Annotated in this window: 44 protein-coding genes, 1 tRNA gene, 2 rRNA genes and 1 pseudogene (2 of these 48 cut by a window edge); 33 read left to right on the top strand and 15 right to left on the bottom strand. The window is 67.6% G+C overall.

The genetic code is table 11. The features are described 5' to 3' along the window. The 7 genes from OCEPR_RS11190 to OCEPR_RS11170 all read right to left on the bottom strand — a co-directional run. Window positions 1-1,345: the start of a DUF499 domain-containing protein gene (locus tag OCEPR_RS11190; protein ID WP_013458840.1), read on the bottom strand. Its footprint begins 2,018 nt before the window's first position; only the first 1,345 of its 3,363 coding nucleotides appear in the window; the start codon lies at window positions 1,343-1,345; its stop codon lies beyond the left edge, outside the window. Window positions 1,346-1,365: 20 nt separating this feature from the next. Then, the gene (locus tag OCEPR_RS11185; RefSeq protein WP_148229299.1) at window positions 1,366-4,308 is read right to left on the bottom strand and encodes a DUF1156 domain-containing protein; all 2,943 of its coding nucleotides are present in this window, start codon (window positions 4,306-4,308) and stop codon (window positions 1,366-1,368) included. 801 nt (window positions 4,309-5,109) lie between these two features. Beyond that, window positions 5,110-5,757 (bottom strand): NYN domain-containing protein, encoded by a 648-nt coding sequence (locus OCEPR_RS12660; RefSeq protein WP_187288494.1) that lies wholly within the window; start codon window positions 5,755-5,757, stop codon window positions 5,110-5,112. 489 nt (window positions 5,758-6,246) lie between these two features. After that, window positions 6,247-6,675 (bottom strand): type II toxin-antitoxin system HicB family antitoxin, encoded by a 429-nt coding sequence (locus tag OCEPR_RS11180; protein WP_013458837.1) that lies wholly within the window; start codon window positions 6,673-6,675, stop codon window positions 6,247-6,249. Window position 6,676: 1 nt separating this feature from the next. Further along, the gene (locus OCEPR_RS12655; RefSeq protein ID WP_013458836.1) at window positions 6,677-6,931 is read right to left on the bottom strand and encodes a type II toxin-antitoxin system HicA family toxin; all 255 of its coding nucleotides are present in this window, start codon (window positions 6,929-6,931) and stop codon (window positions 6,677-6,679) included. Between the two features lie 140 nt (window positions 6,932-7,071). Continuing rightward, window positions 7,072-10,473, bottom strand: coding sequence for a helicase-related protein (locus tag OCEPR_RS11175; RefSeq protein ID WP_013458835.1), 3,402 nt, complete (start codon window positions 10,471-10,473; stop codon window positions 7,072-7,074). A gap of 72 nt (window positions 10,474-10,545) precedes the next feature. Further along, window positions 10,546-12,441, bottom strand: a complete 1,896-nt coding sequence (locus tag OCEPR_RS11170; RefSeq protein WP_013458834.1) for a potassium transporter Kup — start codon at window positions 12,439-12,441, stop codon at window positions 10,546-10,548. A 78-nt stretch (window positions 12,442-12,519) separates the two neighbouring features. Between OCEPR_RS11170 and OCEPR_RS11165 the strand changes: the two genes are divergently transcribed. Together OCEPR_RS11165 and OCEPR_RS11160 are read left to right on the top strand one after the other, a co-directional pair. Next, window positions 12,520-14,322 carry a S9 family peptidase gene (locus OCEPR_RS11165; protein WP_013458833.1) on the top strand — a complete coding sequence of 601 codons (1,803 nt, stop codon included), beginning with the start codon at window positions 12,520-12,522 and terminating at the stop codon, window positions 14,320-14,322. Window positions 14,323-14,365: 43 nt separating this feature from the next. After that, window positions 14,366-15,185, top strand: a pseudogene (locus OCEPR_RS11160) (EamA family transporter). Between the two features lie 4 nt (window positions 15,186-15,189). Here OCEPR_RS11160 and OCEPR_RS11155 read toward each other — a convergent pair. Continuing rightward, a complete protein-coding gene (locus tag OCEPR_RS11155) occupies window positions 15,190-16,062 on the bottom strand; it encodes an EamA family transporter (RefSeq protein ID WP_013458832.1) in 873 nt (290 codons plus the stop codon). Window positions 16,063-16,274: 212 nt separating this feature from the next. Here OCEPR_RS11155 and OCEPR_RS11150 point away from each other — a divergent pair, with 212 nt between their 5' ends. From OCEPR_RS11150 to OCEPR_RS11105, 10 genes are all read left to right on the top strand, one after another. Continuing rightward, complete coding sequence (locus OCEPR_RS11150) at window positions 16,275-17,453, top strand: hypothetical protein (RefSeq protein WP_013458831.1); 1,179 nt, start codon at window positions 16,275-16,277, stop codon at window positions 17,451-17,453. A gap of 260 nt (window positions 17,454-17,713) precedes the next feature. After that, window positions 17,714-21,124: an endonuclease/exonuclease/phosphatase family protein gene (locus OCEPR_RS11145; protein WP_041554253.1), complete on the top strand. Its 3,411-nt coding sequence runs from the start codon at window positions 17,714-17,716 to the stop codon at window positions 21,122-21,124. 90 nt (window positions 21,125-21,214) lie between these two features. After that, window positions 21,215-21,694: a DUF456 domain-containing protein gene (locus OCEPR_RS11140; protein WP_013458829.1), complete on the top strand. Its 480-nt coding sequence runs from the start codon at window positions 21,215-21,217 to the stop codon at window positions 21,692-21,694. An 18-nt stretch (window positions 21,695-21,712) separates the two neighbouring features. Beyond that, window positions 21,713-21,928: a glutaredoxin family protein gene (locus OCEPR_RS11135; RefSeq protein ID WP_013458828.1), complete on the top strand. Its 216-nt coding sequence runs from the start codon at window positions 21,713-21,715 to the stop codon at window positions 21,926-21,928. Window positions 21,929-21,931: 3 nt separating this feature from the next. Continuing rightward, window positions 21,932-22,786 carry a prolipoprotein diacylglyceryl transferase gene (lgt, locus tag OCEPR_RS11130; RefSeq protein WP_013458827.1) on the top strand — a complete coding sequence of 285 codons (855 nt, stop codon included), beginning with the start codon at window positions 21,932-21,934 and terminating at the stop codon, window positions 22,784-22,786. Further along, the gene (gene glmU / locus OCEPR_RS11125) at window positions 22,783-24,195 is read left to right on the top strand and encodes a bifunctional UDP-N-acetylglucosamine diphosphorylase/glucosamine-1-phosphate N-acetyltransferase GlmU (RefSeq protein ID WP_013458826.1); all 1,413 of its coding nucleotides are present in this window, start codon (window positions 22,783-22,785) and stop codon (window positions 24,193-24,195) included. The genes lgt and glmU overlap by 4 nt, the downstream gene beginning before the upstream one ends. Beyond that, entirely contained in the window at window positions 24,192-24,428 is a 237-nt protein-coding gene (locus OCEPR_RS11120) for a Sec-independent protein translocase subunit TatA/TatB (RefSeq protein WP_013458825.1), read from the top strand. Before glmU ends, OCEPR_RS11120 begins: the two co-directional genes overlap by 4 nt. Before the next feature lie 6 nt (window positions 24,429-24,434). Beyond that, complete coding sequence (gene tatC / locus OCEPR_RS11115) at window positions 24,435-25,184, top strand: twin-arginine translocase subunit TatC (RefSeq protein ID WP_013458824.1); 750 nt, start codon at window positions 24,435-24,437, stop codon at window positions 25,182-25,184. A gap of 15 nt (window positions 25,185-25,199) precedes the next feature. After that, window positions 25,200-26,282, top strand: a complete 1,083-nt coding sequence (locus OCEPR_RS11110; protein WP_013458823.1) for a bifunctional 3-deoxy-7-phosphoheptulonate synthase/chorismate mutase — start codon at window positions 25,200-25,202, stop codon at window positions 26,280-26,282. 12 nt (window positions 26,283-26,294) lie between these two features. Further along, window positions 26,295-27,245, top strand: coding sequence for a 4Fe-4S dicluster domain-containing protein (locus OCEPR_RS11105; protein WP_013458822.1), 951 nt, complete (start codon window positions 26,295-26,297; stop codon window positions 27,243-27,245). A gap of 81 nt (window positions 27,246-27,326) precedes the next feature. Here OCEPR_RS11105 and OCEPR_RS11100 read toward each other — a convergent pair whose 3' ends face one another. Genes OCEPR_RS11100 through OCEPR_RS11085 form a run of 4 tightly spaced genes read right to left on the bottom strand, consistent with a single transcriptional unit; the run spans window position 27,327 to window position 29,995 of the window. After that, on the bottom strand, window positions 27,327-27,629 hold the full coding sequence (locus tag OCEPR_RS11100; protein ID WP_013458821.1) for a HigA family addiction module antitoxin: 303 nt from the start codon (window positions 27,627-27,629) through the stop codon (window positions 27,327-27,329). A gap of 25 nt (window positions 27,630-27,654) precedes the next feature. Beyond that, entirely contained in the window at window positions 27,655-28,914 is a 1,260-nt protein-coding gene (locus OCEPR_RS11095; protein WP_013458820.1) for a sensor histidine kinase, read from the bottom strand. Between the two features lie 12 nt (window positions 28,915-28,926). Then, window positions 28,927-29,634: a response regulator transcription factor gene (locus tag OCEPR_RS11090; RefSeq protein ID WP_013458819.1), complete on the bottom strand. Its 708-nt coding sequence runs from the start codon at window positions 29,632-29,634 to the stop codon at window positions 28,927-28,929. Further along, window positions 29,594-29,995, bottom strand: a complete 402-nt coding sequence (locus OCEPR_RS11085) for a hypothetical protein (protein WP_013458818.1) — start codon at window positions 29,993-29,995, stop codon at window positions 29,594-29,596. Before OCEPR_RS11085 ends, OCEPR_RS11090 begins: the two co-directional genes overlap by 41 nt. A gap of 78 nt (window positions 29,996-30,073) precedes the next feature. Between OCEPR_RS11085 and OCEPR_RS11080 the strand changes: the two genes are divergently transcribed. The 16 genes from OCEPR_RS11080 (at window position 30,074) to rrf (ending at window position 49,651) form a co-directional block, all read left to right on the top strand. Further along, window positions 30,074-30,685 (top strand): phosphoribosylanthranilate isomerase, encoded by a 612-nt coding sequence (locus tag OCEPR_RS11080; RefSeq protein WP_013458817.1) that lies wholly within the window; start codon window positions 30,074-30,076, stop codon window positions 30,683-30,685. Between the two features lie 349 nt (window positions 30,686-31,034). Further along, the gene (locus OCEPR_RS11075; RefSeq protein WP_041554915.1) at window positions 31,035-32,216 is read left to right on the top strand and encodes an ABC transporter substrate-binding protein; all 1,182 of its coding nucleotides are present in this window, start codon (window positions 31,035-31,037) and stop codon (window positions 32,214-32,216) included. 56 nt (window positions 32,217-32,272) lie between these two features. Then, the gene (locus OCEPR_RS11070) at window positions 32,273-33,088 is read left to right on the top strand and encodes a branched-chain amino acid ABC transporter permease (protein WP_049773614.1); all 816 of its coding nucleotides are present in this window, start codon (window positions 32,273-32,275) and stop codon (window positions 33,086-33,088) included. 1 nt (window position 33,089) lies between these two features. Further along, window positions 33,090-33,866, top strand: coding sequence for an ABC transporter ATP-binding protein (locus tag OCEPR_RS11065; protein WP_013458814.1), 777 nt, complete (start codon window positions 33,090-33,092; stop codon window positions 33,864-33,866). A gap of 8 nt (window positions 33,867-33,874) precedes the next feature. Beyond that, window positions 33,875-34,624 carry an ABC transporter ATP-binding protein gene (locus OCEPR_RS11060; protein ID WP_013458813.1) on the top strand — a complete coding sequence of 250 codons (750 nt, stop codon included), beginning with the start codon at window positions 33,875-33,877 and terminating at the stop codon, window positions 34,622-34,624. Beyond that, the gene (locus tag OCEPR_RS11055; RefSeq protein WP_013458812.1) at window positions 34,621-36,489 is read left to right on the top strand and encodes an AMP-binding protein; all 1,869 of its coding nucleotides are present in this window, start codon (window positions 34,621-34,623) and stop codon (window positions 36,487-36,489) included. The genes OCEPR_RS11060 and OCEPR_RS11055 overlap by 4 nt, the downstream gene beginning before the upstream one ends. Continuing rightward, a complete protein-coding gene (locus OCEPR_RS11050; protein WP_013458811.1) occupies window positions 36,479-37,549 on the top strand; it encodes a branched-chain amino acid ABC transporter permease in 1,071 nt (356 codons plus the stop codon). Before OCEPR_RS11055 ends, OCEPR_RS11050 begins: the two co-directional genes overlap by 11 nt. A 14-nt stretch (window positions 37,550-37,563) precedes the next feature. Beyond that, on the top strand, window positions 37,564-38,703 hold the full coding sequence (locus tag OCEPR_RS11045) for a phenylacetate--CoA ligase family protein (protein WP_013458810.1): 1,140 nt from the start codon (window positions 37,564-37,566) through the stop codon (window positions 38,701-38,703). 1,232 nt (window positions 38,704-39,935) lie between these two features. Beyond that, complete coding sequence (mtnK, locus tag OCEPR_RS11040; RefSeq protein ID WP_013458809.1) at window positions 39,936-41,153, top strand: S-methyl-5-thioribose kinase; 1,218 nt, start codon at window positions 39,936-39,938, stop codon at window positions 41,151-41,153. Then, window positions 41,150-42,181 (top strand): S-methyl-5-thioribose-1-phosphate isomerase, encoded by a 1,032-nt coding sequence (gene mtnA, locus OCEPR_RS11035; protein ID WP_013458808.1) that lies wholly within the window; start codon window positions 41,150-41,152, stop codon window positions 42,179-42,181. Before mtnK ends, mtnA begins: the two co-directional genes overlap by 4 nt. Continuing rightward, complete coding sequence (locus tag OCEPR_RS11030) at window positions 42,178-43,086, top strand: transketolase (RefSeq protein ID WP_013458807.1); 909 nt, start codon at window positions 42,178-42,180, stop codon at window positions 43,084-43,086. Before mtnA ends, OCEPR_RS11030 begins: the two co-directional genes overlap by 4 nt. Further along, window positions 43,083-44,084: a transketolase family protein gene (locus OCEPR_RS11025; RefSeq protein ID WP_013458806.1), complete on the top strand. Its 1,002-nt coding sequence runs from the start codon at window positions 43,083-43,085 to the stop codon at window positions 44,082-44,084. Before OCEPR_RS11030 ends, OCEPR_RS11025 begins: the two co-directional genes overlap by 4 nt. An 85-nt stretch (window positions 44,085-44,169) precedes the next feature. Next, window positions 44,170-45,324: a RuBisCO large subunit C-terminal-like domain-containing protein gene (locus OCEPR_RS11020; protein ID WP_013458805.1), complete on the top strand. Its 1,155-nt coding sequence runs from the start codon at window positions 44,170-44,172 to the stop codon at window positions 45,322-45,324. After that, window positions 45,321-46,271: a sugar-binding transcriptional regulator gene (locus OCEPR_RS11015; protein WP_013458804.1), complete on the top strand. Its 951-nt coding sequence runs from the start codon at window positions 45,321-45,323 to the stop codon at window positions 46,269-46,271. The genes OCEPR_RS11020 and OCEPR_RS11015 overlap by 4 nt, the downstream gene beginning before the upstream one ends. A 202-nt stretch (window positions 46,272-46,473) precedes the next feature. Continuing rightward, window positions 46,474-49,393 (top strand): 23S ribosomal RNA (locus OCEPR_RS11010). A gap of 141 nt (window positions 49,394-49,534) precedes the next feature. Further along, a 5S ribosomal RNA gene (gene rrf, locus OCEPR_RS11005) occupies window positions 49,535-49,651 on the top strand. Window positions 49,652-49,991: 340 nt separating this feature from the next. Here the strand turns inward: rrf and OCEPR_RS11000 are convergent. Next, complete coding sequence (locus OCEPR_RS11000; RefSeq protein WP_245544461.1) at window positions 49,992-52,913, bottom strand: HD domain-containing phosphohydrolase; 2,922 nt, start codon at window positions 52,911-52,913, stop codon at window positions 49,992-49,994. 37 nt (window positions 52,914-52,950) lie between these two features. Further along, complete coding sequence (locus OCEPR_RS10995) at window positions 52,951-54,192, bottom strand: DNA polymerase Y family protein (protein ID WP_013458802.1); 1,242 nt, start codon at window positions 54,190-54,192, stop codon at window positions 52,951-52,953. 106 nt (window positions 54,193-54,298) lie between these two features. On the opposite strand from OCEPR_RS10995, the gene OCEPR_RS12645 reads away from it, so the two are divergent. Both OCEPR_RS12645 and OCEPR_RS10990 read left to right on the top strand, forming a co-directional pair. Continuing rightward, complete coding sequence (locus tag OCEPR_RS12645) at window positions 54,299-54,454, top strand: hypothetical protein (RefSeq protein WP_013458801.1); 156 nt, start codon at window positions 54,299-54,301, stop codon at window positions 54,452-54,454. Window positions 54,455-54,484: 30 nt separating this feature from the next. Continuing rightward, window positions 54,485-55,051, top strand: a complete 567-nt coding sequence (locus tag OCEPR_RS10990) for a hypothetical protein (RefSeq protein ID WP_013458800.1) — start codon at window positions 54,485-54,487, stop codon at window positions 55,049-55,051. A 52-nt stretch (window positions 55,052-55,103) separates the two neighbouring features. On the opposite strand, the gene OCEPR_RS10985 is transcribed toward OCEPR_RS10990, so the two are convergent. Further along, a tRNA-Ile gene (locus OCEPR_RS10985) sits at window positions 55,104-55,180 on the bottom strand. A 273-nt stretch (window positions 55,181-55,453) separates the two neighbouring features. Here OCEPR_RS10985 and OCEPR_RS10980 point away from each other — a divergent pair. From OCEPR_RS10980 to cdaA, 3 genes are all read left to right on the top strand, one after another. Beyond that, a complete protein-coding gene (locus tag OCEPR_RS10980) occupies window positions 55,454-55,966 on the top strand; it encodes a hypothetical protein (protein ID WP_013458799.1) in 513 nt (170 codons plus the stop codon). 71 nt (window positions 55,967-56,037) lie between these two features. After that, a complete protein-coding gene (locus tag OCEPR_RS10975) occupies window positions 56,038-57,186 on the top strand; it encodes a phosphopentomutase (RefSeq protein WP_013458798.1) in 1,149 nt (382 codons plus the stop codon). Window positions 57,187-57,239: 53 nt separating this feature from the next. Beyond that, a protein-coding gene (cdaA, locus tag OCEPR_RS10970) for a diadenylate cyclase CdaA (RefSeq protein ID WP_013458797.1) crosses the window boundary here: on the top strand, window positions 57,240-57,671 show its 5' portion. It continues 300 nt past the right edge of the window; the window shows 432 of its 732 coding nt (coding positions 1-432); its start codon is at window positions 57,240-57,242; its stop codon lies beyond the right edge, outside the window.

The following is a 57,671-nucleotide window of genomic DNA, read 5'->3' as shown; positions in this document are numbered from 1 at the left end:
TACGGCCAATCACGTTCTGCAAGCGGCGCAACGCCTCACGGCCACGACGGCCGCCCACCTCTATGTCGTTCACCTCGTCGGCGTCGTCCGAGGCCGGCAACGAAACCACCAGCAGCGTCCGCGGCACCGCCTTGACCGCCTCGGTTAGCGCCTGAGCGAAAGTAAACTGGGTTTCGAAATCGCCCCCGGGCAGCCGTTGTTCTTCCAACAACTGGCGGGCGTAGGCCACCCACTCGTCAATCAGAATCAGCGCCGGCGCGTAGCGCTGCAGTAGCTCCTGCAACGCCTCGCCCGGATTGGTGGCGTTTTCGTCGTCTTTGCGAACCAGCTCGTAGGCCCGCCGGGCCTCTTCCAGGCCGCCCGCGGCCATCCCCAGCTGCCAGGCCAGCTCGCCCCAGAGGGTGTGCACCTCGGTGCCGTCTTCTTTCTTGCTGGGGCTGCCGGGCTTCATCCGGTTGCCCACCAGCACCACCCGGTTCATCTTTGGCAGTTCGTTTATGCCAGCCTTGGCCAGCAGCTGCTCCACCCCCGGCAGGTCGGCCGGGCGCTTGCCCGAAAACATGTGGTAGAGGGCCAGCATCGAGTGGGTCTTGCCGCCGCCAAAGTTGGTTTGCAGCTGAATTACCGGGTCGCCACCCTTGCCCTGGGCCCGCTCCGCCGCCCGCACCAGCAGCTGGCTCAGGCTTTCGGTTAGGTAGGTGCGCCTGAAAAACTCCACCGGATCGCGGTATTCGTCGCCCCCCTCACCCTTGTAGACCTGCCACAAGTCGGCGGCAAACTCGGCCAGCTGGTAGTGGCCGCTGGCCACGTCGTCGTGTGGCTCTATCACCTCGCGCCAGGGCGTCAGACTGGCCGCGGCGCTTTCGGGCAGTTTGGTTTTGGCCTTGCGCTGCTCGCTCCGTAACTGTTCGTCAAAGATGAGGCGCAAAAGCTCCTTACGCTCGCGCTCAATCTGCGCCGCCTGCTCGGTGCCGCCCACCGACTTGAGCAGCCGCTCGGCCGAGTCCATGACGCGTAACACGTCATCACTCGAAAATGCTTTTTGGTGTGCCCACCTATTGCGCCACTCGCGCAGCTCCGAAACCAGGCTGCGGTCGGTGTGGCCCAGCGAGTCGCGAAAGACACTATTCCAGGCATCCCACATGAAGCGTAGCAGGGCCGAGGCATCCCACTCGGCTATTGGCCGCTCACGCAGGTTAGGGTCGGAGAGAAATTTATCCAGCGTCTGTTTGCTAATTCGTTGATCGGCTAATGCTTCTTCGGCTTCGCGCGCCACGTACGGGGCCAGGCCGTCGCGCAGCGCTTGCAGGGTTCTACCTACGCGCTCGTGGTTGGTAATTGCCATACTGCCTCCAGGCTACCGCGTTATTCATCGTTTTGAGTTGCACCGTCTTTATATAGGCCTTCTTGTTTCGGAGCCGCGGCCTGCGCCTTTTGCGTTTGCGCCGCTTTTACCACCTCGGGCCAGCTCTGCACCAGGGCGTTGTAACCCAGCGCGTCCTGGGCCCAGCCCTTGCGCTCGGCGATCTGGTAGAGGCGGTAGGCCAGCTCGCGCGAGGCCTCGGCGCGGCCTCCCAGCTGGGCCAGCAGCTCCCCGGCCCCTTTCTCGCCAGCGGTGCTTAGCCGGTAAATCAGCCGGTGCAGCATCTCCCAGGCGGTCGGCTCCGCCGAAACTTCTTCTGGCAGCTCGTCTGGCCGCAAGAGCCGCACCTTACCCCGCTCGGCTTTTAGCAGGCCCGCCTGCACCAGCTGGTCGAGGTCTATGTTCTTGGCCTTGGAAAGCGTTTCGGCGGTGCCAAACTCACCCTCGCCAAAACCGCTTTGCTCGAACCAGGCCACCGCCCAGCGGGTGGCGGCGTCGTACTCGCCCTCCTGCTCGGCCAGTACCTCGTCGAGCACCTGGTTGATGAGCGCCAGCGCGTCGCGCACGCTCACCCGGCTGCCGTCGGCGGCTAGCACCTCGCGGTAGCGGGTATACACCGCCATTCCCGGCCCAATCGAAGCCTGGGCCAGGTCCACCGGGGCAATGTTGCCTGCCTGCAAAGCGCGCAACGCTGCGGGTAGCTCACTCCGCAGCGCTCGCAAGAACTCCTGGCGGGTAGCCGCCGCAGCGTTCGCGGGCCGCCGGCGGCAAACAAGAACGATTGATGACGCCAAAGCGTTTGTATCTCTTGCAACAATTCTCCCCGCACCTTCCGTATTCAAAGGCCAGGTGCCGTCAATAGACAGCCCCGCCTGCATGACCGCCTCCAAGAACGTTTCCCACCCCGTGCTGCTGGTATCGCCGCCCTGTGTTTTCGACTGTTTGAAAGCGTAGTAAATGGTAATGGGAAACGCCGGGTGAGCCTGCTCCGCCAGGTTGTGCAGGGCCTTTTTCATGCCTTCCAAAAAGAACTTTTCGGCCGCATCCTTACCCCCGTGGCGGTAAGGTGTGGCCACCAGCTCTTCGGCCTTGGGCGTGGCCACGGTGGCGAATAAGCCTGGGTAAATGCCCTTGAGGCTGCGTCTTAGCCAAACGTAAAAGAAGTCGGAAAGGTCAGCATAGCCGATGTTGTCAAAGTAAGGTGGGTCTGTAGATATCGTTTTATTAAAGCTTAAGTTCTGTATACTCGCGTCTTTTTGTAGTGCTATCCCTGGTACTGTCGCTGGCAAAAAAGCTATCACTTTGCTTCCTTTAGTAATTGCCGAAATAAAATTGCCGCCCGAATTGCTAAAGGGATTCGCTTCCGCATAATCCCAAACCATGGGTATCGCTTGGCGTGCAAAAGTTTCTCTGAATGCCCCTCTATCGCTCATCCAGGATGTAAGCGAAGTGCATAAATTTGCGCATTTATCTAATGCAAAGGCTAAAAATATAGAAATAGCATCTCCATACGCCGTTGCCCCGGTTCCACCATCGTTCAAGCCCTTGCTGTCGTCCGCCAGCCCCGCCTTGCGCGCGTCTTCTATAGCCTTGGCCCGGGCCTCCTGCACCAGGTCGGAAAAAGTGGTGAGGGCAACGAGCTGGCGTGGGGTAAAAAGGTCACCAAATGTTGTTAGGCCGTAAGGAGGAGTCCAAAGCGCTCTCGGGTCGGGTGGAATTGGAACGTCTGGTTTCCAGCCCGGCTTGGCATCTTTGGCCACTGCTTCATGTTCGTTCAATGGGGAAATATATACCCGTTCGCGGTTACCTTCAACAACAATGGCCAGCAGCCTTGCGCCCATACGGCCGGCGCGCCCTTCTGATTTGATATAATCCGGCTCAATAGGACTACCCGAAAGTAAACATTTAAAGTGCGCTCCCCTGCCAAGCTTCGTCCCCTTCTTCGCCTCTTCCGGCGGTTCCCCCACCCGCACCTCAAAGCGGTAGCTGTCACCCTCGATTACCGGCTCCACCCAGGCTTCTTTGCCCTTCTTGCTGGAAAGCACAAAGCTCGATACCAGCGGCACTTCCACGTGGGCAAAGGCCGGGTTAGGGCTCTTAACGGTTCGCGCCCACAGCCAGGCAATTACCGTTAGCTCCTGGTTTTCGTAGGGTTTCAGGTCTGGCCGCTTGGCCACCATCTCGGGGGTTATCTTCACCTTGGGGTAGAGGTAGCCAATGCGCTTTTCCGCTTCGTCGCGCATCCACTGGCCGTAGTAGCGCACGTCTTCGGCCAGCCCCTTGGCGCCGCTCCAGTCTTTGCCAAAAAGGCCCGCGTCTTCGCGCGCTTTTGGGTTTACCGGCGGCCGCCCGGCAAACTTGGGCGGTATCTCGATCATCGCTTTGTTAATGAGCACCGCCACCGGGTTCAGGTCGGAGGCGTAGGCCTCCAGCCCCAGCCGCTGAGCCTCTAGCGGCAAAGCACCGCCGCCGGCGAAGGGGTCGTGAAAGGCGGGCAGCTTGCTGGGGTCGAACAGCTCCCACAGCCGCTGGTACTCTTCTTCGCTTATCTCGCTCTTCTTGGCCTCGATGTGTTTGCGCCACTCATTTGCAGTGCGCTGCCAGGAGCGCCAAATTTCCGCTCGCGCGTCTTCCAGCACTTCTTCGTTGGTGGTGTTTTCCCACTTGACCAGCTCGCGGATTATGCCGAACAACCTCTCGCGCTCCTGGTGTTGCTTTTCTTCGGTATCGAACAGCTCGGGCCAGCTCGAAGGGTCGTCCACCATCTGGGCAAAAATGACCGCCCGGGCGGCCGCCAGCGGCCGCCGCGCCCACCAGAGGTGAAGGGTAGACGGGTGCCCGTGGCGAATGGACTTTTCGCGCCTGGCCGCTTCGTTTATGTCCTCCAGCGGCAGCGCCACCTCGATTAGCTTTTTCCGAGCGGGAGCCTCAACCATGCCTTCCATTCTCTACCCCCAACCAGCCATTTCATAGCCCACATTTGTTCGCGGGCTCGTCTTCATAGCCACCCCGAGCCCCTAAAGCTCATGCGTCCAGCAAATTCTACCAGCGCGCAACGGCATTCCCTGCCCGTTTCCGACATCGCGCAAACAACAAACCTCCCCCTCGGGGGAGGTGGCCGCAGGCCGGAGGGGGTTGTTTGCCGGAATGCAGGATGTGGGGTGTAGGGGGTGGGATGTGGGTTGGCCATGTAGAGGCGACGGACTTTTGGCTTATGCATCACCAACAACCCCCCCACCCAGCCCTCCCCCAGGGGAGGGAGGAAACATCACGCCTGCGAACACTGCGCCAACGAGTCGCCGAGCCCCCAAGGGAAGGGAACGAAATGATGGCCGCTTACTAAGAGGTGGACGTGGGCTTTGGCGCAAGAACAAGCCTCCCCCTTGGGGGAGATGGCGGCGCAGCCGCCAGAGGGGGGGTTGTTTAGCTGGATGAGAGTAAAAATTAGGTGGGTCGACAATTAGAAGACTGAACTTATGGGCCTTGCATCACCAACAATCCCCCAACCCTTCCCAAGGGGAGGGCACTTTTGTTTTGCTGCAACCGGGTCGAAGGCTTTTAGCCGCCACCAGGGAACTAAAAGCCACAAGCTACGAGTCACAAGCCATTGGCTCGAAGCCCCTCGTTCGCCGCGTATCACGAACTGTGCACTACGCATTGCTCTATGCCTTCGGGGGAGGTAGCAGTAAAGCCGCGAGAAGAAAGTTCACACTTGGAGGGCTCAACATCGAAGCGGGTGTGCCGCCTTACCATCCACTTGGTTTATGTAGTGGACCGTCCTGAGATTGAACGACATCCGGGAACTGGGCCCGTTTGAACGCCGACTCCCTCAAAGTTTTATAAAAGGCGGCGACTTTGCGCAAACTCTTGCTCGTTCTTGGCCTCTTCCCATACTTCCTTTGAAATCGGGGATCATAGCCCACCACGCCAACGGGTTTACCTAAGCGCTCATTCACGATTTGTATCGGCAACGCCAGGTCGCTATCGTGACTCACCACAACGGCTGTGTCGAAGCGATCTTCAATGGCATCGAGCATCAAATAGGTGGCCAGGTTGACATCGGACCCCTTTTCTTCGAACTTGAGCACCCGCGCGAAGCCGGTTCCGGGAGGCGCCACAGGCATATTTACGGGGTGCGAAAGAAAGAATCCTTCGTGGATTTCAAAATCAGGCAGCGTCCTCAATGCTCTTAGATACGTCCCCTGACGCTCCCTCTGGCCCGGGTTGAGCGGGTTGTTTTTGACTCTAGCAGTAAAATACCGAACCAATACCAGGTCATCTTTGGGAAACAAAATCTTGAAGAGTTTATTGAAATTTAGCCACTTATACGGCGTTTGTTTAACTGCGCCATAGTAAAAATTGAACCCGTCTACGTAAACGATTAACCTGGACACGGAATCAGTATAACAACGCAAGGGCCGCTTTTGAGGCGGCCCTGCACCTGCTGCGAGCGCAGCAGGGGGATGTACTGACATAATACCACAACCGTTGTTATATCAACAACATATATCAACCTTTTATTAACGACTGTTATACGGCGAACAACTCACCTACCCGCGTTTGGCTTCGGAGTTTTCCACCAAAGCCCTCTCCAGGGAGGGGGGTTTTGTTTACGGCGGCTGCTGAGCCGTGGGGCTTGGGCACGGCATGGGCCCCGGCTCGCTCGGCCGCAAGGTCCGCTTGTCCGGGGATTCGAATTGGAGCCGGACGTTTGGCTTGGGTATCACCAACAACCCCCACCCCGGCCCTCCCTGTTGGGAGGGAGAAAAATGATTGCCGCCTACTACGGCGGACGTGGGCTTTGACGCAAAAACGAGCCTCCCCCTTGGGGGAGGTGGCCGCAGGCCGGAGGGGGGTTGTTCAGCCGGTTTACTCTCAAAAACCTACGCCGTCTGCTTTGGTCTCCGCACCGGCTTGACTATGCCGTCGTCGAGCGCCGCAAGCACTTGTCTCAACGCCGATCGCTCTTGCAAAAGAGCCACCACGTACTGATTCAAGCTAACCCCTTCGCGTTCGGCGTCTTCGGCCAGTCGCCGATGGAGCGATTTGGGCATACGTAAGAGAATGCGGCCGCTGTATTCGCGTTCTGTGCTGGGAACGGGAATGGCCTCGCCCCGCTCGTAGGCGTCTTCGATCCAAAGGCGCTTGGCGTCTTCGGCCATGGCCATGGCCTCTTCCGCGGTTTCGCCCACGGTAACGCAACCAGGCAGGTCGGGCACGATGGCGGTATAGCCACCTTCTTCTTCAGGGGCCAACGTAATTGGATAACGCAAAGAGAGGTAATAGTCGAGGGGTTTTCTTTCGTGTGCCATTTTATTCTCCTGGCTCGATCAGTCCACAGTTTTCGAGCTGCTGCAAGATTTGTCTGATGTACGTTCGCTTAACCTTTTGTCCGCCACGCTTGGGAACAACCAGACGACCGCATAGTTCATGCCAAAAAACGTGGTGGCTACCATTGGAGCGGGATTCGGTAAAACCAAACATCGCAAGCAGCGTTTCTACGTCCTCGAACTTGGCCTCGGGGGGCAGCCGGCGCATTTTAGCGAGAAGCTTTTCTTTTCTACTCACCGCCCCTCCTGTTGAATGATACTACTGGTAGTATCACATAATCAACCCCCGGGTAGTGATTTGCTACCCTACGGTAGCTGGCGCTGCCAAAATCAAGCTCTGTAGGGGGCGGTTTGTAATCGGGCACTTGTCGATCGAGCTCACAGCTCATATGTAGCCACCACCTTTTGCATTAACTGCCTTAAGTCAAAGTTCAAGCTCGTTACGGCAAACTCGGGCTCTCGCGTGACCGGGTTGCGTAGATAGTGCAGGCGCAAGGCCCGCTTGCCGTCGGTTTCCACCACCACCAGCCACCAGTTTTGGGGTTTGTTGAGGGCCGTTAGTAGCTGGGTACGGGAAAGGGTGACCGTGTCTTTTCCTGACCCTTTGCCCTTGACCTCGATGAACCTGAGTTCGCCGCTGGGAGTGCGCGATTCTATGTCGTACCCCGGATTGCCGTGAGGCATTTCGCGGGGTTCGTTGCCGAGGGCGCGTTCTTGGGCCAGTACTGCTTGAACAGCGAGCCGGTCGATGACCTCGCGCTCTAGGGCGGTGCCCCCTCCTTCGTTCGCCATCGGCGGCACGACCCAGGCGGCTAGCGAGAGGTGGGGGCGGCCGGCAAAAATTTTGCGCGCCTCCTCAATTTCTTGCTCCCGCCGCCTCAGGCGCACCCTTAGCTCTTCGGCGCGCCTACGCGCTTTCTCGGCATTGACGGCCGCATTTTTCTTGCCCTTTTTGGCGAGCTCCCCCAGCCTTTGCGCCTCGCCGTCCCAGTAGTAAATTTCGCTGAGCAGGCGCTCTTTTACGGTGCTGAGGGTTTTATTCAGATGCTCCTCTCGGCGCTTGCGAACTTCGTCCACGTGTGCTTTGGCCTCGGTGGTCAGCACGAAACGCTCGGCCTCGGCCAACAGGCGCTCGACCGTGGCTTGGTCAAGGGCGTTTAGCGCAAGTTTCCGTTCCTCCGGGGTTGGCTCACGGTAGTCGAGGTAGGGCGCCGGCCCTGCTTTGCGCGGCGATCCACTGGGTTCTGCCTCCACATAAAGCAGGCGTTGGGATATGACCTCGTCGCGACCGTCTCGGACGTCGTGCTCGAAGGCCCCCAGCACCCTGGGGTCTTCTCCTTCGGGGTCTACCAGAACGGCGCCTTTTTGCAGCGCTGCCCCCAACTTTTCTTCGATGGCCGTGACGGTGGCGTCGAAAAGGGGGTGCCCCGGGGCCACGAACTCGGCCACCGGGCGGCCGGGTACGACCACACGCCGTTTGTCGAACGTGATGCGCACGTACTTCTTGAGCACCTGCTGTCGACCTTGTGCCCGGGATGGTCGCAGTAGCGGGGGCACGAAGGTTATCTCGTAGCGCCCCGCCTCGCGCGGCTGCATGGTGCCGCCAAGGTGCTCGAACGCCTTGTGGAAAAAGCTGGCGACGTAGTGCGGCTGGAGGCGTGCGGCCTCTGCGCGTTGCATTTCTTCTTTGAGCCGCGCCAGTTGGCTTTGCGACAAGACCTCGGTTGCCAGCGCATCGCGTGCTACCAGCTGCTGCAGGCGCGTTACGTCGACCACCCCCTCGATGGCCCGTTCCAGACGCTTGCGAACCTCGGGGTTCTCGCCGTAGCGGATGGCCTGGATGAGCAGTTCGTGGAGCGGAGTTTCGCTAAAGGCCTTGCCCAGTACATCAAAAACGCGGCCACCAAGTGCATCGGCTGCTGCTTCCAGCTTCTTGAGCAACAAGGCAAAAACGTCTCCCTCGCGGGTGCCGCGAGCGACGAGGTTCCACATGTGGCAAACCTCGGTCTGCCCAATGCGATGAATCCGACCGAAACGCTGCTCCAGCCGGTTGGGGTTCCAGGGGATGTCGTAGTTGATGAGCAGGTGGGCCTGCTGTAAGTTGATGCCCTCGCCGGCGGCGTCTGTGGCCAGGAGAACGAGCACATCTTTGTTGTTGGTGAACTCGGCCTGGGCGTGGTGGCGCTCTTCACGGCGCATGCCGCCGTGGATGGTTACCAACGCATCTTCATTTCCCAGGAAGGTGTGCAGCCGGTTGCGCAAGTAATCGAGGGTGTCGCGATGTTCGGTGAAGATTACGAGCTTGCGCCCCTTGATTTCTTCGGTGCCCATGAGCCTTGCCAGCTCCTGCCACTTGCGGTCCTGACCGGCTTGAAGCACCCGCCGGGCCAGCTTCTCCAACCGCTCCAGGCTGGCAATTTCGAGCTCCAATTCCCTTTTTGTTCTAGCTGAGGTGGCCAGTTCTTCGAACTCGGGCCCCTCCTCTTCGTCCGGGAAGGCGTACTCGTAGCGCTCGACCAGATCTTCTTCGTCCAGGGCAACCGGTTGGGGGATGGGTTCGCCGCGCTCCAGCCGTTCCAGCAGGTCGCGGCGGCGTTTGAGCCTGCGCTGCAGTGAGCGGTGAATGGCCTGAGGGCTGCTCGCCAGCCGGCGCTGCAGCATGGCCAGAGCGAAGCCCACGGTGTTGCCGCGGCGTTTGTCGAGCTTTTCGGCGCGGTTCATTTCTTCGCGCACGTACGTAGTGACCGCCTCGTACAGCTGCCGTTCGGTATCCGAAAGCGAGTACTCCACGGTGTATGCTTTGCGCTCTGGGAAGAGGGGGGTCCCGTCGAAACGGACCAGGTCTTCCTTGACCCGCCGGAGCATCAGGTCTTCGGCGTCGGTCTCGGGGGCTCCGGGCCTGGGACGGCCCTCGAAGCGGTCGGGGTCGAGCAGCGCCATGAACAAGCGGAAGTCTTCCGGTTTGCCCCGATGCGGCGTGGCCGTAAGCAGCAGAAAGTTGCGCGTATGTTGCGAGAGTTTTTCGCCCAGGCGGTACCTTTGGGTCTTCTTCAGCTCGCGCCCGAAGAACGTTGCCGAAAGTTTATGCGCCTCGTCGACGACGATGAGGTCCCAGTCTACGGCGGTCAGTTTTTCCTGGTAGTCCTCGTTGCGGGCAACCTGGTCGAGGCGCGCTATCCAGTACGGCCCCTCCAGGAACGGGTTTCCACTGCGGGACAGTTCCACGCGCTCACGGCTGAAGATTTCGAAGGGGAGGTGAAACTTGCTGTCGAGCTCGTCCTGCCACTGTTCCACCAGTGCCCCGGGCGCTACCACCAGCGCTCTCTCTAAGTCGCCCCGCAACAACAACTCGCGCATGTAGAGGCCGGTCATGATGGTCTTGCCGGCGCCGGGGTCATCGGCAAGGAGGAAGCGCAGGGGACGGCGCTGTAAGAGGTGTCCGTATACGGCCTCGATTTGGTGGGGAAGCGGCTCGACCAGCGAAGTGTGCACCGCCATCATGGGGTCGAAGAGGTGGGCCAGGCGCAGGCGGCGGGCCTCGGCGGCTAGGCGAAAATCGTCCGCGCTGGCCGACATGGGCCAACGAACCTCACTCAGCAGACGAAGTTGTTCTAGATCGTTGGGGTATAGCAGGCGCTGGTGGATGCTGCCGGAAGCATCCCGAAAAGTAATCTCGATTACGCCGTCGAGATGGTTGACCTCGTGGACCGTTACGGGTCCAGTGGCTACGAGGCCCTCGATCCGGGAACCGGGCACCAACTCGTCGGGCGCCAACGCCATAGTAATAGTGTAGCCGGTCCAGCTTCGTACTGCTGTTCACTGACGCGGGTTGCACCTAGCTTGCGCCGCTGGTCACAGCCGGATCAGGTGCCCCACCTCGAAGGTCTGCGCGGGGGGCAGGTCGAAGAAGGCCGTGGCCGGCAGGGCGTTGCGCTGCAGCACGGCGAAGAGCTGTTCCCGCCAGCGGGGCATGCCCAGCTTGCCCTCGGGCAGCACGATCTCGCGGCCCAGGACGAAGTAGGTGTTGTCGGGGTCCAGCTCGAGCTCCGCGATGTCGTAGAGGGCGACGGGCACGTTGGGGTGCTCCATGAACCCGTAGTGGAGCACCACCCGGGTGAACCCCAGGTCCAGCGCCCTCACCTCGGCGCGCAGCGAGCCCAGCACCCGGGGGATCTCCTCGGTTTCGACGCTGACCACGATCACGTTCTCGTGGACCGCGTGGTTGTAGCGCAGGTTGCTGAGCAGCGCCGGCGGCACCACGTCGGGGTTGCGGGTCAGGTAGACCGCGGTGCCGGGGACGCGCGTCGGGGGGTTCTTGGACGCGGCCAGGGTCTCCAGGAAGCGCTCGAGCGGGAAGGCGTCCTTTTGCAGCACGCTCGAGAGCAGCGCCCGCCCCTGGTGCCAGGTGGTCATCACCACCAGCATCACCGCGCCCACGACGAGCGGGAACCAGCCGCCCTGGGGCACCTTGACGATGTTGGCCGCCCAGAAGCTGAGGTCGACGCCGAGCAGGACCAGCGTCAGCAGCGCCACGGCCCAGCGCGGCCACTTCCACAGGCTCCAGGCCACCACCGCGAACAGCAGGGTGGTGAAGACCATGTCGGTGGTCACGCCCACGCCGTAGGCCGCGGCCAAGCGGCTCGAGGAGCCAAAGCCCAGGACCAGGCCCACGGTGGCGAACATCAGGATCCAGTTGATCGTGGGGATGTAGACCTGGCCGATCTCCTGGCTCGAGGTCTGCACCACCGTCATCCGGGGCAGGAAGCCCAGCCGCATCGCCTGGCGCGTGAGCGAGAACGAGCCCGAAATCACCGCCTGCGAGGCGATGATCGTGGCCGCCGTGGCCAGGGCGATCATCGGGTAGGTGGCCCAGCCGGGCACCATCAGGTAGAAGGGGTTCTCCACGGCCGCGGGGTTGGCCAGCAGCAGCGCCCCCTGGCCGAAGTAGTTGAGCAGCAGCGCCGGCAGCACCACGAAGAACCAGGTGAGCCGGATCGGGGTGCGCCCGAAGTGGCCCATGTCGGCGTAGAGGGCTTCGCCGCCGGTGACCACCAGGAAGACCGACCCCAGGACCCAGAAGCCGGTGGCGCCGTTCGCGGTGAAGAAGTGCACCGCGTGGTAGGGGTTGAGCGCGGTGAGCACGTAGGGGTTGCGCACGATCTGGGCCAGGCCCAGCGCGGCGATGGCGGTGAACCAGATCAGGGTCACGGGACCGAAGAGGCCGCCCACCCGCTGGGTGCCGCGGCTTTGGAAGAGGAAGAGGGCGAGCAGGATCCCTACGGTCACGGGGATCACGAAGGGCTCGAGCCGGGGCGCGGCCACCTCCAGCCCCTCGACCGCGCTCAGCACCGAGATGGCCGGGGTGATCATGCCGTCGCCGTAGAGCAGCGAGGCCCCGAAGAGGCCGAGCATCACGGCCAGGTAGCGCCAGTGACCGCGGCGCAGCTTGCTGGGCATGACCAGCGCGGTGAGCGCCATGATGCCGCCCTCGCCGTGGTTGTCGGCGCGCATCACCAGCGTCAGGTACTTCAGCGAGATCACCACCACGAGCGACCAGAAGATGAGCGAGAGCACGCCCAGCACGTTGGCCTCGGTGAGGGCGAGGCCGTAGTGCTCGCCGAAGGCCTCGCGCACCGCGTACAGCGGGCTCGTGCCGATGTCGCCGAAGACGACGCCCAGGGCGGCGACGGAGAGGGCGATCAGGTAGCGGCCGTTGGGTTCGGTTTTGGTGTGGACGGGGTCGGCCATGGCGCAACGCCTCCTGTGGCCTTTTTAGGGTACACCCGCGGCGGTGGCGTGCGTCCCTGTGGCTGCGTAGACTGGGGCATGAGCGTACGTAGCCCCAGGGATCTCACGCGGGCCCGTTTGGGGGCGCACGCCGAGGTGCGCGCCCGCGGCGGCCGCGTCTACTGGACGGAACAGGAGGGCGGGCGCACCGTGCTGACGGGCTGGGACGGCGCGCCGCGGCGGTACGCGCCGGACCACGCCCTTAGCCCGGGCGTGGGCTACGGCGGCGGCGCCTTCAACCTGGACGGGGACGCGGTCCTCTACGTGGCCGAGGGGCGGGTCTGGAGGCTGCCGCGGGAAGGCCGGGAACCCGTCCCCCTCACCCCGCCCTTCGGCGCAGCGGCCGATCCCCAGCCCAGCCCCGACGGCGCGCGCGTCGTCTACGTGCACCACCACGAGGGTCGCGACGTGCTGGCCGTGGCCGGCGCCGACCCGGACGGCTGGCCCCGGGTCTGGGCCCGCGGCGCCGACTTCTACATGCAGCCCGCCTGGAGCCCGGACGGCGCGTGGCTGGCCTGGGTGGAGTGGGACCACCCGAACATGCCCTGGGACGGCGCGCGGTTGATGCTCGCACGGGTGGAGGGCGGAGGGCCGGCCGAGGTGCGCCAGCTCGCCGGCGGGGCGCGCACGCCGGTCTTCCAGCCGCTCTTCGACCCCGAGGGCCGCGGGCTCTTTTGGATCGAGAACCCCGAGGGCGCGGAGTTCGACCGGCTCGTGCGCCTGGACCTCGAAACCGGCGAGCGGTCGGTGTGGATGGAGGAGCGGGCGCTCATCGAGCCCGCCTGGTCCCAGGCGCAGCGGGTGATGAGTTTCGGCCCCGGCGGCGCGCTCTACCTGCGCGAGAACCGCGCGGGCCGCGCGCACCTCTGGCGTTTGACGGGTGGGGCCCCCGAAGAACTGCCCCTGCCCGAAGGCGCGGCCTGGCTGGCTTCGCTGAGCGGCGACGAAGCGGGCCTGGCCGCGCTCGCCAGCGGCCCCGACCAGGGCGAGCGCGTCGTCTTCTACGACGGCGAGGCGTGGCAGACCCGCGCCTACGGCTGGCCCGCGGGCCTGGACGGCGGGGGCGCGGCGCCCGAGGGGGTGCGCTTCCAGGCCGAGGACGGCGCCTGGGTGCACGGCCTCTTCTACCCGCCCAGCGGCGGGGCGGAGCGGCCGCCCGCGGTCGTCAGCGTCCACGGCGGCCCCACCAGCCAGCGCACCCTGGCCTTCAATCCCCAGGCCCAGCTCTTCGCGGCGAACGGCTACGCCTACCTCGAGCTCAACTACCGCGGTTCGACCGGCTACGGCCGCAGCTACCGCGAGGCCCTCTACGGCCGCTGGGGCGAGGTGGACGTGGCCGACGCGGCGGCGGCGGCGCGCTTCCTCGCCGAGTCGGGCCGCGCCGACGGCCGCCGGCTCGCCGTCCTGGGCGGCAGCGCCGGCGGGTACACCGTGCTGATGACCCTCGCCCGCTTCCCCGGCGTCTACCGCGCGGGGGTGAGCTTCTACGGCGTGACCGATCTTTTCGGACTCGCCCGCGAGACCCACAAGTTCGAGTCGCGCTACACCGACCGGCTGGTCGGGCCCCTGCCCGAGGCGGCGGCGCGCTACCGCGAGCGCTCGCCGCTGGCGCACGCGCACCGGATCCAAGACGCCCTCTACGTCTTCCAGGGTTCCGAGGACCGGGTGGTGCCCCCGAACCAGGCCGAGGCGCTGGTGCGCATCCTGCGCGAGCGCGGCGTGCCCCACCGCTACAAGGTCTACGAGGGCGAAGGGCACGGCTGGAAGAAGCCGGAGACGGTCCGGGACTTCTACCGCGAGACGCTCGACTTCCTGGAGCGCGAGGTCCGGCGCGCCCCTTGAGGGCGGGGTGGAGGCGCCGGATGGGTAACGTGCGGGGCGGGCCTTGATCTACGTCGTGCTGGCCGCGCTGCTCTGGGGGCTGGGCGGGGCCCTGGCCGGCCGCTTCATGCAGTCGATTCCCCCCGAGGTGCTGATCCCCCTGCGCTTCGGGCTGGCCTTCCTGGTGCTGCTGCCCGTGGTGGTCCGCCAGCCGCCCGAGCGCGGCGAGTACCCCCGCCTGTTCGGCGTCGGGCTGGCCCTCGCGGGAGCGCAGGCCTTCTACTACCTGGCCATCGACGCCACCACGGTGGCGACCGGGATCTTCCTCCAGTACCTGGCGCCGGTGCTGCTCACGCTCTACGCGCTGTTCCGGCGCGAGCGGCTGGCGCCGCGCAGCCTCGTGGGGGTGGGGCTGGCGGTGGCCGGGGCCTACCTGCTCGTCCTCGGCCGGGGGTTGGGTGGGCCGCCCCATCGGGGTGGCCTACGGGTTGCTCGCGGCGTTTTCCTTCGCCTTTTACGCCGCCAGCTCCCAGGGGCTGCGCACCCCCGCCTTCACCAGCCTGGGCGTGGCCACCGGCGTGGGGGCCTTTCTCTCGCTGCCCGTGCTCTGGGCCCAGCGGGCCCAGGTGCTGGCGCTCGACGCCGGTGCGGCCCTGGCCGTGGGCTACCTGGTGATCTTCGGAACCGTGCTGCCCTTCGGGCTCTTCCTGCTCGGGGTGCGCCGGGTGCCGGCGCGCATCGCCACGCTGGTGGCCCTGATCGAGCCCTTCGCCGGCGCCCTCTTCGCGGTCTTCCTGGTGGGGCAGCCCCTGACCCCGGGGGTGCTGCTGGGCGGCGCGCTCATCGCCCTGGGGGTGGTCCTGAACCGCGGCGCGCGGGCGTAAAGGGTCAGCGGCCGCGGCCGCTGACGGCCAGCCCCACCCCCAGCACGATCAGCCCCACGCCGGCGAGGCCCGCCTGGGTGAGCCGCTCGCCGGCGAAACCGATGCCCAGCGCCAGGGCCACCAGCGGGTTGACGTAGGCGAAGCTGGTGACCAGGGCGGGCCTGAGCGGCCGGGCCAGCAGGTGCAGGTAGGCGCTGTAGCCCACCACCCCCGCCAGCAGGACCAGGTAGCCGAGCGCCAGCAGCGAAGCTACGCTGGGTTCGTGCCAGCGCGCCCCCGCCAGGAGCGCGATCACGGTGAAGCTGAGCCCGGCGCCCATCATGTGCACCGCGCTCGACATCAGCCCCGGTGCCTGGGGCACGCGCGTGCTGATCGCCGAACCGAAGGCCCAGCTGACCGGGCCGACGAAGACGAGGAGCGCACCAGGGTCCAGCTTCAGGTCGGGTTCTCCGGCGAGCAGGTAGACCCCCGCCAGGCCCAGGAGCATGCCCGCCCATTCCACACCGCGGGTCCGGCGGCCCAGAAAATTGGCAAAAAATGCGTTCCACAAAGGCATCGTCGAGACGATGACCGCGGCCAGGCTCGAGCTCACCCACTGCTGCGCGTAAACGACCGCGCCCATGCCGCCCACCAGGAGCAGCTGGCCGATCAGCCACGACCCCAGCACCTCCCGGCCCTTCGGCAGCGTCCAGCCCAGCAGGCGGAGCAGCACGAAGAGAAGCAGGCCGCTGGCCCCCAGCCGGATGGCCAGCATGATGAAGGGGTCGATGGTGGCGATGGCCAGCTTGTTGGCCAGGTAGGCCCCGCCCCAGATGAAGTACAGCGTGAGCAGGGCGGAAACGTCGATCGGGGTCAGGCGCGTGTTGGATGGCTCCATGGTGTTTGACCCGTGGGTCAGCCTCTCGATCAGCCTACTACGCCTCGTGCGCGGCCGCACGCCGCCCATCGCGTGCGGGGTGCACGGGAGTTCACCCGCGCTACCCCAGCCTTCCATGCTATAATTTCTCCAAGCAGCCCACCCCGCTCTTCGTAGCCACCCTATGTGAACCCCGTTTGCCGAGGCTGCCGCCATGAGCACTGAAGGAAACCATGAGACCTGGCAAGACCCGCCTCCTCTGGCCTACCCTCCTCCTCTTTCTCCTCTACCTGACCTTCCTTCTCTTCTACGCCCTCGTCTTCAACTACGCCGACCTTTCCGGCCTTTCCAACCGTCTTGGCTCCACTCTCCCCGCCCTCGTCCCCACCCCTCTCGCCGACCCCGCCCTTCCCCTCCCCCTCGCCGTTCTCCTGGGCCACCTCCGCTTCGCCTTCTTCCTCGTCCTTCCCCTGCTCGCCCTAGCCGCGCTGCACCTCCTGTTCGCCGCTGGGCTGCACCCGGTCCGCGTCCTCTACCGCAGCGTCCAAACCTCGCGATCTCCCCAAGCCTCCCATGCCGACCCCGGCCCGCCTCGGCCCCGTTTCCGTCCCGAGCTGCGCCCCTACCTGTACACCGCCGCCCTGGCCCTCGCCCTCTACTACCTCCCCGGCCTGCCCTACCCCAGCGTTCACGCCTCCGGTAACCCCAAACAGAAAGCCCTGATTCCCACCGCCACCAAGCTCTTCCTCCCCTCCCTGGGCGGCTGCCTCACCACCCCCGACCGGATGGCCACCCTCTGCATCCCCGCCGGCGGCCTCCTCCCGCCCCTGCCCGCCCTCGTCACCCTCCGCTCCATCCCCCATACTCTTCCCGCCCCCGGCCCTGTCCCCCCCGAAGCCACCCTGATCGCCGCTGCCGAGGTCTGGCGCCACAACCCCTTCACCGGGGAGAACGCCGAGCTCCAGAACCTGCTGATCTACCCCGCCACCCTGCGCCTCTCCCTGAAGCAAGCCGTCGCCCCCGCCAAGAACAGCACCCACTACACCGAGGTCTGCAGCTGGATAGGGGAAGAAGGCGACAGCGTAGGCGATAAGAACTACTGGTTCTGCCACCTCTCCGACATCGGCCCCGGCACGGAAGAAAAAGGGCAGGGCTACATCGAGGTGCAGATCACCGGCCTCGACAGCCGCCACCAGAACTACTACGTCTTCCAGTTCCCCAAGGTGTGGGCCAACCAAAACTGCGTCGAGGCCGGAGGCCGGATCAACCCCAACATTCCCGCCATCGACTTCCACAGCTTCAGCGGGGCCTGCCGCGGCCGCCCCGGCGGCACCGTTTCTCAGATCGGGGAGCTCAAGGCCCCGGAAGAGCTCGTCCCCCTCACCCGCCCAGTGGAACCCGAGAGCCCGTAGCCCCGACCGGAGTGGCCATGCTATAATCCCTCCAAGCGGCTACTATTCCTTAATTCTACCGCACAATGAGAAAGCATACTGCATCAAGCCGCAAAAAGCACCTTTGGGGTGATGCTATGAGAAATGTCAAATCCGCATCCCTATTGGCTGCACTATTGCTTATCATGCTTGCCGCCTGCGGCCCCAAACCCGGCCAGAGCCCGCCCGGCAACCCCAACCCTCCCGGAGGCGGAGCGTCTCCACCCGCTCCCGAAACCACGGTGGAGATCGGCAGGGGCGGCGGGACGATCCGAACGGAAAACGCCGAGCTGGCCATTCCCGAAAACGCCGTCTACGGGGACCGCCCCGCAAAGATCACGCTCAAGGACCTGCCCCTGGACGCCCCCGGCCCTGTCCCCCCCGAAGCCACCCTGATCGCCGCTGCCGAGGTCTGGCGCCACAACCCCTTCACCGGGGAGAACGCCGAGCTCCAGAACCTGCTGATCTACCCCGCCACCCTGCGCCTCTCCCTGAAGCAAGCCGTCGCCCCCGCCAAGAACAGCACCCACTACACCGAGGTCTGCAGCTGGATAGGGGAAGAAGGCGACAGCGTAGGCGATAAGAACTACTGGTTCTGCCACCTCTCCGACATCGGCCCCGGCACGGAAGAAAAAGGGCAGGGCTACATCGAGGTGCAGATCACCGGCCTCGACAGCCGCCACCAGAACTACTACGTCTTCCAGTTCCCCAAGGTGTGGGCCAACCAAAACTGCGTCGAGGCCGGAGGCCGGATCAACCCCAACATTCCCGCCATCGACTTCCACAGCTTCAGCGGGGCCTGCCGCGGCCGCCCCGGCGGCACCGTTTCTCAGATCGGGGAGCTCAAGGCCCCGGAAGAGACAAAACTTTCTTTTGGTGAGCGCGTTGAACCGCAGGGAGGTAGAAGCCTACGTGTGTTGACCTGGAACGTTGGACAAAGGACGAAACAATGTTTTTATAAGCTCTGCAGTGAAAACACCATCCGAAAGATCATTCGGCGGCTCTATGTGAATCAACCGGGGATCGTTACTTTCCAAGAAATGATGGTCGAGGACACCTACTGCGCCAGGCCACCACCTAACAAGGACAAAAGGGTGGGGGATTTTTGTGAAATTGACAACGGGTTTGCGCCAGTTGAACCTCGTGTCATCAACACGATTCTCGCCGAGTGGGAGAGGCTTGATCCGTCGGTGCAACTCGACTACTACTGCGAGCAGTACGAATGCACCATCGTCAACACCGCCGCTTTCACCTTTGCCGACCCTGACAAGCGCCAATACCTGACCGGCGGAGCGGCCGACACGGGTTACCTGTACACCCAGCTTCTCAGCAGCGTCGACGGGTTTGCCCTGGACCTCTACAACGCCCACCTGGCCAGCCCCTCGAGTGCGTCGAACAACCTCGTGCGCGCCCGGCAGATCAACGAGCTAACGGACAGGTTGCGCGGCCTGCGGAGCTCTAATGGAAGCGCAAGCGTACTGGTGATCGGCGATCACAACCTGTGCATCGATTGCCAGAAACATGAGGGCCGGCCCGAACCCGACGATCTGGCGATCAGCGATCAGGTTGCCCTAATCAACACCCCCGACATTGGGGGCACGACGTGGTACGACGACCATGACCTAGACGCCTACCCGTCGCTTCTGGTGGACAGCCAGGTGGCGGAGGGGAAAAAGCCAAGCATCCTGCACATGGCCACCTCCGACTTTCTAGTTACCGGCGGCCTGGTGTTGCACGGCATGATCGACTTCCCGCTGTCCAACAGATTTTACGGATCATGTGCCTACGCCAAAGACCCGCGCACCGGCAGGCCCTCCAAAACCGTTTCCCCTGGAAATCTAACTGGAATGGACCACAACGCTCTTATTTGCGAGCTTCGCGACTTTGGAACCAGCTCGGTCAACGTCGTCCCAACAACATGCGGCATCCCCACGAGCTTTACCAAGGGTACAAGGCTCTTCGTTGCCGGCATGGGGCTCACGGCAAAGTTCGACCCCGGAAAACCCTACCGGTTCGACGCGTCGCTCTTCGAGGTGGCCTCCACCGAGGCTTCCACCTGGTACGGCTTCGAAAAGGTCGACGACTTCACGTATGCGGTCGAGATTCCCAGCGTTTTTATCCCGAACGCGCTGATCCCGTCCAGCTCATCCACGCCGCCGGTAGTTTTCGTCTGCCCCGAGGGCGACCTGAGCCGGTGCCGGGTGGCGGAGGTCAAGAACAACGAAAAATACGTATTCGTGGAGCTGGCGGAACCCGGGCAGTGCACCATCAACTACCTGCTCGCCGCCGATGCGGGCTGGGGTGCGGTGCCCGAAGGCGACTTCGACTTCGTGGGTTTGCCCGACCCTTACCCGGACGATCAGGAGAGCGGCATGACCTACGAGCTGGTCCTGCCCGACTGGTTGCGCCTGGAGCCGGCGGCGGGCACCCTCCAACCCGGGCAGCGGTTCACTGAGGTGATCGATGTGGAATCCGCCCAAGCTTTTTGCGACGGCGCGGTGGAAAAGGAAGGAAAGATCAGGGTGCGCACACAAAACCCCGAGCTGGAGTTCGAGGTTCCGGTGCGGCTAATGTGCGCCGAGCTGGACGTTCGTTTCGAGCCGGAAAGCTATAACGGCGGCCTACCGAACGTCGAGCCCGAAAAGCGCTGCGGGCGCATCACCGGAACCGTCACCGTGCGCGGGGCCGACCATCTACGTGAAATGTACGCCTACGATGTGTACGACGGCGAAGGTAACTACATCGAAACAAAGTACGACGAACCCCTGTTTGATTTCATCGTTGAGCATGCAAACTACACGTCCCACCGGTTTCCCTGGGTGGGGGTGCACGACCTGCACCGCCCGGACGAGGCGAACGATTGGGACTGGTCGAGCTTTCCCGAAGTGCCCTTCTTCTCGTGGACATCCAGCTGCGCCTTTGACGAAGGCCTTCACCAAGTTAACTCGTTCTATTTAGTTCACCCAAAGGTCCAGCAAGGATACACCAGGGTCGAGCGCATGGCTTCGCGATTGAGTGCGCCCCTGTCGTTCACCATCCATGACAACCGGTTCCCTGGCGCCGTGTACAACAGTGCCCGCTACTGCGTACCCGACGGCAACGGAGGTGAGGTTTGTACGGAAGCCAACGCCCTAGTTCAGATAAGCACGACGGGCGATATCGACCAAGCGATCCCGCTCGATTATCGGGCCTGGCAGTTCGCCCTCCACCCGTTCGCCGAGGTCTTCTTCGAAGGGGCGGAACTGCGCGACGACGAGGGCAACCTGCTTGCGACCATGAATTACGATTTCGACGCGTTTATTCCGCCCGACCAGATTCGCTATTGCAGGATTGGGCAGGGCAACGCCTTCTTCCGCTCCGACGAAACCTTCTTTGGCGTGGACGGCGTGCCGCCCGTGTATTGGACGCAAAACATCGAATTGCATCGCGCAGGGGATGGGTCGCTGGTTCCTTACCTTATCGAGGGTGTGTTTGGATGGGAATGCTACCCTTCCTGGGACGTGGCTGTAGGATCGGCAGATCAACAAACGCTCGAGCTGAGGAGGGGCGAGCTGCAACCCCTGGGTGCTTCTGAGCCCGTTCTGCAACGTGGTCCTGAGAAATGGCCGGGCGGCTTCATGCGTTTCAATCAGCGCGGGGCCGGCAGCCCTTAACGGTTTTGGTAGGGCCGGGGCGGTTTGGGCCGCCCCGGCCCTTTGTGTTTTCCTGCGGTGTTCTCATGCCGCTGGGTAGGATGAAAGGCGATGAACCTGACCGCCGACGTGCTCTTCGTGCTGCTCTGGCTGGCAGCGCTGGTGCTCACCTTCGTGCCCATGGTGCCGGCCACCCTGGTCATCTGGGGCGCGGCGCTGCTGCACGAGGCGCTGGTGGGGTTCAGCGAGCTCTCGCGCACCGACTGGGCCTGGCTGATCGGTCTGGGGCTTCTGGCCATGACGCTCGACAACGTGGCCGGGGCTCTGGGGGCGAAGCGCTACGGGGCCGGGCGCGCGGGCATCTGGGGCGCGGTGATCGGGGCGCTCGTGGGCGCGGTCGTGCTGGGTCCGCTGGGGATCCTGGTGGGGCCCTTCCTGGGCGCGCTGGTGGCCGAGCTGATCGCCGGCAAGACCGGACGGGACGCGTTGCGGGCGGCCTGGGGCAGCCTGCTGGGGGTGCTCGGCGGGGTGCTGGCCAAGCTGCTGGTGCACGTGGCCATGGGCTGGCTGGTGATCCAAAGGATATTCTAGGGAATCGGAGGGACGCCCTTGTACATCTACTTAGCCAAGAAGAACTGCCTGGCCTGCGATCAGCAGGAACGCTACCTGTGGGCGATGGGCCTGCCCTACGAGCGCATCGACGTGGACGAGCGCCCCGAGCTGGCCGAGGGGCGGCAGCTGCCCGCCGTCCTCCGGGAGGGCGTCGTGCTGGTGGAGGGCGCGTTCAGCGAAGAGGACCTGGCGCGGGCGCTGGGGAGGGGGTAGGGCATGGATCCCATCATGATCGAGATCGGGCCGCTGACCGTGCGCTGGTACGGTTTCCTGATCACCGCGGCCATCTTCGTCGGTTACTACCTGGCGCGGCGCTACGTGGCCGCCAAGGGATACGACCCCGAAAAGTTCGAGGAGGCCGTCTTCTGGGCGGTGATCGCCGGGGTGATCGGGGCCCGGCTCGTCTACGTGCTGACCAGCTGGGGCGACTTCGCGGCCAACCCGATCAGCGCCCTCTACATCTGGCAGGGAGGGCTGGCCTTCCACGGCGGCATCCTGGGCGGCCTGATCCCCATGGTCTACTTCGCCCGCAAGAACGGGGTGCCCCCCTACGTCTACCTCGACGCGGCGCTCCCGGGCGTGGCCCTGGGCATCATCGGCGGCCGCATCGGCAACCTGATGAACGGCTCCGACACCGTGGGCCGGCTCACCGACTGGGCCATCGGTTACACCTGGCCCGCCTGGGCCACCGGGTTCCCGGGCATCTGCACGAGCACCGGGCAGCTGGCCTGGGGGTTTTGCAGCGGTGAGGTGGTGCGCGGCCCAGTGCACCTGACCCAGATCTACGGGGCGGTGATCGGGCTGGTGCTGCTGGGCCTGGTCTTCTACTGGTGGCGGCAGAAGCGGCCCGCGGGCTGGGCGTTCTGGAACTTCGTGCTCTGGTACAGCCTGCTGCGCAGCCTCGTCGAAGAGCCCTTCCGGCTCAACCCGCTGTGGTGGCCGGTCTACCTCAACGAGAAGGCGGGGATCGGCTTCTTCACGGCGACCCAGCTCGTTTCCATCCCCCTGATCGTGCTGGCGCTCTACATGCTCTACCGCATGGGCCGCAGCGGGGAGGAGGCCGGGGCGTGAGCTTCGCCGTCGTCGTGCTCGCCGCGGGCAAGGGCACGCGCATGAAGTCGGCCCTGCCCAAGGTGCTGCACCCGCTCTTGGGCCGGCCGCTGGTGGAGTACGCCGCGCGGGCGGCGCAGCAGGCCGGGGCCGAGCGCGTCGTCGTGGTGGTCGGCCACGGCGCGGAGGCCGTGCAGGAGGCGCTCGAGCCCCTGGGCGTGCGCACCGCGCTGCAGGCCGAGCAGCTGGGCACCGCCCACGCCTTGGCGAGCGCCCGCGAGGCGCTTTTGGACTGGCAGGGGCCGGTCGTCGTCACCATGGGCGACGCCCCCCTCATCACCGCGGGCACCCTCGCCGGCCTGGCCCGGGCCGTGCCCGCGGGCGGCGGCATGGCCATGCTGACCTTCGAGCCCGACGACCCCGCCCAGTACGGCCGGGTGATCCGCGACGCAGCGGGCAACGTCGCGCGGGTGGTGGAGTACAAGGACGCCGCCCCCGAGGAGCGGGCGGTGCGCGAGGTGAACGCCGGGGTCTACGCCTTCGACGCGAACGTTTGGGGCTTCCTCGACGAGATTGACCGCGACAACGCCGCCGGGGAGTACTACCTGCCCGACCTGATCGAGGTCTACCAGAAGCGCGGCCTGCCGGTGCGGGCCTTCAAGGCCGACGACCCCACCGAGCTTTTGGCCGTGAACGACCGGGTGCAGCTGGCCGCGGTGGAGCGGGTGCTGCTGGACCGGCTTCGCGAGCGCTGGATGAAAGACGGGGTGCGCATGGTGATGCCCGAGACCGTCTACCTCGAGCCCGACGTGGAGCTCGCGCCCGACGTGACGCTCGAGCCCGGGGTGATGCTCAGGGGCCGGACCCGGATCGGGGAGGGCGGCTTCGTGGGCGCCTACAGCCTCCTCACCGACAGCGAGCTGGCCCCCGGCGCCGAGGTGCGCCCCCACAGTGTGCTCGAGGGCGCCCGGCTGGGCCCCGGGGCGGTCGCCGGCCCCTTCGCGCGGCTGCGCCCTGGGGCGGTGCTCGAGGCCGGAGCCTTCGTGGGCAACTTCGTCGAGGTCAAGAAAAGCCGCCTGGGCCCCGGGGTCAAGGCCGGGCACCTGGCCTATCTGGGCGACGCCGAAGTGGGCGCCGAGACCAACGTGGGCGCGGGAACGATCACCGCCAACTACGACGGCGTGAAGAAGCACCCCACGATCATCGGACCGCGGGCCTTCATCGGCTCCAACTCGGTGCTCATCGCCCCCGTGCGCATCGGCGCCGAGGCCACCGTGGCCGCCGGCAGCGCGATCAACGCCGACGTTCCCGAGGGCGCGCTCGCCATCGCGCGCGGCCGTCAGCGCAACATCGAGGGCTGGGCCGAGCGCAAGCGGCGCGCATCCAATTCTCAGGAGTCGGGTACTAGAATAGAGGGGGAGACGACATGAACCTGGGAATGCCTGAAATCCTCGTCATCTTGGTCATCGTGCTCATCCTGTTCGGCCCCAAGAAGCTGCCGGAGCTGGCCCGCGGGTTGGGGCAGTCGATCCGCGAGTTCAAGAAGGGCGCCAGCGAGATCAAGCAGGAGTTCGAGCAGGCGGTGGATCTCGAACCCGAAAAGCCCGCGCCCCAGCAGTCCGCCGCGCCCGAGGCCGAAAAGAAGCCCGCCGGGGACGCCTAGTCTAGCGTGCAGGAAGCCCCCCTCGTCGAGCACCTGGAGGAGCTGCGCGCCCGCATCATCCGGGCGCTGCTGGCCTGGTTCGTGGGCATGGGCGTGGCCTGGACCTTCCGCGTCGATCTGCTCAAGATCCTCAAGCGGCCCCTCGACGTGGCCACCCAGGTCCGCGGCATCGAGGCCAACCTCTACCAGCAGACGATCACCGAAGGCTTCATCGTCTCGCTCAAGATCGCCGCGTTCGGCGGTCTGGTGATCGCGCTGCCCTTCATCGTCTACCAGCTCTGGGCCTTCATCGCCCCCGGCCTCTACCCCCACGAGCGCCGCCTGGCCGTGCCCTTCATCCTCGGTGCGGGGTTCTCCTTCGCGGTGGGCGTCGTGTTTTCGTACTACGTGCTGCTGCCCTTCGCGGTGCCCTTCCTGCTGGGTTTCCTCAGCGACCAGGTGATCCCGCTGCTCACCATCGACAAGTACATGAGCCAGATCCTGATGTACCTGACGGTGGTGGGGCTGATGTTCGAGCTGCCGGTGCTGAGCTTCCTCTTCACCAAGCTGGGCATGCTCGACTGGCGCTTCTTGGCGCGGAACCGCCGCATCGCCATCGTGGTGATCGTCACCCTCGCCGCGATCATCACGCCCACGGCCGACCCCTTCAACCTGGCGCTGCTCTCGGTGCCGCTCCTGCTGCTCTACGAGGTCTCCATCTGGGTCTCGCGCGCCGCCGGCCGCGGCCGCACCCGTGCGGACGTGGACGCCGAATAGCGTTAGGATAGGCGAATGGAACCGCGCATCCTCGAACTGCGGCGGGAGATCGACCGCATCAACCGCGAACTGCTCACCTTGCTCTCGGAGCGGGCGCGCATCGCCTCCGAGATCGGGCGCATCCAGACCGAGCGCGGCCTGGGCCACTACGACCCGGCGCGCGAGGAGGAGATGCTCGCCTACCTGACCGCCGAGAACCCCGGCCCCTTCCCCGACGGCACGGTCAAGAAGCTGTTCAAGGAGATCTTCAAGGCCACGCTGGCGCTCGAGGAGCAGGAGGACAAGCAAAAGTTCCTCTTCTCGCGCGAGACCCGGCCCGAGGACACCCGGGTGCGGGTGCGCGAGGCGGTTTTCGGCGCGGGGCCGCTCCTGATCGCCGGCCCCTGCGCCATCGAGTCGGAAGAACAGATGCAGGCCACGGCCGAGTTCCTGGCCTCGCGCGGCGTCAAGGTGCTGCGCGGCGGGGCGTACAAGCCGCGGACCAGTCCCTACGCCTTCCAGGGCCTGGGCGTCGAGGGGCTGAAGCTGGGGCGGGCCGCGGCCGACCGCTACGGCATGGCCTTCGTGACCGAGGTGATGGACACCCGCGACGTGGGGGTCGTCTCCGAGTACGCCGACATCCTCCAGGTGGGAGCGCGCAACATGCAGAACTTCGCGCTCCTGCGCGAGGTGGGCGCGTCGGGCAAGCCGGTGCTGCTCAAGCGCGGCCTCAGCGCCACGGTGGAGGAGTGGTTCTACGCCGCCGAGTACGTGCTCAGCCAGGGCAACGACCAGGTCATCCTGGTCGAGCGCGGCATCCGCACCTACGAGAAGTGGACCCGCAACACCCTGGACCTCTCGGGGGCGGTGCTGGCCAAGCAGCTCACCCACCTGCCCGTCGTGGTGGACGTGACCCACGCCGCCGGCCGCATCGACCTGCTGGCGCCTTTGGCGCGGGCGGCGCTGGCCGCGGGGGTGGACGCGGTGCACGTGGAGGTGCACCCCAACCCCAAGGTGGCCATGTCGGACAACAACCAGCAGATGGACTTCGCGCAGTTCGACGCCTTCTTGGACGCGGTGCGCGACCTGCTCGAGCCCGTCCGGACGCGGCGCGGCTAGGAAGGGGCGGGCGTGGGCTTCCTCGACAACCTGCTCGGGGCGTTCCTCAAGCTCACCGACCCCACGCCCCGCTACACCGGCAGCCGCTGCTTGGTGGAGAAGTACGCGGTGGGGGGGTGCGACCTGTGCCAGCAGGCCTGCCCCCACGAGGCCGTGGACCTCTCCCACTTCACCGTCCAGATCGACGACACCCGCTGCACCGGTTGCGGGCTGTGCACCCAGGTCTGCCCCGGGGTGGCGCTCGAGTTCCCGCTGGGGCCCATGCAGGAGGCACTCGACAAGGGCCGCGGCCAGCTCAAGTGCTCGAAGGCCGAGGGCCACGGCCAGGAGGTGCTCTGCCTGGGCCGGCTCACCCCCGGTCTGCTCGCCGAGGCGGCCAGCCGCCACGGCCCGCTCACCCTGGCCCGGGGCGACTGCGAGGGCTGCAGGATCGGCGGGCCCACGGTGCCCCAGGCGCTCGAACAGGTCATCGAGGAGGCCCGGCGATACTACCCGGAGCTGGAGGTGCGCCTGACCACCGAGGCCCTGCCCGGGGCGGTCGTGGGCCGGCGCGAGCTCTTCGAACAGCTGCTCGGCGGCACCAGGCGCATGGCCGCCGAGGTGCTGCCCGAGCCGCCCGAACAGCTGGGCCTCGACGAGGACCACGACCTTCCCGCCGAGCTGCGCCTGCGCAAGATGGCGGCGGCGCGCAGCCAGGGGACGGTGCGCTGGCCGGCCATCCAGGTGCTCGAGGGCTGCACCCTCTGCCCCGTCTGCGCCAACGTCTGCCCCACCGGGGCGGTCAAACGCACGCGCGAGGGCGAGGAGTACGCGCTCGAGCTGGAGGTGGCCGCCTGCACCGGCTGCGGCGGCTGCGTGGCCAGCTGCCCGCCGCAGGTGATCGAGCTGATCGAGGTTGGCCGGGACGCGGTGCTCGCCGAGGAGCCGCTGGAGCTCTACCGCGGCGAGCCGGAGTGGTCGTAGCGGGAAGGCAGGGCGTGGGAGGTCGGGGGTGGGAGGTGGGAAACCCCTGCTTCAGAATCCAGCCATCGGGCGCGGCGCGGACTAGGCGACGCCCTGGCGCAGGGGTTTGATGTTTTCGTGGTCCGCGCGCTGACGGGCCATGTAGAGGTCGTAGGCTTGCTGCAGGTTCAGCCAGAACTCGGGCGTGGTGCCTGATAGCCGGGCGAGCCGAAGCGCGGTGTCGGGGGTCACGCCGCGCTTGCCGTGGACCAGCTCGTTGACGCGGGGGTAGGAAACGCCGATGCGCCCGGCCAGCTCCTTTTGGGTCAGCCCGTATGGCTTCAGGAACTCCTCGAGCAAAACCTCGCCAGGGTGCGTAGGGGTTCGGTTTTCAGCCGGCCTCATTTCCATCCCCCCGTAGCGCTGCGGCCTACCCCTCCCCCTCCAGCCCCGGCAGCTCCACCCGAAAGACCGTGTGGCCGGGCCGGGAGCGGACGGTGATCGTGCCCTCGTGGGCCTCGGCGATCTGCTTGGCGATGGCCAGGCCCAGCCCGGTGCCGCCCTCGGGGCCGCGGGCGAAGCGCTCGAAGAGGTGCGGCAGCACCTCGGGGTCGATGCCCGGGCCGTCGTCGGCCACCTCGACCCAGGCGCGGCCGTCGTCCTCGCCCACGGTCACCCGCACCCCTTCGGGGCGCCCGGCGGCGCGCACCGCGTTGGCCACCAGGTTGCGCAGGAGCTGGATCAGGCGGTCGGGGTCGCCCAGCACCTCGGGGGCCGCCCGCAGTTCGAGCCCCACCCCGGGGAATCCGGCCGTCACGCCGCTGGCCAGCTCGGCCAGGTCGACGATGTGGGGGTTGACCGTGCGCTCGGCCTCGCCGCGGGCGAGCGCCAGCAGGTCGCCCACCAGCCGGGTGAGGTGGCGGGCGGTGCGCTCGGCCCCGGCCAGCGCCTCGGTGTCGCCGGGGCGTTTGCGCAGGCGCTCGAGGTAGCCGGCGAGCACCGTGAGCGGCGTGCGCAGCTCGTGGCTCACCTCGGCCAGGAAGACGCGCTCCCGCTCGCGCGCCTCACGCAGCTCGGCGAGCAGGTCGTTGAAGCGGGCGACGATCCGCCCCAGCTCGTCGGTGGGGCCGTCGTAGGGGATGGGCGAGAGGTCCGCCCCCTTGCGCCGGGCCACCTCCTCGGCCGCTCGCACCAGCGGGCGGTTGGCCCAGCCCACCCCCACGCGCACGAGCAGCCAGCCCAAAGGCAGGGTGAGCAGGAAGATGAGCACCGCGACCCGCGCCACCTGTTCGAGCAGCCGGTCGATGAACCCCAGGTCCTGCGAGACCGCGAGCACCCCGATGCTGGTGGCCACGTAGGCGGCCACGAAGCCCGGCCCGCGGTAGAGCTGCGGCCCTTCGTCGGCCTGGGTGAGCACCTCCGCGGGGATGCGGTGCTGGGGCTCGTCGAGCAGGAACGGCAGCCCCGAAGCGTCGTAGAGGGCGACCGCGGTCCCCCCGGTGGGCCGCACCTGGCCGGTGGTGCCCGAGTTGTACAGCTCGGCCAGGGCGCCGGCGTCGTCGAGCAGCTGGTGCACGATTCGGCCCTCCAGCCCCGCGCGCAGGGCGCCGTAGATGCCGAGCAGGCTGAGCGCCAGCATCAGCGCCCAGATCAGCCCGAAGACCAGGGTGAGCCGGGTGGTGTAACGCACAACCGTATTCTGCTACGACGCCGGCTTGCGCAGCGCGTAGCCGACGCCGCGGACCGTGCGCAGGTAGCCGTAGGCCCCCGCCTCGCGCAGCTTGGCGCGCAGGTTGGCGACGTGCACGTCCACGACGTTCGACTCGGTCTCCAGCGGCTTGCCCCAGATGTGGCGGGCGATCTCGTCGCGGCTGAAGACGCGGCCGGGTCGGCTGGAGAGCAGCTCGAGCAGCGCGAACTCCTTGGGCGAGAGGGCCACCTCGCGGCCGCCGGCGCGCACCCGGCGCGTCTCGACCTCGATCTCCAGGTCGCCGACGCGCCGCACCTCGCCGCCCTCGCCGCGGCGCAGCTGCACCTGGATGCGCGCCAGCAGCTCGGCGGGGTGGAAGGGCTTGGTCAGGTAGTCGTCGGCGCCGCCGAGCAGCAGCTGCACCTTGCGCTCCACCGCGTCGGTGGCCGTGAGCACGATGATGGGCACGTCGCCGTGCTGCTTGGCGCGCCGTGCGATCTCGGAGCCGTCGAGGTCGGGCAGCCCCAGGTCGAGGACGATCAGGTGGGGCGGATCTTCGCGCAGCTTGACGAGGCCCTGCATCCCCCCGGGCGCCCAGTCCACCCGGTAGCCGGCCTCGCCCAGCTCGGCCTGGAGCAGGCTGGCGATCTCGGGGTCGTCCTCGATGATCAGGATGCGTTTAGGGTCTTCGGGGGTAGGTTCGGGGTGTGCGGGGTTCACCCTCCCTCCTTTCCCTCCAGAAGTCCAGCGCCTTGGAGGTGCGCAGGTGGTAGACCCGTATGAAGGTCTCGCGCAGGCTGACGATGCCGGTGTCGAGCAGCAGGTAGATGTCGTCGCCGCGCACGCGCCCTTCGTAGATGTGCAGGCTGCGGCCGGTCTTGACGATCAGCCGGATGCTCGCGTTCTCCGGGGGGCGGATCGGGCGCGCCTTCAGCCGCAGCGCCCCCTGCTCGATGCGCCAGAACAGGTAGACGGTGCGCAGGTTCGGCGAGACGATGCGCACCTCGGTGCCGTCGGGCAGCGCCGGCAGGCCCGGCAGCGGGGCCAGGGCGAGCACGGCGGTGAGCAGGAGGCCGACCATGTCCTTAGGATAGCGCTTGCCGCGCGCGGGGGCGATGTGGGACGGGTTAAGCCCGGTTTAATGCATTAGGCTGGGCCTATGGAGCCGGTGCGCGCCAAGGTGTGCGGCCTCACCCGCGCGGAAGACGCCCTCGCCGCCGAGCGGCTGGGGGCCTGGGCGGTGGGGTTCGTCTTCGCCCCTTCCAAGCGGCGCGTCACCCCCGAGCAGGCGGCGGCCATCGGGGCGCGGCTGGGCCCTTTCGTGGCGCGGGTGGGCGTCTTCGTGGACGCGCCGCCGGCCGAGGTGCTGGAGGTGGCGCGGCGCGCGCGCCTCTCGGCGGTGCAGCTCCACGGCGAGGAGCCGCCCGAGTGGGCCGAGGCCCTGCGGCGCCACCTGCCGGTGATCAAGGCGGTGCGGCTTGCGGGGCCGCCCGACCCGGCGCTCGTGGCGTACCCCGCCGACGCGCTGCTGGTGGACGGGCCGCGGCCCGGAAGCGGCGAGGCCTACGACTGGGGCTGGCTCGAGCCGCTGGCGGACCATCCCCGCCTGATCGTGGCCGGCGGGCTTACGCCGGAGCGCCTGCCCGAGCTCTTCACGCGGGTCTGCCCCTACGCCGTGGACGTCTCGAGCGGCGTGGAGTCGGCGCCGGGGGTGAAAGACGAGGCGCGGATGCGGGCTTTTCTACAGCGGGTGCGCCGGGGCTGTGGATAACCTGTGAATATAAATGTGGAGATCCGAAAAACCGCGATGCCCATCGCAAAAACCCCGAATATGCAGCGTGTGGATAAACGTATAGCTTTACGAAGTCGAAACGGCCGAAGCGCATCGGCTTTGGCCGCGCCGCGGCCCTAGTTGCAAATGAATCGCAGCTGAGAGGCCCGTGGCGCGGGCCGCGATCCCCAGGCGGCGGACCCGCTTCCCGGCGGTTGCATACGCCGGGGCTACGCTTTTCCCTAGTTTGGGCAGAAACCGGCTCCAGGGGCGGGTCTTGTGGAGCAGGTGGAGGTTTGGTATAAACTGGGACCCAAACCACAAGCAGGGACGGGAGGGACGTATGAAGATCACACGTAGGCAACTGCTCCAAACCGGTATCGGAACCGCGGCCGCTTTTGGCGTGCCTTGGTTCGCCCGGGCGCAGGCGCGCCCGGTCAAGCTGGCGGCGCTGCTGCCGCTCACGGGCCCCTTCGCCTTCGCGGGCAACGCCGCGCTCGACGCCTTCCGCGACGCCACCGACTACGTCAACGAGGTGATGGGCGGCGTCGGCGGGCGCAAGCTCGAGCTGATCGTCGAGGACACCGGCTACGACGTCGCCAAGGGCACGGCGGCCTTCAACCGGGTGATCGGCAAGGAGAGCCCCGAGGAGCTGCTCTTCGTCTACGGCGACTCCACCGGGCTTTCCAAGGCGCTGGCGCCGGAGATCGCCCGCATCGGGGTGCCCTACTCGGCCACCTCCTACTCGAGCGAGCTCGCCGACCCCGAGAAGTACCCGGGGATCTGGGTCTTCGGGCCCACCTACTCCGACATGATGGAGGCGCTCCTGCGCTACATCCACGAGAAGAAGCCGGGGGCGCGCATCGCCCTGGTGCACTCGAACAGCGAGTTCGGGCGCGACCCCATCCCCTACGTCAAGAAGCGCGCCGCGCAGCTGGGCCTGCCCATCGTGGCCGAGGAGGTCACGCCGCTGGTGCTCTCGGACGCCACCCCCACCATCCTCAAGCTGCGCCAGGCCAAGCCCGACTTCGTCCTCACCCAGGGCTACGTGCTCACCGCCGAGCCGCTGCTCGTCAAGACCGCGCGCGAGTACGGCCTGAACGCCACCTTCATGGGCACCTACTACTCCTCGGAGGTCATCCTCATGAAGCGCGCCGGCCCCGCCGCCGACGGCTTCATCGCCACCTACCACAACGCCTACTCCTACGACAAGAGCGTACCCGCGGTGCAGGAGATCTACAAGTTGCGCGCCTCGAAGGGCAAGGAGCCCGGCTACCTGACCACCTTCTACATGGGCGCCTTCTTCGTGGGCGTGGCCGTGGGCGAGGCAATGCGCCGCGCCGCCGCCGCCGGTGAGCTGACCCGGCCCGGGATCACCAAGGCGCTCGGCAAGATGTGGGACTACGACGCCATGGGGCTGATCCACTCGATGCGCTTCGTCAACCACCGGCTGCCCTACACCCGGCTCTACCGCGCCAACGCAGGCAAGGGCATCTACGAACCGCTGACCGACTGGCTCGAACTGGCGTGACGTTCTTCTGGCAACTGCTGCTCACCGGGGTGGCGACCGGGGCGCTCTACGCGCTCATGAGCATGGGTTTCGTGCTCGTCTACCGCGCCACCTCGGTGGTCAACTTCGCGATCGGCGAGTTCCTGTTGGTCGGGGGGTACGTCACCTTCACGCTGGCCCACTTCCTGCCGCTGCCGCTGGCCATGCTGGGGGCGCTGCCCGTCGCCTTCCTGGTGGGCGTGGGGGTGGAGCGTGCCTTCGTGCGGCCCCTGATCGGGCGCTCGGTCGTCGCGGTGATCATGGCGACGATCGGCCTCGCCCTCACCCTCGACGGCGCCGCCCAGCTCGTCTGGGGGCCCGACCAGAAGTACCTCTCGGGCAGCCTGCCGCCGGTGCTGCTCACCTTCGGCGAGCTGATCCTGCCGCCGCGCGCCTTCTGGAGCCTGGCCATCAGCCTGCCGGTGGCCCTGGGGCTGATCTACTTCCTGCAGAAGAGCCGCTGGGGCGTGCTCATCCGCGCGGTCAGCGAGAGCGAGGTGGCGGCGCTGGCCATGGGGATCCCGGCGCCGCGCATCGTCACCGCGGTCTGGGGCCTCTCGGCGGCGCTGGCTGCGGTGGGCGGGGCGCTGCTCGCGGGGCTGTCGGGGGTGGGGCCGCACCTGGTGCAGCTGGGGCTGATGGTTTTCCCGGTCACCATCCTGGGCGGGCTCGAGTCCGTGGGGGGCGCGCTGGTGGCGGGCCTGATCGTGGGCGTCGCCGAGGCGCTCTCCAAGGGCTACCTCGAGGCCTACCTGCCCGGCATCAGCGAGGCCATTCCCTTCGTCATCGTCCTGATCGTCGTCCTGGTGAGGCCCTACGGCCTCTTCGGGCGGCGCGACATCGAAAGGGTGTGAGGTGCTGAAGGTCGAGAACCTGAAGGCCCTCTACCGCGGCGTCATCCTGGCGCTCGACGGCGTATCGCTCGAGCTCGCGCGGGGCGAGGCCGTGGCCGTGCTGGGCCCCAACGGCGCGGGCAAGAGCACGCTGGTGCGGGCGCTGGCGGGGCTGCTGCCCAGCTACGAGGGGCGCGTCAGCGACGGGCGCATCGAGCTGGGCGGACGCGACGTCACCGCCGCCGGGGCGCTGGCGGTGCACCGCCAGGGGCTCACCGCGGTACTCGAGGGCCGGCCCATCTTCCGTTACCTGACCGTGCGCGAGAACCTGCGCGCCGCCGGGCACCGCCTGCCCGCGGGCGAGTTGGCGGCGCGCATGGACGAGGTCTTCCACTGGTTTCCGCGCCTGGCCGAGCGCAGCCACGAGCAGGGCGGCTACCTCTCGGGCGGCGAGCAACAGATGCTGGTGCTGGGGATGGCGCTGATCACCGACCCGAAGGTCCTGGTCGTCGACGAGCCCTCGCTGGGGCTCGCGCCGCTCTTGGTCGAGGAGCTGTTCGAGGTGCTGGCGCGGATGCACCGCGAAAAGGGCATGGCGCTCTTGCTCGTCGAGCAGAACGCCCGCGCGGCCATGAAGCTGGCCCACCGCGTCTACGTGCTCGAGCACGGCCGCGTCGTCTTCGAGGGCGAACGCGAGGCGGCCGAGCGCGACGCCGACGTGATGGAGTTCTACCTGGGCGCCGGCGCGGGCGGCTTCCTGGGCGCCAAGCGTTACCGCCGGCGCAAGCGCTGGATCTAGGAGGTAGGGTGGAACCGCTGCTCTCGGTCGAACACGTAACGCTGCGCTTCAAGGGGGTGCTCGCCCTCGCGGACGTGAGTTTCCAGGTGCCCGCGGGCGCGTTCTACGCGATCATCGGGCCCAACGGCGCGGGCAAGACGAGCCTGCTCAACGTGCTCTCGGGCCTCTACCGGCCCCAGCAGGGGCACGTGCGCTTCGACGGGCGCGACCTGGACGGCCACAGCCCCCAGGCGCGCACCCGCCTGGGGCTGGGGCGCACCTTCCAGAACCTGGAGATCTTTCGCGGGATGACCGCGCTCGAGAACGTCAAGCTGGGGGCCGACCTGCGCTTCGGCTACCCGGCGCTCTTGCCGCGGGCCCGCCGCGAACAAGCGGCGCGCGCCTGGGCGGAAGAGGTGATGGACTACCTGCACCTCGCCCCCTACCGCAACGTGCCCGCGGGGATGCTGCCCTACGGGCTGCAGAAGCGGGTGGAGGTGGCGCGGGCGCTGGCGGGGCGGCCCAAGCTGCTGCTGCTCGACGAGCCGATGGCGGGGCTGGCGCTCGAGGAGAAGCAGGACCTGGCCCGCTACCTGCTCGACGCCCGCCGCGAGTGGGGGGTGACCCTCGTCTGGGTCGAGCACGACCTGCGCGCGGTGATGGAGCTCTCCGACGGCGTCCTGGTGCTCTCCTACGGCGAGGTGCTCTACGAGGGCGAGCCCGCCGGGGCGCGCGAGAACCCGCGCGTCGTCGAGGCCTACCTGGGGGCGGAGGCGTGAAGGGGACGCTGCTCGAGCCCCTCTTCCGCTGGGCCGAGGTGCGCCCGCAGGCGCCGGCGCTCCGGGTCAAGCGCCTGGGTGTCTGGCAGCCGCGCAGCTGGCGCGCCTGGGCGGACGAGGTCCTCGACCTGGCGGGCGGCCTGGAGGCGCTGGGGCTGGGGGCCGGGGGCGTGCTCGCGGTGCTGGGGCGGAACGCCCCCGAGTGGGTGACCGCCGAGCTCGCGGCCCAGGCGCTGGGGGCGCTGCCGCTGGGCCTCTACGCCGACGCGATGGCCGACGAGGTGGGCTGGTTCCTCGAATACGCCGAGGCCGTCGGGGTGGTGGTGGCCGACGAGGAGCAGCTCGACAAGGTGCTGCCCCACCTGGACCGGCTGCGCTTCGTCCTCGTCTGGGAGGAGGCGGGGATGAGCCGCTACTGGTCGGACAAGGTCCGCCCCTACTCGGCGGTGCTGGAAGCCGGCCGCGCCCGCCGCGAGGCGGTGCGCGCGGGGCTCGCGGCGCTTACGCCCGAGACCGTGGCCCTGCTCGCGCCCACCTCGGGCACGACCGGGCGCAGCAAGCTGGCCATGCTCAGCCACGCCAACCTGATGGCGGGCCACCACGCGCTGCGCGACGTGCTCGGCCTGCGGGGGGACGAGTGGCTGTTCTCGTACCTGCCGCTCGCCTGGATCGGCGAGCAGATGCTCACCGTGGTGCAGACGCTGGCGCTGGGGCTCCTGGTGCACTTCCCCTCGGAGCCGGCCACGCTGGCCGAGGACCTGAAGGAGGTGCAGCCCGACTTCTACCTGGCCCCGCCGCGGCTGTGGGAGGACGCCGCCGCCTTCGTGCAGAGCCGTGCGCAGGAGGCGGACTGGCTCAAACGGCGGGTCTTCCGCTGGGGTCTGGACGCGCTTTTGGAGGGGGCGCGCCGGGGCTTCCGCGGCGAGGGCGTGGGGCCGGGTCTCGATCTGGCGCGGGCCGCGGCCTACCCGCTGGTGGCGCGGCCGCTGCGCGGGCGGATGGGGCTCGCGGCCACCCGCGTGGCCATCACCGGCGGCGCCCCGCTCGGTCCCGAGGTCTTCACCTTCTACCGCGCCATCGGCCTGGACATCCGCCAGGTCTACGGCCAGTCGGAGACGGCCGCGTCCACCTGCGCCCACCCCGCCGGCGACGCCCCGCCCGAGACGGTGGGCCCGCCGCTGCCGGGCACCGAGGTGAAGATCTCCGAGGAGGGCGAGATCCTGGTCAAGGGGCCCCAGGTCTTCGTGGGTTACTACAAGAACGAGGAAGCGACCCGCGAGACCTTCACCCCGGACGGCTGGTTCAAGAGCGGCGACGCCGGGACCTTCGACGAGCGCGGCCACCTGATCGTGCTGGGCCGGCTCAAGGAGGTGGGGCACCTGGCCGACGGGACCCGGTTCGCGCCGCAGCTGCTCGAGAACCGCCTCAAGTACTCGCCCTTCATCCGCGAGGTGGTGGTGCTGGGCCACGACCGCCCCTTCGTGGCCCTGCTCGTCGAGATCGACCCCGAGAACGTGCAGAACTGGGCGCGCCGCCGGCGCATCCCCTTCACCACCTACCAGAGCCTGGCCGGGCGCGACGAGGTCTACGAGCTGATCGCGCGCGAGATCGCCGCGGCAAGCGCCCAGATGCCCGAGGCCCTGCGCCCGCGGCGCTTCGCGGTGCTGCCCAAGGAGCTGCACCCCGACGACGAGGAGATCACCCGCACCCGCAAGGTCAAGCGCAACGTCGTCGAGGTGCGCTATGCGCCGCTCATCGAGGGCCTCTACGGGGGCGCGGAGCGGGTGCGGCTCGAGCTGCCCATCCGCTTCGAGGGCGGCGAGGACGTGCTGCAAGCGGAGGTGAGGATCGCCGATGTTCTTTGAGCTGGCCAAGACGCTGACCGACGCCTACAGCCGCCGCTTCGCGCGCGCGGTGCGCGAGAGCTACGCCGCCGACGAGGCCTACGCCAGCACCCCGCTGGGGCGCGCGGGCCTGGCCATTTTGCTGCTGGCGCTGCTGGCCGTGCCCCTGTTGCTGCCCGGTTACCCGGTCTACGTGCTCACCCTCGTGGCCATCGCCGCGATCGGGGCGCTGGGGCTCAACCTGCTGGTGGGCGGGGCGGGGCAGATCTCGCTGGGGCAGGCGGCCTTCCTGGGGGTGGGCGCCTACGCCGCCAGCCACCTCGCGGGGCCGCTCGCGCCGCTGGGGATCCTCCTGGGCGGGGTCGTGGCCGCGGCCATCGGGGTGGTGCTGGGGCTGCCCTCGCTGCGCATCAAGGGTGTCTACCTGGCCATCGCCACCATGGCCTTCCAGTTTCTGGCGCTGTGGGTCTTCAACAACTGGGAGCCGGTCACCGGCGGCATCCGCGGGCGCAACCTGCCGCCGGCCGAGGTGCTGGGGCTCGAGCTCGACCGCGCCGAGCGGCTGTGGTACCTGGTGCTCGCCTTCGCGGTGCCGCTCTTCTTCTACGGCAAGCGGCTGCTCGCCACCCGCGCGGGCCGCGCCTGGTTCGCGGTGCGCGACAACGACCTCTCGGCCCAGGTGGCCGGGGTGAACCTGACGCTCGCCAAGCTCTCGGCCTTCGCGCTCTCGGCCTTCTACGCCGGCATCGCCGGCGGTCTCCTCGCCAACCTCTACCGCTCGGTCACGCCCGAGTACTTCCTCTTCGGCATCTCGGTGCAGTACCTGGCCATGGTGATCGTCGGCGGCGCCGGCACCGTGCTCGGCGCGGTGCTGGGGGCCGTCTTCGTGATGCTCATCCCCGAGCTCCTCAACGCCGTCGTGGGCGCGTTCGGGCCCGAGTACGCGGCGCTGCTGGCGGCCTGGCGCAATGTCGTCTTCGGGGGGTTGATCCTGCTCTTCTTGATCCTCGAGCCGCTGGGGCTCGTGGGGCTTTGGGGCCGGATCCGCGCCTACCTGCGCACCTGGCCGTTACCCTATTAACAAAGGAGGAAGCCATGAACCGGACCGAACGTCTCCAAGCGGTCATCCGCGCGGCCAAGGAACACCCCCTCTACGCCGAACGTCTGGCGGGCGTGGACCCCAGCGCCTTCACCCCTGCGGACCTCGCCCAGATCGAGCCCGTCACCCGCGACGACTGGGTGGCCTTCTTAAAAGAGCACCCGCTGCCGCCGGCGGACACGGCGCTCGTGCACCTCACCCCCAGCCCGCTGCTGGGCTGGATGCCCGAGTACCTGACCGCCGCCGACCTGGAGGCGCAAGCCGAGGCCCTGGGCGCCTACTTTTCGCGGCTGGGCCTGGCGGGCAAGCGGGTGATCGTGGCCTTCAGCTACCACGTCTTCGCCGGGGGCTGGCTCTTCCACGAGGCGCTGGTGCGCGCGGGGGCGACCGTCTTCCCCCACGGCCCGGGCGAGGCGGCGCGCATCGCCGAGATCGCCCAGAAGTTCGGCTTCGACGCGCTCGTCTCCAACCCCAGCTTCGCCCTCAAGATCGCCGAGGCCGGGGGGCGCTTCGAGCTGCTGCTCGCCGGGGGCGAGCCCTTCACCTCGGTGCCGGGCTACCGCGAGCGGGTGGAGCGGGCCATCGGCGGCCGCGCCCTCGACGCCTACGGCACCAGCGAGCTGGGCATCGTGGCGGCGGAGACCGTGGACCAGGACGGGCTGTGGGAGATTCCCGAGATGGCGGTGCTCGAGGTGCTGGACCCCCAGACGCTCGAGCCCGCGCCCGACGGCGAGCGCGGCGAGCTGGTGGTCACGGCGCTCTCGCGCACCCTCATGCCGATGATCCGTTTCCGCACCGGCGACCTGGCCATCGCCGAGCGCACCGAGCGGGGCCTGCGCCTGCCCCGCGGCGTCTTCGGCCGCACCGACACGATGGTCAAGGTGAAGGGCGTCAAGCTCTACCCCACCGAGCTCGCGCCCATCCTGGCCGGCTTCGGCCTCGACCCGCGCGGCTTCCAGGTGGTCGTCGAAACCAAGGAAGGCGGCACCGACGCGCTGGTGCTGCGCGTCAAGGCCGCGGCCGTGCCCGAAGGGCTGGCCGAGGCGGTGCGCCACGCCACCGGCCTGCGCGTGGACCGCATCGAGACGGCCGAGGAGCTCGAAGGCGGGTTGGTGGTGGACCGCCGCTTCGGCTGACGCCGCCGCGCCCCGCTTTGTCATTCCATACGAGCCGCGAAGCAGGCGAGGCCCGTGAGCCTGCCCTGAGCTTGATTCAGGGCCTGCCTCGGACTTGATCCGGGGTCCATGCTGCACGGCACCCCGAGATTCCGCTGTTGTTGACTAACCCACCACGAACCACGGGTTACTTGCTACGAGCCGCTTTTATCCGTATCCCCGGACGAGGCGGCGTGTCGCCGCCGAGATCCGGGGTCCATGCCGCACGCGAAGCCAACGTTTCGTTGTCATAGACCGGCCTGCCACAGGTCAAAGGCTACGGACCACAAGCCACTTTTCCAGAACGCCGGCGCAATCCCCAGTCACGGCTTGGTGACCCGGTCTGGATCCCAGGTCGCGCGGCTTCGCCGCTTGCCTGGGATGACGTGTGGAAGACCGTCGTAGAGTGTAGGTCGGAGCGTAACGCGCTACATAGTTACTAGTGTGCGGTTGGGCTTGGAACGAACGGGCGTTCTGCCCATCGGAAGTTTTCCGGCTCCGATTTCGCGAAATCTCCGCAATCTTCTGCTGCTACGAATAGCTCGTCATTCCAGCCAAGCAGGTCGTAGACCTGCACGAGCTGGAATCCAGAGCTTAAAGCATTGTGAGCGCTACGCTTTGTCTGATGGCGACTCTTGAAAACCTCCCCCTTGGGGAGGTGGCCGAAGGCCGGTGGGGGGTTGTTTATGAGGATATAAGGTGTTGGGGGTGGGATGTGGGTTGGCCACGATTCGAATGATGGGCGATGGCTTCGTTAGCGCCAATAACCTCCTCCCCAACCCCCTCTAAGGGGAGGGCGTTTCATCGTGCGGTGACCAAACCGCGGGGTATTGCCGCGGCATGGGCCCCCGGATCAGGTCCAGGGCAGGCCCGGCTCTCGTGGGTCAACACGACCCGCTTGGCCGGGGACACGATCAGCTTCCTTTTTGAACAACAACGTATCCCCGGACGAGGCAACCGAAGGTTGCCGAGATCCGGGGTCCATGCTGTAAACGAAGCCGAAATTCCTTTGCCGCTGACGGACCCACTACAGGCTACAAGCCACTTGCTACAAGCCAGCCCTCGCTACCACGTACCACGAACTACGCACTAAGTACCCATAAGGCACCCCTTGCGGCTCTTCGCGGCACGGCGGTATGCTGGGCCGAAAATATGTTTAAGTACGAACAAATGTTCAGCGCGACCGGGCCGGGCCCGGTGAGAGGAGGCATGCCGTGGGCGAGCTTGCGGCTTTGAACGAGACCACGGTCAAGGACTATCTGGCGCAGAAGGGCCTGGCGGGGTTGCTGGGCGGCGGGCCCGGGGACTGGGCGGCCGAGCCGATTACCGACGGCAACGTCAACCTGCTCTTCCGGGTGAAGAACCCGGCCGCGGGGCGGTCGCTGATCGTCAAGCAGGCGCTCGGCTACGCCTGGCGCTACCCCGACTTCAAGATGCCCAAGGACCGGCTGGCCATCGAGCACGAGGTGCTTCGGGTGGCGGGCGAGTTCGCCCCCGAGCAGGTGCCCGAGGTCTACTTCTTCAGCCCCGAGGACGCGGTGCTGGTGATGGAAGACCTGAACCGCCACCGCGAGATGCGCGCGGCGCTGCGCGAGGGGGTGCGCTTTCCGCGGGCGGCCGAGCACCTGGGCCGCTACATGGCGCGGACGCTCTTCTACACCTCCGACCTCTACCTGCCCTCGGGCGAGAAGAAGGAGCGGGCGGCGCGGCTGGTCAACCCGGTGCTGCGCAAGGTGCAGGAGGACCTGGTCTTCACCCAGCCCTTCGCACGGCACCCCAACAACCGCTACTCGAAGCCGCTTGAGCCCCTGGTGCGCGAGATCTACGCCGACGACGCCCTGCGGGCCGAGGTGCTGGAGCTCAAGGAGCGCTACATGACCCAGGCCCAGGCGCTGATCCACAACGACCTGCACACCGGCTCGATCCTGGCCAACGCCGAGGAGACCAAGGTGGTCGACCCCGAGTTCGCCTTCTTCGGGCCGATGGGCCACGACCTGGGCACCTACCTGGGCAACCTGGCGTTGGCCTACGCCGCCTACGAGGCCCACGCGCCCGATGAGGAGGAAAAGCGGGCCTTCCGCGACTGGATTTTGGAGAGCCTGACCGAGACCTGGCGCGTCTTCGAGCGCGAGTTCCTGGCCGCCTGGGAGCGGGACGCCCAGCACGCCGAGTGGGCTTCGGACCGTTACCGCGAGCGTTACCTGAAGCGGCTCTTGCAGGACGCCGCCGGGTTCGGGGCGGCCGAGATGTTTCGCCGCCTGATCGGCATGGCCCACGTTTCCGACTTCTGGTCCATCGAGGACGAGGCCGAGCGCGCCGCCGCCGAGAGCCTGGGCCTCGACATCGCCCGCGCCTGGATCTCCAGCTGGCGCGCGCTGGAGCGGCCCGAGGAGCTGGCTGCGCTGGTGCGCGCGGGGAGGGTGCTGCTGTGAGCACGTTCCGCTCGATCGAATGGAAGGGGGACCGGCTGGTGCTGCTGGACCAGCGCCGCATCCCCGAGGCCAAGGTCTTTCTGGAGCTCACCGCCCCCGAGGAGGTGGCCGCGGCCATCCGCGAGATGGCCGTGCGCGGCGCGCCCGCGATTGGGGCGGCGGCGGCCTTTGGCGTCGTCCTGGCCGCCCGCCGGGGGGAGGCGCTGGCGGAGGCCGACGCGCTCCTCAGGGCGTCGCGCCCCACCGCGGTCAACCTGTTCTGGGCGCTCGACCGCATGAAGCGGGTCTGGGAGGGGTATTCGGGTGCGGCGCAGGCGCTGGTGCAGGCGCTCGAGGCCGAGGCCCTGAAGATCGCCGAGGAGGACGTGGCCGCCAACAAGGCGATCGGCCGCCACGCCCTGGAGCTGATTCCCGACGAGGCCCGGATCCTCCACCACTGCAACACCGGCTCGCTGGCCACGGTGGACTACGGCACCGCCCTCGGCATCATCCGCATCGCCCATGAGGCCGGCAAGAAGGTGCACGCCTTCCTCGACGAGACCCGGCCGCGGCTGCAGGGGGCGCGGCTTTCCGCCTGGGAGCTGCGCGAGCTGGGCATCCCCCACACCGTGATCGCCGACGGCGCCAGCGGCCACGTGATGCAGAAGTTCGGCATCGACCTGGTCGTGGTGGGGGCCGATCGCATCGCCGCGAGTGGCGACACCGCCAACAAGATCGGGACCTACAACCTGGCCATCGCCGCGCGCCACCACGGCGTGCCCTTCTACGTGGCCGCCCCCACGAGCACCGTGGACCTCGAGACCCCCAGCGGCGCGGCGATCCCCATCGAGGAGCGGGACGCCCGTGAGCTGACCCACTGCGGTCCGGTCCGGGTGGTGCCCGAAGGCAGCCCCGTCTACAACCCCGCCTTCGACGTCACCCCGGCCGAGCTGATTTCCGCGATCGTCACCGAGGCGGGGATCGCCTACCCGCCCTACGAGAAGAGCCTGCCCGCGCTGGTGCGGAAGGCCCAAGGAGGCCACCCGTGAACCCACTGGACGAAACCCGGCGCGTGGCCGACGGCATCCGCCGCCGGGTCACCGCCTTCACCCTCAAGAACGGCGGAGGCTACCTGAGCCAGGCGTGCAGTAGCGCCGAGATTCTGGCCACCCTTTACACCCGCGTCATGAAGCTGGGCCCCTCGGTGGCCCCGCCGGTGCCCCCGCCCTTCGGCGGCGTGCCCGGCAAGAACCCGAACTACGCCACCGGCGCCGGGTACAACGGCCCCCACGCGCCCGAACTCGACCGCTTCTTCATCAGCCCGGTCCACTACGCCCTGGTCCTCTACGCCACGCTGGTGGAGACCGGGCGGATGGCCGAGGAGGGGCTGGCGATGTTCAACCAAGACGGCGGCACCGTCGAGATGATCGGCGCCGAGCACTCCCCGGGCCACGAGCTGATGGCCGGGTCGCTGGGTCAGGCGCTGAGCCAGGTGATCGGCATCGCCCTGGGCCGCCGGCGCAAAGGGGAGACGGGGCGCAACTTCGTCTTCATGTCCGACGGCGAGTTCATGATCGGCCAGACCTGGGAGGCCATGGAGACGCTGAGCTTCTACGAGCTCGACAACGTGATCGCCTACGTCGACGCCAACGGTCAGTCGGCCGACGGGAAGATCGACGAGGTGATGGGCATCGAACCGCTGAAGGAGCGCCTGGAAGCCTTTGGCGCGGTGGCGGTGGAGGTGGACGGGCACGACGTGGAGGCGCTGGCGGCGGCGGCCGAGACGCCCCACGAGGGCAAGCCGCTGGTGGTCATCGCCCGCACCAACCCCTACTGCGGGGTCGAGGTGCTGGCGGAACGGGCGCCCAGGTTCCACTACATTCGCTTTACGGGGTCCGGAGAAAAGGAGGCGCTCGAGCGCTTCTACGCCGAAAAGTGGGGAGGCCGGAAATGACGCTCGAAACCCAGGTCCACCAGAAGAACCTGGTCCGGTGGGCGGCGGACAAGCCCGAGGTGGTCGTCTTCTCGGCCGACCTGACCAGCTCGACCGAGGTCCGCCTCTTCGCCGAAACCTACCCCGACCGCTTCTACAGCTTCGGGATGACCGAGCAGAACATGATGTCGGCCGCCGGCGGCATGGCCCGCGAGGGGTTCACCCCCTGGGTCCACACCTTCGCCATCTTCATGTACCGCCGCGCCCTCGACCAGGTGCAGATGTCGATCGCCTACCCCAACCTGCCGGTGCGGATCGTCGGCTTCCTGCCCGGCATCACCACCCCCGGCGGGGCGACCCACCAGGCGATCGAAGACGTGGCCATCATGCGTGCGATCCCCAACATGACCGTGCTCGAAACCGGCGACGCCGCCGACGTGGAAAGCGTGCTCGACGTGGCCCAGGCCATCGAGGGGCCGGTCTACATCCGCATGCTGCGGGGGCAGATTCCCCGGCTCTTCACCACCCCGATGCAGCTCGGCCGCGCCCGTCGGCTGCGCCGCGGCGCCGACGTGACCCTGTTCACCGCCGGCATCACCACCGAGGAGGCGATGCGGGCGACCCAGGTGCTCGAGCAGCGGGGCGTGAGCATCGAGCACCTGCACGTCACCACCCACAAGCCCTTCACCGACCCGGCGGTGCTCGAGGCCGCCAGCCAGCCCAGGTACGGCGTGATCACCTTCGAAAACCACACCACCGTCGGCGGCCTGGGAACCGAGGTGGCCGAGGTGATGGCCGAGCACGGCGTCGGCAAGAAGCTGGTGCGGCTCGGCATCCCCGACACCTACGCCCACGGCGGCAGCCGCCCCTACCTGATGCGCCACTACGGCCTCGACGCGCTGGCGCTGGTGCGCGCGATCGAGAAGCTGGTGGGCGAGGACCTGAACATCGGCGAGGACGACCTGGCGGCGGTGCGGGTGGAGCCGGTGCACGGCGACTTCAAGGCGGAGGCGCTATGAAGTACGTGGTTCGTGGTTCGTGGTGCGTGGTTTTGCTTTCTACCACGTACCACGTACCCCCTACCACGCACCGGCGGAGGTGCGCATGAACGCACCGGAGCCCCGCTACGATACCGCCCTGCCCCTTTCCGGCTCCCGCTTCACCGCCGTCTACCGCATCGCCGCCGAGTCGCCGGCGGCGGCCGAGGAGGCGGCCCGGGCGCTGGTGGTGGAGCAGACGATCGAGTTCCCCGCCGAGCTGGTGGGGGGCACGATCGCGCGCGAGGTGGTCGCCCGCGTCGAGAGTCTGGAAGAAATAGAACCCGGCGTCTACACCACCGAGCTTTCCTTCGCTACTGAGCTCGTGGGCGGTGAGCTGACCCAGCTCCTCAACGTCTTCTTCGGCAACTCCAGCCTGCTGCCCAGCGTGCGGCTTTTGCGCATCGGCCTCGGCCCCGAGCTGGCCCGCCGCTTCCCCGGCCCCCGTTACGGGGTGGCCGGTCTGCGCCAGGTTCTGGGCGCACCCGCCGGCCCGCTGCTCTCCACCGCCCTCAAGCCGCTGGGGCTGGGGCCTGAGGAGCTGGCCGCGATGGCCTACCGGCTGGCTTTGGGCGGGGTGCAGCTGATCAAGGACGACCACGGGCTGGCCGACCAAGCCTTCGCGCCCTTCGAGGCGCGGCTCGAGGCGGTCACCGCGGCCGTCGCCCGCGCCGAACGCGAAAGCGGCCTGAAGGCCGTCTACGCCCCCAACGTCACCGCCCCCGGCGAGGAGACGCTGCGCCGCGCCCGCCTGGCCCGCGCCGCCGGGGCCGGGGCGGTGATGGTCGCCCCGGGGCTGGTCGGCTTCGACCGCATGGAGCGGCTGGCGCGCGAGGTGGGCCTGTTGGTCCTCAGCCACCCGGCCTTCCTGGGCGGCTTCGTGCCCAAGGGCGACGGCGGCATAAGCCACTACGCCCTCTTCGGCCAGCTGCAGCGGCTGGCCGGGGCCGACGCGGTCATCTTCCCCAACTACGGCGGCCGCTTCGCCTTCAGCCGCGAGGAGTGCGCGGAGATCAACGCCGGCCTCAAGGACGAGCTCGCCGGTCTGGCCCCCGCCCTGCCCGCCCCCGGCGGCGGCATGAGCCTGGAGCGGGTGCCCGAGATGCGCGAGCTCTACGGCGACGACCTGATCTTCTTGATCGGCGGAGCCCTGCACCGGCGCGGGCCCGACCTGACCGAAAACGCCCGCTACTTCCGCCGGCTGGCCGCGGGGGCGGAATGAAGCCCGAGGACCTGGTCACCGTCGCCGCCTGGCTCTACTACCACGAGGGCCTGAAGCAGGAGGACGTCGCCCGCCGCCTGGGGGTGAGCCGGGTCAAGGTGACCCGGCTGCTGGCGCGGGCCCGGGCCGAGGGGGTGGTCCAGTTCGTCATCACCCGCCCCCTGCCCGAGTCGTTCCGGCTGGCGGAGGCGCTGCGCCGGCGCTACGGCCTGGAAGCGGCGGTGGTGGTGCCGGCCGCGGGGCCCGAGGAGGCCGTCCTCGACGCCATGGGAGCGGCCGGGGCCGACTACCTGGCCGCCCGCCTGAAGCCGGGCCTGCGGCTCGGCCTGGGGTGGAGCCGCACCGTCGGCCGGATGGGCCCCTATCTGCGGCGGCTGCGGCCGGTGAAGGACTGCACCGTGGTCGAGCTGGCCGGCAGTTTTCTGGGGCAGGCCAACCCCTACGCCATCAGCGGGCCGCTGGCGGCGGCGCTGGGCTGCGGGCTCGAGGCGCTGCCGGTTCCGGTACTGGTGGAAAGCCCGGCGGCGCGCGCGGCGCTGCTCGCCGAGGGCCGCATCGCCGCCGCCCTGGCCGCCGGCCGCGAAAGCGACCTGGCCGTGGTGGGCCTCGGGGAGGTGGGCCCCGCGAGCACCACCGTCCTTACCGGCATGGTGCGTCCGGAGGAGATGGCCCGAATCGAAAAGGCGGGCGCGGTCGGCGACGTGCTCATGCGCTTCTTCGACGCCGCCGGCCGCCCGGTGAAAACGCCGCTCGACGAGCGGGTGCTGGCCGTCGGCTGGGAGGACTTCCTGAAGATCCCCCACCGCGTCGCCATGGCCGCCGGCGCGGCCAAACTGCCCGCGATCCGCGCGGCCCTCCGCGGCGGCCTCTTCCAGGCGCTGATCACCGACGCGTCCACCGCCGCACGGCTCCTGGAAGGCGGGCCGACGTCGGGCCCGGGCGGTTGACACTTTCCCCCCCCTTTGATATCTTGAGTCTTGCGCCCAGTAAGGACCACGGTCCTCTACCCGGCGCAGGGATCTTGAAAGGTGGCGTGACGTAAGTACCGTCCTGAAGCGGACAAGCGGCGGGTGGTGGCTTTTTCTTTTCCCACATCCCACAACCCACCTCCTACATCCTGCTTGTCTGCACATCATCCTTGTCCTGAAAGGTCAAGATACGAAGGGCGCACGGTGGATGCCTTGGCACCCGAGCCGATGAAGGACGTGGCTACCTGCGATAAGCCAGGGGGAGCCGGTAGCGGGCTTCGATCCCTGGATCTCCGAATGGGGAAACCCGGCCGGTGGGAACACCGGTCACCGTCACCTCGGTGACGGGGGGAACGTGGGGAACTGAAACATCTAAGTACCCACAGGAGAGGAAAGCGAATGCGACTCCCTGAGTAGCGGCGAGCGAAAGGGGACCAGCCTAAACCGCAGTGCTTGCACTGCGGGGTTGTGGGGCCTCCAACATGCCGAATCCGTAGCCTAGCCGAAGCGTTCTGGGAAGGCGCGCCAGAGAAGGTGAAAGCCCTGTAGGCGAAAGGTGAGCGGATAGGCGGAGGTACCCGAGTAGCGTGGGGTTCGTGGAACCCTGCGTGAATCTGCGCGGCCCACCGCGTAAGGCTAAGTACTCCGGGTGACCGATAGCGAACCAGTACCGTGAGGGAAAGGTGAAAAGAACCCCGGGAGGGGAGTGAAATAGAACCTGAAACCGTGCGCTTACAAGCAATCACGGCCCTACGTCTTCGATTCGTCGAAGGCACGGGTTGTGGTGTGCCTATTGAAGCATGAGCCTGCGACTTACGTGGGCCGGCGAGCTTAAGCCGTCGAGGCGGAGGCGAAGCGAAAGCGAGTCCGAATAGGGCGACTGAGTCGGTCCGCGTAGACCCGAAACCGGGCGAGCTAGCCCTGGCCAGGCTGAAGCGCGGGTGAAACCGCGTGGAGGGCCGAACCGGTAAGAGATGCAAATCTTTCGGATGAGCTGGGGTTAGGAGTGAAAAGCTAACCGAGCCCGGAGATAGCTGGTTCTCTCCGAAATGACTTTAGGGTCAGCCTCAGGTGGCAACGTACGCCTGTAAAGCACTGCTAGGGCTAGGGGGCCTACCAGCCTACCAACCCCTGGCAAACTCGGAAGGGCGTACGTGAAGGCCTGGGAGTGAGGGCGCGAGCGATAACGTCCGTGTCCTAACGGCGGAACAACGCAGACCGCCAGCTAAGGTCCCCAAGTCTGGACTAAGTGGGAAAGGATGTGAGGGCGCCCAGACAGCCAGGAGGTTGGCTTAGAAGCAGCCATCCTTTAAAGAGTGCGTAATAGCTCACTGGTCGAGTGCCCTCGCGCCGAAAATGATCGGGGCTCAAGTCCAGCACCGAAGCTGCGGGTGCAGCGGGATGACCGCTGCGCGGTAGGAGAGCGTTCCCCATGCCGATGAAGGTCGACCGTGAGGGCGGCTGGAGGTACGGGAAGTGCGAATGCAGGCATAAGTAACGATAAAAGGGGTGAGAATCCCCTTCGCCGTAAGCCCAAGGGTTCCTACGCAACGGTCGTCGGCGTAGGGTTAGGCGGGACCTAAGGCGTACCCGAGAGGGGAAGCCGATGGACAGCCGGTTAATATTCCGGCCCCACTCCACTGGAGCGATGGGGGGACGCTTTAGGCTAGGCGGACCGGAGCCATGGATGAGCCCGGCCGCGGTCCGGGGGGCGCAGGGTAGGCAAATCCGCCCTGCACACGCTCGCCGGCCGCGGGGAAGCCCGTAGGGGTGATAACCCGCTGACGCCAGGGAGCCGAGAAAAGCCTCTAAGCGATGAAGGTGGAGTGCCCGTACCGTAAACCGACACAGGTGGGCGGGTGCAAGTGCACTAAGGCGCGCGAGAGAACCCTCGCTAAGGAACTCTGCAAAATGGCCCCGTAACTTCGGGAGAAGGGGTGCTGCGCGTAGGGTGATGAGCCCGAGGCAGCCGCAGTGAACAGGCTCTGGCGACTGTTTACCAAAAACACAGCTCTCTGCGAACACGTAAGTGGACGTATAGGGAGCGACGCTTGCCCGGTGCCGGAAGGTCAAGGGGAGGGGTGCAAGCTCCGAACCGAAGCCCCGGTGAACGGCGGCCGTAACTATAACGGTCCTAAGGTAGCGAAATTCCTTGTCGGGTAAGTTCCGACCTGCACGAAAAGCGTAACGATCGGAGCGCTGTCTCAGCGAGGGACTCGGTGAAATTGAACTGGCCGTCAAGATGCGGCCTACCCGTGGCAGGACGAAAAGACCCCGTGGAGCTTTACTGTAGCCTGGCGTTGGTCTTTGGACACGTCTGTGTAGGATAGGTGGGAGCCTGCGAACCCGGCCCGCCAGGGTCGGGGGAGGCGCCGGTGAAATACCACCCTGACGTGTTCGGAGGCCTAACCGGCATCGGCCGGGACAGCGCTTGGTGGGCAGTTTGACTGGGGCGGTCGCCTCCTAAAGCGTAACGGAGGCGCCCAAAGGTTCCCTCAGCGCGGACGGAAACCGCGCGGAGAGCGCAAGGGTACAAGGGAGCTTGACTGCGAGGCCTGCAAGCCGAGCAGGGACGAAAGTCGGGCCTAGTGAACCGGTGGTTCCGTGTGGAAGGGCCATCGATCAACGGATAAAAGTTACCCCGGGGATAACAGGCTGATCTCCCCCGAGCGTCCACAGCGGCGGGGAGGTTTGGCACCTCGATGTCGGCTCGTCGCATCCTGGGGCTGAAGAAGGTCCCAAGGGTTGGGCTGTTCGCCCATTAAAGCGGCACGCGAGCTGGGTTCAGAACGTCGTGAGACAGTTCGGTCTCTATCCGCCACGGGCGCAGGAGGTTTGAGGGGAGCTGCTCCTAGTACGAGAGGACCGGAGTGGACGTACCTCTGGTATCCCTGCTGTCCCTCCCGGGGCATAAGCAGGGTAGCCATGTACGGTCGGGATAACCGCTGAAAGCATCTAAGCGGGAAGCCCACCCCAAGATGAGACCTCCCACTGGGTCAACCAGGTAAGGACCCCGGTAGATCACCGGGTTGATAGGCCGGAGGTGTAAGCGCGGCGACGCGTTGAGCTGACCGGTCCTAATCGTCCGAGGTCTTGACCTTTTTCTGCACTCATAGAAGGACGGTCACAACTTCCTACATCCCACTTCCTACATCCCACGTCCCAACCGCGTCACGCCACCGAAAGATCCACTCGTGGAATCCACGTTCGAACCAAGAATCGAACGCACAACATCGGATTCCCCCCGTGCCCATAGCGGCGTGGTCCCACCCGTTCCCATACCGAACACGGAAGTGAAACACGCCAGCGCCGATGATACTTGGACCGCAGGGTCCTGGGAAAGTAGGGCGGTGCGGGGGGTTTTTCTTTTTATCAAAGGCAAAAACAGGATGTGGGAGGTGGGGTGTGGGAGGCGGGTTTTGTTTTTCAAAAGCACGCGGGCGAGCTTGAGTGCTGTCGGTCAAAGCACACAACCGGTCTTCCCACCTCCCACCCCCTACATCCCACCCCCTACATCCCACATCCAGGTAACGTGTCCCCGGCCACGCGGGTCATTTTGACCCGCGCGAGCCGGGCTTGCCCCGGGTCAAGCCCGGGACAGGCCCCGGATCGAGCCGCAGCGCGCCCTTCGCGCGCTTGCCTGGGTGAGGAAAAGGTTGGTTCGGCACCACCCGGCGCTTCGGACAAACGGGGCGCGGCTTAGAGCTCGCCGCGGTCGAGCAGCCGCAGAAAGGCCTCGACCACCTGTGGGTCGAACTGCCGCCCGGTCTCCTTGCGGACGTAGTCGAGCGCCTTCTCCAGCGGCCAGGCGGGGCGGTAGGGGCGGTCGGAGGTGAGGGCGTCGAAGACGTCGGCCACCGTGAAGATGCGCGCCAGGAAGGGGATGGCCTCCCCCGCCAGACCGTGGGGGTAACCGCTGCCGTCCCAGCGTTCGTGGTGGTAGAGCGGCACCTTGAGGGCCCGGCGCAGGAAGGGGATGTCCCGCAGCCACTCGTAGGCGTGCAGGGGGTGCCGCTTCATCACCGCCCACTCCTCGGGGGTGAGGGGGCCGGGCTTCAGCAGGATGGCGTCGGGGATGGCCAGCTTGCCCACGTCGTGCAGGATCGCGCCGCGGCGCAGGTCTTCCAGCTCGTGGGGGCCGAGGCCGAGCTCGCGGCCGAGCTTTAGCGCCAGCTCGGTCACCCGCTGGGTGTGCCCGGCGGTTTCCTGGTCGCGCAGCTCGACGGCCCGCGCCCAGCCCCAGAGGGTGAGGTCGTAGGCGTTCTCCAGCTCGGCCTGGGTGCGCTGCAAGGCCTCGAAACGGCGCAGGTTGTCGATGGCGATCGACCCCTGGGTCACCAGCGTTTCCAGGAAGCTCTGGTCGTCGGCCGAGAGGTTCCAGGCCCGGTCGCTGAAAGCGACGAAGACGGCGAGCAGCTCCCCCTTGGCCAGCATCGGCCAGGCGCGCAGCGCCTGCAGGCGCAAGGGCGCGAAGGGGGTGCCGCTCAGGTCGTCGAGGGCTGCGGGCTTGCGCGTCAGGGCGGCGGCGCCGATGGGCGTCTTGCCCAGGGGGAGCCGGCGCAGCTCCTCGGGCAGCGGCGTGCTCAGGCCGCGCGCGGCGTGGTGGACGAGCACGTGCTCTTCCGGGGCGTAGGTCCAGATCCCCACGGCGGCGACGGGCAGGCGCATGGCCTCGTCCAGCAGGGCCTCGATGCTGGCCTCCAGGTCGAGGCTGTGGGCGATGACCTGGTCGAGCGTGCGCAGCGACTCGAGGTTCTGCACCCGGCGGGCGAGGACCTGCCGCAACGAGGCCCGCTGCACCGCGTTGCCGATCGTTTCGGCGGCCAGTTCGAGCCGTTGCAGCTCCCGCGCCCCCGGGGGCGGCTTGGGCCAGGCGAGGGCCAGGGCGCCCACGAAACGCCGTCCCGCGGGCAGCGGCAGGTAGACCCCCGACCACCCGGGCGGCACCTGGGGGCGGACGGCCGCCCGCAGGCGCGGGTCGCGGGCGATCTCTTCGACGACGAGGGGGCGGCCGCCCTCGAGGGTGGCGGCGATCAGGCTCTGGGGCTCGAGCTGCGGAGCGGGGCGCAGGTTCCGCATCCAGCCGAGGGCGCTGAAGGCTTCGGTGCGCGCGCCCTCCTCGCCGTAGAGCACGATGGCCCCGGCGGGGGCATGGAAGAACGAGGCCACGGCTTCCAACCCCGCCTGCATCATTGTTTCCAGTTCTTCGGACTGCCGCAGCGCCTGGGCGACGCGCGCGAAGAGCTCGAGGTCGAGCTCCTTCTCCTTGGCCTCGGTGACGTCGAGCCCCACGCCCAGCACCGCGGGCTCCCCGTCGATCTCGATGCTGGCCGCCGAGTAGTCGAGCCAGCGCACCGCCCCCGACTTGGTGAGGATGCGGAAGGCGTAGCGCTCGGCGGGCCGGCGGCCGCGCAGCCGCTCCAGCCCCCGGGTCTTGACGAGCTCGCGGTCCTCGGGATGGACGAACTCCCAGACCGGCCGGCTCCGCAGCTCGTCGTCGTCGTAGCCGGTGAGCCGGCGGGTGGCCCGGTTGGCGAAGACGAGCCGGTCGTCCTGCCACATCAGGATGACCGCGGGTGCGGTCTCGGCGAGGGTGCGGAAGCGGGACTCCGACTCGGCCAGGGCCTGGCTGCGCGCCACGTCCATGGTGACGTCCTCGGTGTAGCCGCTCAGCAGCTGGGTGGCGGGGTCGTAGCGCACGGTGTCGGAGAGCCAGACCCACACCCCGTGGCGTCCGTGCAGGAAGCGGTAGCGCGTGGTGTGAAAGACCCCGGGCTCGCGCAGCGCCTGCCGCGCCAGCGCGACCGCACCCTCCCGGTCCTCGGGGTGCACGTAGTCGTAGTAGGCCCCGGGCCGGCCGAGCTCGGCCGCGTCGTAGCCGAGCACCTCGCGGCTGCGCGGCGACTGGTACAGCGCCGGAGCCCGCAGCGGGTCCTCGTCGGGGGCGACGCGGGCCTGCCAGGCGACGCCGGGCAGCGTGGCCACCAGGCCCGCGAGCAGCGCGCCCTCTTCCTTGACCCGTCGCTCCAGCGCGTCTTCGCGGGTGACGTCGCGCACGTGCAGCACCAGCCCGCCCACCGCGGGAACGTGGCTCAGGTTCTTGCCCCAGACGCGGAAGACGCGCCGGCGGCCGCGGGCGTCGCGCCCCCGGAAGCGGAAGGTCAGCGCCTTGCCGGGTTCCCGGGCCAGGGCCTCGAGCGCCTCGCGGGCGTGGCGCTGGTCCTCGGGCTGGAGGAAGCGCAGCAGGTTGATGCGCACCCCCGGGGGTGGAGGACGGTAGCCCAGCCGCTGCACGCTGGGGCTGACGTAGCGGATCGTGCCCTCCGGATCGATGACGTAGACCACGTCGCGGCCGTTCTCCAGCAGGGTCTTGTAGCGCTCGAGCATCCGGTCGCGCAGTTCTTCGAGGACCGCGGGCAGCTCCCGTGCGTGCTCGAAGAAGAAGACGGGCAGGTGGTCCAGCTCCGCGAAGGCCGCCTCGAAGGCACGCTCCGCCACCAGGGCGTCGAAGGGTTCCTTTTCCAGCGCCGCCCACGCCTCCTCGGCGGAGGCGGCCCGGTGAAACCCGACGGTGACCCGGGCGGGCAGGGGCCCGCGCGTGACCACGAGGACTCGGTACACTGCCTTCACTATAGGCGACGCCGATGAGGCGATTGGTTCATACCGGCCGCGCCCGGCTGCGGCGGGGTTGGGGCTTTTGGGCCACCTCGATCTGCGGCACCTCGCCGAAGGCGATGCGGTCCTCGCCGGCGTAGTCGAGGCCGTGCATGCCGGCGAAGTAAACGGTGTCGGGGCCGTAGAGGGCGTTGATGCGGTCGAGCGCGTGGGCCAGCCGGTAGCCCCGGCGCGCCTCGGGCCACAGCGGCGGGGAGGTGTCGCGTTCGGGCACCAGGTGCTCGAGCACCAGCCCCACCTTGAAGGGTTCGGGCGGCGGGTCCTCGTCCCAGAGGCGGACGAGGGCGTTCAGGAGCCGCCGGGTGTCCTGGGTGGTCTCCAGCCAGGTCCCCTGCACCCAGGTGGGGGCGTGCATCTGGGTGGCGTAGACGGTGAGGTGGCGGGTCCAGTACCCCTTGCGCCGCAGGCGCGCGGCGGCCTTGTGCAGCAGGCGCACCAGCGTCTTGCGGGCCCCTTCGGGGTGGCGCAGTTCGGGAGGGAGCACGTGCGAGTGCCCCACGCTGCGCCGCCGGGTGGGCACCGGGGGCAGGTCCTCGCCGCGCAGGGCGCGCCACAGGCGCTCGCCCACCACCCCGCCCCAGATGCGCCGCATCGCCGGACAGGAAAGCTGGGTGAGCTGGCGCACGGTGAAGATCCCGTGGCGGTGCAGCCGCGCCTCCATGCGGCGGCCGATGCCGTGGAGGTCGCGCAGGGCCAGGGGCCAGAGCGCCTCGGGCAGGTCCTCTTCGCGGATCTCCACCAGCCCGTCGGGCTTCTCCAGCTCGGTGGCCACCTTGGCCAGGTAGCGGTTGGGGGCGATGCCCGCCGAGGCGCGCAGCCACGGGCCCACCTCGCGCCGGATCGCGGCCTTGAGCTCGAGCGCCAGCGCCCGGGCGTGGGGGCGTTCGTTCTTCATGAGGGCGAAGCGCATCTCGTCGATCGAGAGCACCTCCTCCACGGGGAGCACCCGCTCGACGGCCTCCAGGATGCGGCGGTGCACCTCCACGTAGACCCGCGGCCGCGCCTCCACCACCGCCAGGTTCGGGGCCATGCGCCGGGCCTCGCGCACGCGGGTGCCGGTCTTGACCCGGTAGAACCGGGCCTCGTAGCTGGCGGCGATGCAGAAGGTGGTGTCGGCCTCGAGGGGTACCACGCAGACCGGCCGTCCCCGCAGCTCGGGGCGCAGCTGCTGCTCCACCGAGGCGAAGTAGGCGTTCATGTCGAGGAAGATGTACTTGCCAGGCATAAGAGCCTCCAGGAATTACGATTGTATCATAATCAACGACCGCCCGCCCCGCGCCGTAACGCTGCGGTAACGCCTCCCCCGCTAGCCTCGGGGCGGAGGTGAGAGGATGCGCAAGTTCGCCTGGCTCTTCGCGCTGGCGCTCTTCCTGGCCGCCTGCGGCGGCTCGGGAACCCCGCCCGGCGGGAACGCCTGCCCCGACCCGGCCGTCTTCGATAACGCGGCCTGCACCTTCGACGACGCCGGCACCCTGTTCGGACCCTAGACCCCAAGCGCAGACCCTCTAGGAGGCAATATGACCCAGAAACTCAAGTACGCCCTTCTCGGTTTCCTGGTCGCGGCCCTGGGCCTGTGGGGCCTGGCCGTGACGATCCCCAACAGCTTCTCGAGCGGCGAGGTGGTGAGCGCCGCGAAGATGAACGAGAACTTCCAGGCCCTCAAGACCGCGGTGGACACGCTGGAGGCGAAGGTGGCGGCGCTGGAGGACAAGCTCAGCGCGGTCGGCCCGGGTCAGAAGGCCCTGGCCAGCAAGGACGGCGCCATGGCCAGGGCGCTCGTGCGCTGGAACGGAACCTCCGTGTCGGTGGACAACCTCTGGTCCTTCAACTCTTCCGGGTCGGGCATCACCGCCACGCGCACGGGACCGGGCGAGTACCAGGTCGACTTTCTCGACCTGGCGGCCGCCAACACCCCTTACGGCACCGCCGTGGCCAGCACCCGCGACAACACCGGCGTACGCTGCGAGGCCTGGAGCGTGACGAACGAAGGCAACACCGCGCCGGACGTCCGCGTTCTCGTGGAATGCCGAAACCCCAGCGGAGCACTCACCGACACCAGCTTCCGCGTCCTTTACGTGCGCTAGTTTCCCGTGGGGGCGAGCGCAAACGCCCCTCCCGCGTGCGGGAGGGGCGTTTTGGTGGGCCCTGCAGGACTTGAACCTGCGACCGATCGGTTATGAGCCGACTGCTCTGACCAACTGAGCTAAGGGCCCGTGTCCGGTTCCTCATGGTAGCAACCCGCCGGAAGGCTGACAACACGCCACGCTTCCGCCGCGCCCCTCCTGGCCGTGAGCGGGAAGTGGAACGATGCGACGTACGCGGCCGTCGTTGGTCCCGATCCTGCCCCTGCCCGCCGCCGGCGCCTGCCCCCGACCCCGCCGTCTTCGCCAACGCGGCCCGCACCTACGACGACGCCGGAGCCCGCTTCGGCGCTAAGACCCATAGCCCGTAGATTCGAGGAGCGAAGAAGAACCAAGGAGGCCAGCATGACCCAGAAACTCAAGTACGCCCTTCTCGGTTTTCTGGTCGCGGCCCTGGGCCTTTGGGGCCTGGCCGTGACGATCCCCAATACCTTCAGCAGCGGCGAGGTGGTGAGCGCCGCGAAGATGAACGAGAACTTCCAGGCCCTCAAGGACGCGGTGGACGCGCTCGAGGCCAAGCTGGCGGAGCAGCAGGCGATGTGGGCGGCCTTGCCCACGCGCCAGGGCTTCCCGCGGGCGTACGTGGCCGTGGACTTCGACGGCGCGGTGCTGGAGTCCTTCAACACTACGGGCGGCGCGGTTGGCGTCACCCGCGTTGGGCCGGGTCGCTACGACGTCGACTTCGGCGACGTGGCCGTGGTCTACAAACTCAACCCGCTGGCGATCACGGCCCTCACCGACGGACGGCGCTGCTACGCGAACAGCTTGGGGGGCGTGCTGAAGGTGCTCTGCCGCGACCCGGCGGGCAACCTCGCGGACAGCCAGTTCTGGGTGCTCCTGTTCAACGTCGCCCCGTAGCTCCGCTTCCGGGCGCAACGGGCCGAAGCGGGCGCGGGCCCCCCGGGGACGGCTGAGCGTATGCTGGGGGCATGAAGATCGTGACCGTCGTGCTCGACTCCGTGGGGCTCGGCTACCTGCCCGACGCGCCCGCGTTCGGCGACGAGGGCGCCGACACCCTCGACCACACCGTCCTGAAGACCGGGATCGAGCTGCCGAACCTGGCCAAACTGGGCCTGGGCAACGTGCCCGGCGTGCACACCCTGCCGCTCGAGCCCCATCCCCTGGGGGCCTGGGGCCGCATGATGGAGAAGAACCCCGGCAAGGACAGCTCCACCGGCCACTGGGAGTTCGTGGGCATCCACCTGGACCACCCCTTCCGCACCTTCCCCGAGGGCTTCCCCGAAGAGCTGATGGAAAGGTTCTCTCAGGCCATCGGCGGCCGCGGCTGGCTGCTCAACAAGCCCTACTCGGGCACCGACGCCATCCGCGACTACGGCGAGGAGCACCTGAAGACGGGCAAGCCGATCGTCTACACCTCGGCCGACTCGGTCTTCCAGATCGCCGCCCACACCGACGTGGTGCCGCTCGAGACCCTCTACGAATGGTGCGAGAAGGCCCGCGGGCTGCTCACCGGCGAGTACGCCGTGGCCCGGGTGATCGCCCGTCCCTTCGCCGGCGAGCCCGGCCACTTCTACCGCCTCAACGAAAAACGCCACGACTACGCCCTGGTGCCGCCCGACAACGTCCTCGACGCCCTGGTGGCCGCCGGCCGCGAGGTGGTGGGGGTGGGCAAGATCCCCGACCTTTACGCCCACAAGGGCTTCACCCGCGAGGTCGCTTCGGGCAGCAACACCGAGGGCATCGCCAAGACGCTGGATCTGATGGACGAGCCGATAGACGGGCTGATCTTCACCAACCTGGTGGACTTCGACGCCAAGTACGGCCACCGCCGCAACCCCCAGGGCTACGCCGAGGCGCTGCTCGAGTTCGACCGGGCGCTGCCGCGCTTCCTCGAGAAGCTGGGCCCCGAGGACTACCTCTTCATCGTGAGCGACCACGGCAACGACCCCACCTACCGCGGCACCGACCACACCCGCGAGTACGCCATGCTGCTGGTCGCCGGGCCCGGAATGGCGGGGCGCGACCTGGGCACCCGCGCGACCTTCGCCGACCTGGGGGCGACCTGGGCCAAGTTGCTGGAAACCCGCTGGGAAGGCCCGGGGGATTCGGTAATCTAGAGCTACGAGCGTTCGCCATTCGTTGCGAAGCATTGCGGGGTGGAAGGGACGGGATGAACCTCAGCTGGCGGGACGTAATCGACATTTTGGCGGTGGCCACGGTGCTCTACTACACCTACGGCCTCCTCGCCGAAACCCGGGCCATGAACTTGGTCCGGGGTTTAATCGTCTACGTCCTCGTCTGGTTCGCCGCCGAGCAGCTGGGGCTGACCACCCTCTCCTGGCTTTTGGGCAACGCCGCGACGCTGGGGATGTTCGCGCTGATCGTCGTCTTCCAGCCCGAGCTGCGGGGCGTGCTCGAGCGCCTGGGGCGCGGCCGCCTGCGCGAGAACCGGCTCGACGTCGAAGCCGCGCGCGAGCTGCTGCGCGCCGTCGAGCGCATGGCCGCCCGCCGCCTGGGTGCCATCGTGGCCCTGGAGCGGCGCACCCCGCTGGGCGAGTACGCGGTCACCGGCGAGGTGCTCGACGCCCGCGTCTCGGCGCGG

Source organism: Oceanithermus profundus DSM 14977, assembly GCF_000183745.1.
Taxonomy (GTDB): Bacteria; Deinococcota; Deinococci; order Deinococcales; family Marinithermaceae; genus Oceanithermus; species Oceanithermus profundus.
Note: the sequence above shows the minus strand (reverse complement) of the source record. Positions and strands in the feature narration are given on the sequence as shown.

Coding starts and splice junctions, on each gene's coding strand:
- OCEPR_RS11185 (WP_148229299.1), bottom strand. CDS start 4,308: ATGGAAGGCATGGTTGAGGCTCCCGCTCGGAAAAAGCTAATCGAGGTG.
- OCEPR_RS11180 (WP_013458837.1), bottom strand. CDS start 6,675: ATGGCACACGAAAGAAAACCCCTCGACTATTACCTCTCTTTGCGTTAT.
- OCEPR_RS11175 (WP_013458835.1), bottom strand. CDS start 10,473: ATGGCGTTGGCGCCCGACGAGTTGGTGCCCGGTTCCCGGATCGAGGGC.
- OCEPR_RS11170 (WP_013458834.1), bottom strand. CDS start 12,441: ATGGCCGACCCCGTCCACACCAAAACCGAACCCAACGGCCGCTACCTG.
- OCEPR_RS11165 (WP_013458833.1), top strand. CDS start 12,520: ATGAGCGTACGTAGCCCCAGGGATCTCACGCGGGCCCGTTTGGGGGCG.
- OCEPR_RS11155 (WP_013458832.1), bottom strand. CDS start 16,062: ATGGAGCCATCCAACACGCGCCTGACCCCGATCGACGTTTCCGCCCTG.
- OCEPR_RS11150 (WP_013458831.1), top strand. CDS start 16,275: ATGAGACCTGGCAAGACCCGCCTCCTCTGGCCTACCCTCCTCCTCTTT.
- OCEPR_RS11140 (WP_013458829.1), top strand. CDS start 21,215: ATGAACCTGACCGCCGACGTGCTCTTCGTGCTGCTCTGGCTGGCAGCG.
- lgt (WP_013458827.1), top strand. CDS start 21,932: ATGGATCCCATCATGATCGAGATCGGGCCGCTGACCGTGCGCTGGTAC.
- OCEPR_RS11120 (WP_013458825.1), top strand. CDS start 24,192: ATGAACCTGGGAATGCCTGAAATCCTCGTCATCTTGGTCATCGTGCTC.
- OCEPR_RS11110 (WP_013458823.1), top strand. CDS start 25,200: ATGGAACCGCGCATCCTCGAACTGCGGCGGGAGATCGACCGCATCAAC.
- OCEPR_RS11100 (WP_013458821.1), bottom strand. CDS start 27,629: ATGAGGCCGGCTGAAAACCGAACCCCTACGCACCCTGGCGAGGTTTTG.
- OCEPR_RS11085 (WP_013458818.1), bottom strand. CDS start 29,995: ATGGTCGGCCTCCTGCTCACCGCCGTGCTCGCCCTGGCCCCGCTGCCG.
- OCEPR_RS11080 (WP_013458817.1), top strand. CDS start 30,074: ATGGAGCCGGTGCGCGCCAAGGTGTGCGGCCTCACCCGCGCGGAAGAC.
- OCEPR_RS11070 (WP_049773614.1), top strand. CDS start 32,273: ATGAGCATGGGTTTCGTGCTCGTCTACCGCGCCACCTCGGTGGTCAAC.
- OCEPR_RS11050 (WP_013458811.1), top strand. CDS start 36,479: ATGTTCTTTGAGCTGGCCAAGACGCTGACCGACGCCTACAGCCGCCGC.
- OCEPR_RS11045 (WP_013458810.1), top strand. CDS start 37,564: ATGAACCGGACCGAACGTCTCCAAGCGGTCATCCGCGCGGCCAAGGAA.
- OCEPR_RS11025 (WP_013458806.1), top strand. CDS start 43,083: ATGACGCTCGAAACCCAGGTCCACCAGAAGAACCTGGTCCGGTGGGCG.
- OCEPR_RS11020 (WP_013458805.1), top strand. CDS start 44,170: ATGAACGCACCGGAGCCCCGCTACGATACCGCCCTGCCCCTTTCCGGC.
- OCEPR_RS11015 (WP_013458804.1), top strand. CDS start 45,321: ATGAAGCCCGAGGACCTGGTCACCGTCGCCGCCTGGCTCTACTACCAC.
- OCEPR_RS10995 (WP_013458802.1), bottom strand. CDS start 54,192: ATGCCTGGCAAGTACATCTTCCTCGACATGAACGCCTACTTCGCCTCG.
- OCEPR_RS12645 (WP_013458801.1), top strand. CDS start 54,299: ATGCGCAAGTTCGCCTGGCTCTTCGCGCTGGCGCTCTTCCTGGCCGCC.
- OCEPR_RS10990 (WP_013458800.1), top strand. CDS start 54,485: ATGACCCAGAAACTCAAGTACGCCCTTCTCGGTTTCCTGGTCGCGGCC.
- OCEPR_RS10980 (WP_013458799.1), top strand. CDS start 55,454: ATGACCCAGAAACTCAAGTACGCCCTTCTCGGTTTTCTGGTCGCGGCC.
- OCEPR_RS10975 (WP_013458798.1), top strand. CDS start 56,038: ATGAAGATCGTGACCGTCGTGCTCGACTCCGTGGGGCTCGGCTACCTG.